The sequence below is a fragment of the Nonomuraea sp. NPDC049129 genome (assembly GCF_040648495.1).
Taxonomy (GTDB): Bacteria; Actinomycetota; Actinomycetes; order Streptosporangiales; family Streptosporangiaceae; genus Nonomuraea.
The window spans coordinates 1-55,359 of the sequence record NZ_JBEZDU010000032.1 but is presented as its reverse complement, the minus strand read 5'-3'; the positions used below and the strand labels follow the sequence as shown (position 1 = coordinate 55,359).

The window sequence follows — 55,359 nt, the reverse complement described above, 5'->3', positions numbered from 1 at the left end:
GCCGCCAAAACAGGACGCCCGGCCTCCGAAGCAGGCCGGCTGATGGCCAGGATCGTCCTGGGCGTGGGCGCGTCCCACTCCACGCTCATGAACACGCACTGGGACCAGGTCGAGCACAAAGACGACGCCGAACGGTTCCGCGACGCGCTCGGCACGGCCCGCGACGCCCTCGCCGCGGCCCGTCCAGACGTGGCGATCATCATTGGCTCGAACCACTTCCGTGGCTTCTGGCTGGACCTGATCCCCGCCTTCACCCTCGGGGTGGACCAGGTCCTCTCCTCCGGAGAGGCCGGGACGCCGTCCGGACCCCAGCGCACCAACCCGGCCGTCGCCCAGGCCGTCGCCGAATCCCTGGTGGCGGCGGGCACCGAGGTGGCGATCTCGGCGAAGCTGCAGATCGACCACGGTCAGAGCCACGCGATCCAGTACCTCCTGCGTGACCTCGACGTGCCGGTGATCCCGCTGGTGGTCAACGTGTTCGCCACGCCGCTGCCGCTCATGCGGCGCTGCGTCGAGCTCGGGCGCAACATCGCCGCCGCGGTGGCGGCGCTGCCGGACGAGCTGCGGGTCGCCGTCATCGCCTCGGGCGGCCTGTCGCACCGGCTCCCGTGGCCGAGCCGCTGGCAGGACCCCGAAGGAGAGGACGAGGAGTTCCTGGTGGAGGCCTGGCGCGAGGGCCGGGGCGACTGGCAACGGTACGACGCGCGCCGGCGGCAGATCATCACCGCCGCCCGGCCGACCATCTTTCCCGAGTTCGACGAGGAGTTCCTCGCCGCGCTGGAGAAGGGCGAGCTGGCGCGGTACGCGAACCTGTCAACGGCGGAGATCGAGGCGGTGGCCGGCAACGGCGGCCAGGAACTGCGTACCTGGCTGACCATGGCGGCGGCGCTGGGCTTCGCACCCGGCCGGACGCTGGCCTACGCGCCGATGCCGGAATGGCTGACCGGCATGGGGGTGGCCATCATCGAGCCCGCCGGATCGATATGAACAAGGACGAGCGCGAGCGGATGGTGGCCCAGGCCCTCGCCACGATCACCGAGGCCCGGCTGCGCAAGGCCGCGGTGGAGGTCACCTCCATCGCCAGCCCCACCGGAGGGGAGGAGCCGCTGGCCCGGCGGCTGGCCGAACGGCTCGCCGCCGCGGGCCTGGAGTCGCACCTGCAGCGCATCGACGACGGCCAGGCCAACGCGATCGGCCGGCTGAGGGGCGACGGTACGGGCGCCGACCTGATGCTGTACGCCCCGATCGACACCCTGACCACCGGCGACCCGGACGAAGACGTGCCGTGGATCGGCCCCGGGCTGCGCCCCGACATGCGGGCCGAGGCACAGTGCGACGGCCCCTACGTCACCGGCCTCGGCGCGAGCAACCCCAAGGGCCACGCGGCGTGCGTCCTCATGGTGGGCGAGGCCCTGGCCTCGGTGGGCGCGCGGCTCGCCGGAGACCTGCTGGTCGCCTTCGGAGCGGGCGGCATGCCGACCAACGCCATCGACGGCACCGGCCGCCTGAACACCGGGCAAGGCGTCGGCTGCTCCTTCCTGCTCGAACGCGGCTGGCAGCCCGACTACGCCGTGATCGCCAAACCGGGTGACTTCGTCGCGCACGAAGAGGTCGGTCTGTGCTGGTTCGAGATCGTCGTACCGGGGATCCACACCTACGCCGGCAGCCGGCACCGCCTGCCGTACCAGAATCCGATCGTGACCGCCGCCAAGGTGGTGACGCGCCTGGAAGGGTGGCTGGCGGCCTATCCCGAGCGGCACCGCACCGCGACGGCCGCGCCTCAGGGGATCATCGGCTCGATCGCCGGCGGCTGGGAGCGCATGCCGGCCGTCACGCCCGCGGCCTGCCGCATCCGCCTCGACCTGCGGATCGCGCCCGGCACGACGCCGCTGGCGGCCAAGCGGGAGCTGGCGGAGTACGTCCGCGGGCTGTCGGCCGAGCTGGGCGTGGAGCTGACGGTCGAGATGGTGCTGGCCATCCCCGGCACGCGCACGCCGCCGGAGGACTGGGTCGTCCGCAGTGCCGTCCGCGCCTGGGAGAGCGTGGCCGGTCGCCCGCACGAGCCCATCGACGGCAACAGCGGCGCGACCGACGCCAACATCCTGCGCGCGCGGGGGATCCCGACCGCCCGGGTGGGCATGCCGAAGGTCGTCTCCACCGAGTTCGACGTCGACTTCGCCCGCGGGATGAACACCGTCGACGTCAGAGCCATGCGCCGCCTGTGCGAGGTGCTCGTACGGGTGGCCGTCGACACCACCACGCGGACCCGCGCCGAGATCGACGAGATCAGCGACTAACCAAAGGAGGCGATATGGAACCCCCCACCGGTTCGTACGCCGACGCCGACGGCGTCAAATACCACTACCTCGACCTGGGCTCGGGGACGGACACGATCTTCCTGCACGGCGGCGGCCCCGGCTGCACCGGATGGAGCGACTTCGGCCCGGTGGCGCCGCTGTTCGCCGCCGACCGCCGCTGCCTGATCGTCGACATCCTGCAGTACGGCAAGTCGGAGAAGTGCCTCATCACCGGCCCGATGTGGGACTTCCACGCGGCCAAGACCGTCGCGCTCATGGACACGCTGGGTGTGGAGCAGGCCGACTTCGTCTGCAACTCCTGGGGCGGCACCATCGCGCTGTGCCTGGCCGCCCGCTACCCCGAAAGGGTGCGTTCCCTGGTCATCACCGGCAGCATGCCGGTGTTCTACGGCCCGCTCGCGCCGCTGCCAGAGAACGGCCGCCGCGGCCGCGCAGCCCGGGACGCCTACTACGGCGGCGAGGGGCCCACGCGGCAGAAGATGCGCGACCTCATCACCCGGCTGGAGTGGTACGACGGCGACAAGTTGCCCGAGACCACCCTGGACCTGCGCTACGAGCAGAGCCTTGACCCCGGTGAGCGAGAGCTGGCCGCGATGTCGGACTCACCCCGTGGCGAATGGCAGGACCTCACCGCCGAACTGGGCCAGATCCAGGCGCCCGCGCTGTTCATCTGGGGCATGCAGGACGCCTTCCTCACCCCCGACTATCCGCTCATGCTCGCCCGCATGGTGCCGCGCGGGAACCTGCACATCATGGACCACGCCTCGCACCACCTGCAGGAGGAACGACCGGGCGCCTACCACGCGGTGGTCACCGGGTTCCTGAACTCCCTCAAGGATCCATGGAGATGAGCATGTCCAGATCGACGAAGCTGCTGATCGCCGTGCCGGTCGTCGCGCTGGCCGCGATCCTGGGCCGCCTGCTCGCGGCCCGCAGCAACACCCAGGTGCACCGCATCAACCAAGACAAGCCCGCTCTCGACCGCTGAAGGTGACGATGAGTATCTGGACCGAACTGAGCCCCCTGAGCCTGAGCGTCTCGTACGTGGACGCCGGAGGAGTGCGCACCCGCAGCCTCCGGGCCGGGTCGGGCGAGCCCGTGGTGTTCCTGCACGGGACCAGCGGCCACCTCGAGGCGTTCACCCGCAACCTGCCCGCGCACGCGGCGGACTACGAGTGCCACGCCATCGACATGCTGGGCCACGGCTACACGGGCAAGCCCGACTACGCCTACGAGATCCCGCGCTACGTCGACCACCTGCTGGCCTACTTCGACGCGGTGGGCATCGAGCGCGCCCACATCGTGGGGGAGTCGCTGGGCGGCTGGGTCGGCGGGCGTACCGCCATCGACCACCCCGACCGCGTGGCCAGCCTGCAGCTGCTCTGCGCGGGCGGGACCGTGGCCAACCCCGAGGTCATGAAGCGGATCCGGACGAGCACCCGCGAGGCCGTGGTCAGCGATGACGTGGAGCTGACCCGCAAGCGGCTGCGGCTGCTGATGGCCGACCCGGCCGACGCGACCGAGGAGCTGGTGGAGGTGCGCCACGCCATCTACCACGAGCCCGAGTTCGTCGACAACCTCGACAATCTGCTATGCCTGCAGGACATGGACACCCGCCTGCGCAACATCCTTCGCCGCGACGATCTGGCCAAGATCACCCAGCCCACGCTGATCGTCTGGGGCCGCAAGAACCCGTTCGGCGACGTGCCGGAGGCCACCGCCATGCACGAGGCCATCGCGGGCTCGGAGCTGGAGCTGTTCGAGGAGTGCGGCCACTGGCCGCAGCACGAGCAGGCCGCCCGCTACAACCCGCTCAGCCTGGCCTTCCTGGCCAAGAGCTCGGCGGCGGGCTTCTCCGGCAAGGGGCGCGGCTGATGCGCGCGGCCCGCTTCCACGAGTGGGGGGCCGCGCCGGTCGTGGAGGAGCTGCCCGAGCCCGTACGCAAGCCCGGAGAGGTGCTGGTCGAGGTACGTGCGGCGGCGCTGGGGCATCTGGACCTGACCGTCGCCGGCGGGTCTTTCGGTATGAAGCCCCCGCTTCCGTACGTGGGCGGGGTCGAGGCCGCCGGGGAGGTCCTGGAGTCCGACACCCTGGCTCCGGGCACGCAGGTGCTCCTTCGCGGTGGCGCGCTCGGCCTGCTGCGCGACGGCTGCTGGCGCGAACGCCTCAGCGTCTCTCCCAAGGCCGTCACCCCGCTGGCGTCGCCGCTGCCCCCGGAGGTCGCGGCGTCGTTCTTCGTACCGACCACCACGGCGTACGTCGCCCTGAACGACGTCGCCCGCCTGGAGCCGGGGGAGGAGGTCATCGTGACCGGCGCGGCCGGCGCGGTCGGCGCCATGGTGGCTCAGCAGGCCCGGCTGGCCGGAGCCACGGTGACCGGGGTGGTCGGCCGGGCCGACCAGCTCGGTCAGGTGCCCGAGGGGATCCGCGGCGTGGTCACCGACGACGCCGAGGCGGTCGCGGAGCTGGCGGCGGCGCGCTCGGCGTCCCTGCTGGTCGACACGCTCGGTGGGAGCGGACTGGTCGAGCGCTCGCGGTGGGTCCGTCCCGGCGGCCGGGCCGTCGTGATCGGCTACGTGCTGGGGGCGTCCGTCACCGTCGATCTGCCGTCCTGGCTGCTCGACGACGTGGCGCTGCTTCCGGTCAACATGGTCCGGCACGAGCGGCGCGCTCGCGAGGTGGCCCCGGCGCTGATCGAGCGTCTGGCCGCGGGGGAGCTCAGTGTGGAGGTCGAACGGTTCGACCTGTCCGAGATCGCGAAGGCCCTGGAACTGCTGCGCGACGGCAGGTTGCGCGGCCGTGCCGTGGTCGAGTTCGGCGTGGAAGCCTGACCCGCGGCGGGCTGTCGCCGTCTGGACGATCCGCGGGTTCGGCTGGAGCGCCCACGCGATGGTGGAGCCACGTAGCCGTCCTCACAGTCCGTAGGGCATCCGCCAGCGCCCGTCGAACCAGTCGGTCAGATGCTGGTGCATCTGGACGACATCATCACCGCTGCCATGTGGTGGCCGATCATGTCCTCGAGAAACGTTCGATCCAGTGCGTCGCCCGACAGCTTGGACAGATCGCGCATCATCGGCCGGTAACTCGCGGCCGCGCGGCCCGGGTACCACTTGGCCAGCCATGCTTTCATGGTGGTGATCTCGGCAGCCTGCGTCTTGACGATGGAAGCGCCCATAGCGCGCATCTCGGCCCGGCCCGAACGCTGCAGCTGGCCGGCCGCCTCGACCGCCTCCTGGTGATGGGGCACCATCTGGGCCAGGTAGTCGGCCTCGTTGTCCATCGTCACTCGGTGCATCCCACCCATCGGCCAGCCGGCCTGCTGCCATCCCGCAGCGGTTGCGGTGGGCTGGTGGTGGGCGGTGGCGAGGGCGGCCCCGCCGACGGCAGCGGCGGCGAGCAACGCCCCGGCGGCGATTGCCGCCGCTATCGAAGATCTCATCTCGCTCCTTCACTCCTGCAGGTGTCTTGCTTCCAACTTGGCGCTCGGTCCGTGGTCCGGACCAGGGCCGTTGGGCCTCCATCCCCCGGGACCAACGCCATCCGATCGAGGTGGCTGGGCCGGGGTGCATCTGCGGAGGCACGGTGCCGCAGTCCGGGCGGGCCGAGGACGCCGGGAACGCGGTGCAGGCACTCATCGAGGTCCGGCGTGTGGCTTCGAAATGAAGTGCTTCGTCTATATCTACTACGGCCAGTAGTACATGGTTAGTGGGACTTTCGACCCTTATCATCAGGACGTTCTGCTATAGCCGCAGGGGAAGTCTCCGTCACATGCTAGCGAGAGCGTAGTAGAGAAGGACGGAGGGAGACCGACGTGCTTGGTATTTCGTCGATCCCCCGTACTCGTCGTTCTCAGGATCCTCGTGCTCATCGTGTTCGTGACGACGGTCATGGGGTCGATCCGCCAACGGCATGTATGCCACAACCCACGGAGGTCATCATGACGAAGCAGCACCTGATCATGGCGGCTGTCGCCGCCGTGGCCGCGATCGCGGCCGTCTGGGCCGGCGCCCCGCCGAGTACGGTCCTGCTCGTGGTCGTCCTGCTGGGCTGCCCGCTCATGATGCTGATGATGATGCGATCCATGAGCGGCCACGACGGCGACACGCAGCATGACCGTCAGGGCGAGGATCACAAGGGGGCAGGGCAGCCGTGACCTCCACCGACTGGGTCGTGATCGGTATCTCCCTGGCCTTGCTGGGTTTCCTCGGCTGGTACTTCTTCGGGCCGAGGAAGAGCAGCCTGGCCGAGCTGCGTGACGGAGTACAGGAGATCGAGATCGTCGTACGGGGCGGCTTCTCGCCGGACATCATCCGGGTACGGCAGGGCACCCCTGTGCGGCTGACCTTCAACCGGAGAGAGAGCGGGGATTGCACCTCCCGGGTGGTGTTCGCCGATTTCGGCGTCAGCCGGACGCTGCCTGCCTTTGCCAAGACCACCGTGGAGTTGCCGCCGGGCAGTGCGGGGGAGTACGGCTTCGCCTGCGGGATGAACATGGTGCACGGCCGCCTGATCGTCGAACCGGGCTCCGACGGCGGTCACGATGTCGCCGCGGGTACCGCACCTTCGTTGGCCGAACAGCCTTCGCAGGATGTCGAGGCGACGGAGCGGCGTGCCGAGATCGCCGACCTGTCGCGTCGGGTCCTGGTCGGGGCTGTGCTGACCCTGCCTGTGGCGATCGTCGTCATGGCGCATGAGCTCTTCGGGGCGGGATGGATCCCGGAGTTCCTGCTCAACCGCTGGGTGCAGCTCGCGCTGATCGTGCCGGTGATGTTCTATACAGGCTGGCCGATCCATCGCGTGGGCTGGCTCGCTCTGCGGCACCGCTCGGCGGACATGAACAGCCTGATCACGCTGGGTACGAGTGCCGCCTTCTGCTACAGCCTGTTGGCCACGGTCGCGCCCGGCTTGCTGCCGGAGGGGGTTCGTGACGTCTATTACGAGGCCGTCGGGGTGATCCTGACGCTGATCCTGCTCGGCCGTTTGCTGGAGGTACGGGCCAAGGCGGGCACGGGCGAGGCGATCCGCAAGCTGATCGGTCTGCAGGCCAGGACTGCCCGGATCCAGCGCGACGGTGCGGAGATCGAGATTCCGATCGCGGACGTCGTGCCGGGCGATGTGGTGGTCGTACGGCCGGGCGAGAAGGTTCCGGTCGACGGGGTCGTCGTCAAGGGGCGCTCGACGCTGGATGAGTCGATGGTGACCGGCGAGTCGATCCCGGTGGACAAGGGTCCGGGCGATGAGGTGGTGGGCGCGACGGTCAACCAGACGGGATCGTTCACGTTCAGGGCCGAGAAAGTGGGCGCGGAAACGGCGCTGGCTCAGATCATCCGTCTCGTCCAGGCCGCCCAAGCCTCCCGTGCGCCGATCCAGCGGCTGGCCGACCTGGTGTCCGGCTATTTCGTCCCGGTGGTCATCGCCATCGCGATCGTGACGTTCGCTGTGTGGTTCGTCGCCGGACCGGCGCCGGCGTTGACGCTGGCATTGGTGGCGGCGGTAGCCGTACTGATCATCGCCTGTCCATGCGCGCTTGGGCTGGCCACCCCGCTTTCGATCATGGTGGGCACCGGGAAGGGGGCTCAGTCCGGCATCCTGATCCGCGACGCCGAAGCCCTGGAAACCGCGTGCAGGCTCGACACGATCGTCCTGGACAAGACCGGCACCATCACTCGTGGCAAGCCGGCGCTCACGGACGTCGTTCCGTACGGTGACTGGGCAGACGATGAGGTGCTCCGCCTGGCCGCCTGTGCCGAACGTTCCTCCGAGCACCCCCTGGGCCAGGCCGTGGTCGAGGGCGCGACCGGGCGCGGCCTGATCCTCACCGAGCCGTCGGAGTTCGAATCGGTCACTGGGCAGGGCATCGCGGCGACCGTTGAGGGGCGTCGTGTGCTGGTCGGCGGGAAGCGTCTGCTCGGCGATACCTCGGCGCTTGAGGAAGAGGCCGATCGCCTCGCCCGGGCGGGCCGTACCCCGATCATGGTCGCTGTAGACGGCGAGCCCGCTGGGGTGATCGCGGTGGCCGACACCGTCAAGGACGACTCCCGCCAGGCCGTCGCGACTCTGCAACGGCTGGGACTTCAGGTGGTGATGATCACTGGGGACAACCGGCGGACGGCCGAGGCCATCGCCCGCCAGGTCGGCATCACCCGGGTGCTGGCCGAGGTGTTGCCCGCGCACAAGTCTGCCGAGATCGCCCGCCTGCAGGGAGAAGGGGCGCGGGTCGGCATGGTCGGCGACGGCATCAACGACGCGCCCGCGCTGGCCCAGGCCGATGTCGGCTTCGCCATCGGCACCGGCACCGACGTGGCGATCGAGGCCTCCGACATCACGTTGATCTCCGGCGCGCTCGGCGGAGTGGTTACCGCGGTACGGCTGTCGCGGACCACGATGCGCAACATCCGGCAGAACCTGTTCCTGGCATTCGTCTACAACGTGGTCGGCATCCCGGTCGCGGCGGGGGTGCTCTACCCCTTCCTCGGCATCCGGCTCAGCCCGGTCTTCGCTGCCGCCGCGATGGCACTGTCGTCGCTGTCGGTGGTGGGCAATGCCAACCGGCTGCGCCGCTTGACCCCGCCGGCGTTGCTCCCGGCGCCGCCACTCCCGCCCGATCAGCACGTCACCGTCGAAACGGGAGCCGAGTCCACCGCTGTCACCGACCCGGTTTTGCGGGATGGTGGTGATTCCGAGTCCAACCGAGATACCGGCAAGACCGGGCATGAGTCGATGACCTGAACGCGCGGCTGGAAGTCATGGAGATGGAACTCGCAGAGGCTACCGGCGCGCCGGAGTAGGTGCGTCCTTGGCGCGCACCACCGTCACCGTGCAGTGTGCGTGGTGCAAGACGCCTCGGCTGACCGAGCCAAGGACGATCGACCCGATCGCGCTCCTGCCATGCGAGCCGACGACCAGCAGGTCGGCTCGGTCACCGGCGGCGGCGAGCGCATCGACGGGGTGGGCACACCGCACGTCCGCGATCACCTTGACCTGTGGGTATCTCTCCCGCCACGACGCGAGTTGTTCCTCGGCGACGCGCTGTTGGGCCTCACGCAACGCTTCGAAGTCGCAGGAGAAGCCGGCGGCCAGTGCGAACGGCAGGGCCCAGGCGTATACCGCCCGCAATGTGCTTCCGCGCAGTTCGGCTTGCCGGAAGGCATAGGCCAGGGCGGGCTCGCACGTGGGGGAGCCATCGAGACCGACGACGATCTCACCGTGGGCCACAGCGGCCCTTGGCCGGACGACGACCACCGGAACCGGCACCTGGCCCGCGACGTTCATGCTGACCGAGCCGAGTACAGCCCCGGCGAAGCCACCCAGCCCTCTACTACCGACCACCAGCTCGATTGCGTCGCCGGCCTGCTCGCGAAGGACGGCCGCCGGTGTTCCGGTCATCAGCTCGGTGCTCACCTCGATAGTAGGCTGACGTTCGCGCGCGATCTCCTCGGCTTGTGCCAGGACCTTCCGCGCGTTCTCGATCAGCGCCTCGTCCCACTCAGGGGCGGGAATCTGCGGCACCTGGTACGGCCAGGTTTCCACCACACAGACGTTACGCAGCGGCACATGCATCCGAAAGGCGTCGTCGGCCGCCCATGCCACGGCGTCGAATCCGGGCACCGAACCATCGACACCCACCACGATCAGATCAGGCATCGTACATTCCCCCTTTTCCATTTCAGCCCGTCGGTGGCTAACCGGGCAGGGCCAGAAGCCCCAAAACTTGGAGATGATGGACCAACGGCATCCGGTGTCAGCCTGGATGAGGCTGTACTGCGCCGAAGCGCTCCAGGCCGCCAATCGGGCGCGCGAGCCGGCGCCGGGTGCGGAGGTGACCACGGACCTGCGCAAGGGCAACGTCACCTGCCCGGTCGCAGTGGTCCGGCCCCGGAGTGAGCGGGCGTCATGAGTCGTCGGGCTCCGGGCCAGGACAACGGGGCCCGGACGGGCCGCGGCGGGGAGCCGGCCAGGACCACGCAGATCGGAGCGGATCAACCTTTCAGGTGCTGGCCACGCCGTGGGCGCGGAATTGGGCGTGCACGCGGTTCCTTCGTAGTGCGGCCGGACCGGCGTCAACCGCGGGACAGGACCACTTTGAGAGCTCCGGTCGCCGCCGGGTCGGCGAACGTCTCGTAGGCGGCGGCCATGTCCTGCAGGGCGAAGCGGTGGGTGATGAACCTGGCGGGGTCCAGCCGTCCGGCGGCGATCATGTCCAGGAGGGTCGGCGTGGAGTAGGTGTCGACCAGGCCGGTGGTGATGGTGAGGTTGCGGATCCACAGGTCTTCGAGGTGCAGGGTGGCCGGTGTGCCGTGGACGCCGACGTTGGCGACGTGGCCGCCGGGGCGTACCAGGCGGGTGCAGAGTTCGAAGGTTTCCGGGAGGCCGACGGCTTCGATGGCGACGTCGGCGCCCAGCCCTCGGGTCAGCTCGGCGATCGCGCCGGCCGGGTCGTCGCCCGCGCCCACGACCAGGTCCGCGCCCAGCTGCTTGGCGGCCTCCAGCCGTGAGGGGGCGGGGTCGACGGCGACGATGTGGCTGGGCGTGAACAGCTGCGCGGTGGTGATCGCGGCCAGGCCGATCGGCCCGGCTCCGACGATCACGACCGTGTCGCCTGGCCGTACGTGGCCGTTCAGCACGCCGACCTCGTAGGCGGTGGGCAGGATGTCGGCGAGCATGAGCGCGGCCTCGTCGGTGACGCCGTCGGGCAGCAGGTGGGTGGAGGTGTCGGCGAACGGCACGCGGACGTGTTCGGCTTGGGTGCCGTTGACGCGGTGGCCGAGGATCCAGCCGCCGCCCAGGCATTGGCCGAACATGCCGATACGGCAGTAGCGGCAGCGCCCGCACGCCGAGATGCACGACACCAGCACCCGGTCTCCCGGCTTGGCGGTGCCGACCGAGTTTCCGGTCGCCGTGACGGTGCCGACCGCTTCGTGGCCGAGGATCGTGCCCGGCTCGACAGTGGGCACGTCGCCCTTGAGGATGTGCAGGTCGGTGCCGCAGATGGTGACCGCGTCCACACGGACGATGGCGTCGGTGGGCTCGATCAGCTGCGGATCGGGAGTCTCCTCCCAGGACCGCCGGCCGGGACCGTGGTAGATGAGCGCCTTCATCATGCCTCCTGGTTGTCTTCACCTTTCACGTTGGCCGGAACGGGTCGGCCTGAATAGGGACGAAGGTCCCGTTCCATCGCTGCCTTTCGGCCGCGCCTACAGCCCGATCAAAGTCCTGCGTGCCGGCTAGCTCTGGGACCAATGGCACTCGGATTCGGGACTTCGTCCTCCGGCGGCCGGCCTCCTGTTTCGCGAGGCTGGAGGTGTGAGTTGAGCTCGTGAAGGAGATGCGTGATGACCGGACGGATCGTGGTCGGTGTGGACGGGTCCGCGCCGGCGACAGCAGCAGTGGAATGGGCCGCCGCCGACGCGCGGCGCAGAGGGCTCGACCTGCGGCTCGTACATGTGTGCGAGCAGTGGCCGCACGGGGTCGGCGAGCTCAGCACGAAGTACTGCGCGGGTGCGCTGGAGGTCGCCGCTGACCGGGCGCGTGAGCTGGCCGGCGGGGTCGAGGTGACGACGGAACTGCGTGCCGGGAACGTGATCGACGATCTGATCGATGAGTCCGCGTCGGCCGACAGCGTGGTGCTGGGCAGCCGGGGGCTCGGCGGTTTCGGCGGCATGGTGCTCGGCTCGGTCAGCATGGCCGTCGCCGGCCACGCGCGGGGCCCGGTCGTGATCGTACGCGGGCCCGGCCAGGAAGAGCACGGCCGGATCGTCGTCGGCTACGACGGGTCCGAGCACTCCGAAGCCGCCATGCAGTACGCCGTCGAGCAGGCCCGGGCCCGGCAAGCGCGGCTGCATGTCCTGTATGCCTGGCAGCAGCCGATCTTCTCGCCGTACGCAGCCGCCTACAACAGCTTGCTGGAGAAGGCCTTTCAGCACGAGGTCCGGATAGCCGGCGAGCGGGTGGTCCCCTGGCGTGAGAAGAACCCCGACGTCGAGATCACCGATGCGCAACTGTGGGAGCACCCGGCCGGCGCCCTGATCAACGCCGCGACCACGGCCGACCTGGTCGTCGTCGGGTCGCGCGGGCTGGGTGGCTTCGCCTCGGCGGTGCTGGGCTCGGTCGGTCACGCCGTACTGCACCACGCCACTTGCCCGGTCGCGATCGTCCGGCCCCGCGAGGAGAGGCCATGAACATCGAGTCGCTGACCGCCGAGCAGGTGATGAGCCGCATCCTGGTGGCGGTCAAGCCGGATGAGTCGCCGCTGATGGCCTGGGAACTGATGCGCCGCGCCGGTGTGCATCACTTGCCGGTCGTCGAGGGGCAGCACGTGGTGGGCCTCCTATCGCGCGAGCATCTGGCCGCCTCCTGGTCGGGTGGTCCGCAGGAACAGTCGAACCGCCAGGTGGGCGAGCTGCTGGTCGGTGAGCGCAGGCCGCGGGTGCGGCCGGACGACCCGCTGACCCAGGTCGCGGCCGTGATGACCGACGCCGGCTGTGACGCCGTACCCGTGGTGTCCGGTCAGGGACTGGTCGGGATGATCACCGCCCGCGATGTCGTGTCGGCGGTGGCCGGACGTAGCCATCACCTGAAAGAGGGCGGCGAGGTGGTGACCGGCATGTTCCACCTCGAACCTGTGATACCGGCGCGGAGCTGAGTTCGAAGGAGAGGCAGGAGATGTACGCGCTGATCGTGTACGAGTCCATGTTCGGCAACACCAAGCAGATCGCCGAGGCGGTGGCGGAGGGGCTGGCCACCACGATGAGGACAGAGGTCCTGGAGGTCGGCTCCGCGCCCGCCTCGGTCGGGGAGGACCTCGGCCTGCTCGTCGTCGGCGGCCCGACGCACGCCTTCGGGATGAGCAGGGCCTCGACCCGGCAATCGGCCGTCCAGCAGGGCCGGGTGCTCTCCCAAGGGCAGGGGGTGCGGGAGTGGCTGGCCACTGTTCGGTCGCCGTCGGCCAGACTCGCCTCGGCCGCCTTCGACACGCGGATCGCCAAGCCGCGCATGCCCGGCTCGGCCGCGCGCGGTGTCGCCAAGCGACTGCGTCGGCTCGGCCTGGCCTTGGCCTCGCCCGCCGAGAGCTTCTACGTCACCGGAACTCAGGGGCCGCTGGTGGTCGGCGAGGTGGAGCGGGCCAGGCAATGGGGCAGGCACCTCGCCTCGTCCTTCCCTGTCCCGGCGTCCTGAGACCGTCATGGAGCCGCGGGCCGATAGGTGTGTGCTGGAGGTAAGGAAACCGGGGGCGTGTGCCACATCCGGGCGGAGAAACCTGAAGGAGGATGACGATGAGCAGAGCGATCGTGGTCGGCGTGGACGGATCGCCATCGGCCGGATCGGCGCTCGGCTGGGCCGCCGATGATGCCTCCCGCAGGGGGCTTCCGTTGCGGATCGTGCTCGTGCGAGAGCCATGGGCGGCGGAGCATCCGTCCACCAGGGCCAGTGACCGGCAGACTCTGACCGAGCGGTGCACGTACCTGCTCGACCAGGCCGCGGAGCAGGTACGGAGGCTCACTCCCGAACTGGAGGTCTCGACGGCTGTGGTCACGGGCGCGGTGATCGAGCGGCTGAAGGGCGAGTCGGAGACGGCCGACAGCGTGGTCGTGGGCAGCAGAGGGCTCGGCGGATTCGCCGGACTGGTGCTGGGCTCGGTGGGTCTCGGCCTGGCCGGGCACGCGCACAGCCCGGTGGTCGTCGTCCGGATGCCCGTCCCCGGCAGCCATCGGGAGATCGTGGTCGGCTTCGACGGCTCCCCGTTCGCGGAGTCGGCGCTGGAATACGCCCTGGAACAGGCTGGGGCGCGGCGCGCGCCGGTTCGTGTCGTGTACGGCCAGAGGACACCGAGGCTCGCCCCACATCCCGCGGGGTACGGCCCGTTCCTGACCGGTGCGCCGGGCGAGGAGGTGGCGGAGATCCGGCTGCGCCTGGCGCCGTGGCATGAGAAGTACCCGGACGTCGAGGTGATCGAGTCGATCGTCCCGGGCCACCCGGTCCCGGTCCTGGCCAGGGCGTCCGAGAAGGCGGCGCTCGTGGTGGTCGGATCACGCGGACTGGGCGGCTTCGCCTCGGCGGCACTCGGGTCGGTCAGCCACGGTGTCCTGCACCGGGCCTGCTGTCCGGTGGCCGTGGTACAGACTCCTTGGCGGCGGTCATGAGTGTCATCGTCGCCCCGCCGTACATGACCGAGACCGCCTGCCACGACTGGGACCTCCTGCAGGCGCAGACCAAGGATGCCCAGGAGTTCGACCCGGCACAGGCCGGCCACCTGCCGGAACCGGCGCGCCGCTGGGTGCTGCACGCCATCGCTCCGGGGACACCCCTGTTGCGTGCGGTGGTGCTGGACATGCACGGCTCCATCCGGCTCAGCACCTGGCGCGACTTCCGCGCCCAGCAGGTACTCCTGCCGATGGAGGGCTTCGTGTGGTCGGCAACTGCGTACCTGGGATTGCTACCCGTGCACGGGTTCGACCGGTATCGCGCCGGTCAGGGGGAGATGCGCTGGCGGTTGCTGGACCTCATCCCCGTGATGTCGGGTGCCGGCCCGGACATCACCAGAAGCGCCGCCGGGCGGCTGGCATGTGAGTTCGTCATGGCGCCCGCCGCCGCACTCGACCCGAGGATACGGTGGAAGCCGATCGACGACCGCCATGCCATCGCCAGCCTTCCCGTGGGAACCGAGGATCACGACGTGACCCTGACCATCGCGCCCAGCGGCGCGCTGGAGCGCGTCACGATGTCCCGCTGGGGTGATCCCGGGGAGGGCCGGTACCGCGACCACGTGTTCGGGGTGGAATGCGGACGCGAGATCGAATTCGACGGTTTCACCATTCCGGCCTACCTGGCGGGCGGCTGGTGGCCCGGCACCGATCGGTGGGCCGAGGGCGAGTTCATCCGCTTCACCGTCGACGACGCCCTGTTCCGATAGCGCTGAAAGTCCCGCTGCCGACTGTCTTGTTCGGGGTGGTTTGATCAAGGAGCGGTTGTTGGTCGGCTAGGACCCAGCGGGCGCCTTCCCCTGCACGCGGGCGGTGTCTTCGTACAGCCTGTCGAGGACGTCTGACTCGGGCTCGCGGCGTCTGGAACGGGAGGGGTCGCCCGGACGGAGTACGGCGGTCGATCTCGGGTCGAGGTCGTGCCGGCTTCGGGCGTATGGTGATCTGGGTGGTCCGCATTTCAGTCAGCTCCTCTGGCATGTCGTTGGCGTGCTGCCAACTCTGCCGCGCCCCCCGGCGCCCGAGCAGATGCGCCAGTCCTCTCCGCGGGGACCGGAGGACCCGTGAAGACGGGTTGTTCTACGCCTCCGGGAAGAGGACGTTCGCCCCTAGAGCATGACTGTCAGAGGTGGTGGATGCGGCGGCCCGTGATCTGGTGCGGGACGATGCGGACGTACAGGTGGCGCTCGCCGCCCGCCCACGGCGTGACGTCGGCGATCTCCGGCAGTTCGTCGGGGGATATGTGATGGGCGGGGCCCTGGATGAGGACGCTCCATCCCTCGCGCTGGGCCTCGTCGATCCGGTCCACCTCGAAGCCGACCTTGATCTCCACGCCTTCAAGGCCGGTGCGCAGGTCCTGGTCCATGGGGCCGCCGGATGCGGTGCGGAAGACGATGGAGCCGTGGTGCAGCTTGTAGTTGACGGGCAGTACGGTCGGGCCGTGGGAGCCGTTGAAGGCCACCCGGCCGATGCCGCCGGGCTCGATCAGCTTGAGGCATTCGTCGCGGTCCAGGCTCTCCAGCGTGGGAGCCGCCTTGGCGCGGCCGCGGCCGGGCGGCCGATCGACGCCGCCGCCGAGGAGGTCTTCGGTGATGGTTTCCAAGGCTCCGGCCAGGCGGTATATGGCTTCGGCGGTGGGCGTGCCGGGCTGCTCTTCCAGGTATTGCAGGTAGCCGGGTGAAATGTCCGCGCGTTCGGCGACCTGTTCGACGGTCAGACCGAGTCGTTCGCGGTGATGGGCGATGCGACGTCCGAGGTCGCCGGTGGCTGCCATGATCGTGTCTCCTTGTTCGCTGGTGAAGGTCGGTCCTGCCACGCCGTTGATGCGTGCCTGCCGGTGGTCGGCGTCGATGAAGAGCTCGGAGCCGCGGAAGCGGATCGGCATGGACAGCACACCGAGCCGGTCGGGAAGCAGTGGGTTGAGGTGCAGGCCGTCGCGGTGGATCTCCAGGCCCAGGTAGCAGCGCTCCAGGAGGTCGAGCGTGCCGGCCATGGCGCCGAGGTGGATGCCCTCGGCCGTGGTGCCGTGCTGGACGTCCTTGATGTCGCTGAACAGCGCCTCGGCGAAGTACTGCCAGGAGCGGGCCCGGTCGGAGCGGGAGAGTACCCAGGCGTGTACGACGGCGCTCAGCGTGGAGCCGTGGCTGGTGCGGTCGAGGTAGTAGCCCACCATGCGGGGGATCAGGCCAGGTTCCACCGGATAGCCCAGCCGATTCAGAATCCCGACCAACTCGTCGGAGGTGAGCAGGTAGCACAGCATGAGCGTGTCGGCCTGCTTGGCCGCCCTGTAGCGGTTGACGTCGTCGCCGTCGGCCTCCAGGGCCCGGTCGAGGCGGCGCACACCGCGGTAGCGGGCCCAGTCCAGCTCCAGCAGGTCGGCGTAGCCGGTGAACTGGCTGATCACGCCGTCGTGGAAGTCGACCCGCATGCGGCGGGTGATGTCGTCCCAGCGGGCCCGTTCCCGCGCGGAGGCCGCGAGTTCGGGCAGCAGGTCCAGGGTGTCCCGGGCGCGCAGCAGCAGCCACACGGTCATGACGTTGGTGTAGGCATTGTTGGCCAGGCCGGGTGAGGAAGCACCCGGGTAGCGCTCGTGATACTCGTCGGGTCCCATGACGCCGCGGATCTCGTACCGTCCCGATGCGGGGTCGAGTACGGCCAGCGAGGCGAAGAACCTGGCGATCTCGATCAGCAGCTCCGCGCACCAGAGCGGCATCGAGCCGGTCGCCAGGTAGTACTGCCACACGTTGTAGGCGATGGCCAGCCCCACGTGCCGCTGCAAGTGAGAGCCATCGGGCAGCCAGCGTCCCGAGGCGGGGTTGAGGTGCGACGTCGGGGTCTCTTCGCGTCCGTCGCTGCCGCTCTGCCAGGGGAACATCGCCCCGTCATATCCGGCGTCCCGGGCCGCAGCGTGAGCCTCGGGCAGCCGCCGGTACCGGTAGCGGAGCAGGGCGAGCGAGGTCTCGGGGAAGCGCAGGTTCAGCCAGGGCAGGACGAACAGTTCGTCCCAGAACACGTGTCCCCGGTAGGCCTCGCCGTGCAGTCCGCGGGCGGGCACGCCCACGTCCAGGTCCGCGGTGTGCGGGGAGAGAGTCTGCAGCAGGTGGAAGACATGCAGGTGAACGATCTGCGCCAGATCCGGGGCGTCCATCTCGACCCGGGCGCGTTGCCACAGCCGCTCCCAGGCCGCCGCGTGTGGCGCCGCCAGCGCGTCGAATGGCCGAGCCATCCGTACGGCTCGGATCGCCGTGGAGCGGGCATCGCGGATGGCGCAGTCGCGCGAGGTCACCAGGGCCACGGTCTTGGTCAGTGTGGCGGGTTCGCCCTGCGCGAGGTCGAGCACATGGTCCGTGCCGATCCGGCCCCCTTCGCGGATCATCTCGCGGGCGGGGAAGGCGGCGTCGGTACGGGAGGCGAGCGCCACGGTGATCTGGGAGGAGCGGGTGACGGCGGTCAGCCAGGTGAGGCCGTTCTGGTCGCCGGTGTCATGACCGGTGAGGTGGTCGCCGCGCAGCTCGCGGTAGCGGGCCACGCCGCTGTTGGTGACCCTGCCGTCCAGGGTGGCGCGGACGCGGAGCGGGCCCGACCAGTTCTCGGCCGTGAAGATGGTTTCCAGGGCGGCCAGGCGCGGGTCGGCCATGGACACCAGGCGGCGTTGCCGTATCGCGGTGACGCGGCCTGAGCCGTCGCGCCAGCGCAGCGCCCGGTAAAGGATCCCGTGCCGCATGTCCAGTTTCTGGCGGTAGTCCAGCAGGTCGGCCCGCTCTGGGCGGAACCAGTCCGACCCCTGGGTGGCGAAGGTGAGTGGCAGCCAGTCGGGGAGGTTGACCAGGTCCTCGTTGGTCACCCTCTGCCCTGCGACGGTGGAGTCCAGGCGGTCGTAGCAGCCCGCGACGTAGGTGCCCGGTGTGCGCAGCTCGCCGTCAGGGGTCGCGCCGCGCGTGGCGAACCGGCCGTTGCCCAGCGTGCACAGCGCCTCGCGCAGCCTCTCGGAGGCGGGGTCGAAGCCCTCGTAGGACAGGACCCATGGGTTCATGACCGGCTCGCGGACAGACCGGGCACGCCGCCGACCGGAGCCTCACCGCAGGGAGGGCGGAGCACGCACAACTGGAGCCCGAGCCGACTGGAACCCCCCGCCCTTGGCCGCGAGGAGCGCTTCGAACAACCCATGTCAGGACGCTACCCGTGGCGAGGTCGGACGGAACACGACCGCCAGCCCGCTGTCGAGGTGACGCCGCAGGTCAGGACCTAGGCCCTCGGCGATGTGGGACGTTCGCCGCTACCGACCTTCGCCGCTGGAGCGGACCCTGGGAGGTGAAGGAGAGGTGAGAACGATGACAATCGAGGTCAAGGACGTCATGGGACGCGTGGCCATCGCCGTCCTCGAAGACGCGCCGTTCGCCGAGATCGTGGGGGCGATGAAGCGGTATGCCGTCGGCGCGGTCACCGTGATCGACGCCGACCGGCGGCCTGTGGGCGTGGTCTCCGAAGAAGATCTGCTGCTGAAGGAGACCGACACCGTACGGCACAGCGTCTCGATCTTCGAGTCGCGCCATCAGCGCCAGGAACACCACAAGGCCGCGGGCATCAAAGCGGAAGAGCTCATGACCACTCCGGCGATCACCGTCACGCCCGGCGCGTCCGTCCGCGACGCGGCGCGGCTCATGCACGACAAGCGCGTCAAGCAACTGCCCGTGATCGACCCGGTCACCGGGCGCATCATCGGCACGCTGCATCAGCGTGACGTACTGCGGGTCTTCACCCGTCCGGCCGTCGACCTGATGGCGGACATCACCGCGCTGCTGCCTGACCGCGAGGCGTTCTCGATCGAGCTCGACAAGGGTGTCGTGACGCTCGGTGGCAGGGTCGAGTGGAACTCCCAGGCCACTGCCCTCGTGGAGTCGATCCGCGGTGTGGAGGGCGTCGTAGACGTCGTCAGCGAACTGACCTTCGACAAGGAAGACCTCATCGTCGTGCCGTCCCTGCTCTGAGACCTCTCATGAGGCTGGATTCGACCACGGAGGTGCCCGCCACCAGCTGGAACGGTGGCGGGCATTGGGCGGCTGGGTATCAGGCCGGCCACGTCCACTCGCTGATTTCGGGCGCGTCCTCGCCGTGTTCACGCGTGTGGGCGCGGGCGCGCAGGCGCGTGTCCGTCATCAACTGGCGGAGGTGAGCCGCACTGCTGCCGAGCCCCGGGGTGCGGTCGATCACATCGGTGACCAGATGGTAGCGGTCGATGTCGTTGAGCATGGCCATGTCGAAGGGTGTGGTGGTGGTGCCTTCCTCCTTGTAGCCGCGGACGTGCATGTGGGCGTGGCCGTGGCGGCGGTAGGTGAGGCGGTGGATGAGTGAGGGATAGCCGTGGAAGTTGAAGATGACCGGCTTGTCGGTGGTGAACAGGGTGTCGTATTCGTTGTCCGGCAGGCCGTGCGGGTGTTCTGAGGGTGGTTGCAGGCGCATCAGGTCGACCACGTTGATGACGCGGACGCGTAGTTCGGGCAGGTGCTCGCGGAGCAGGGCGGCGGCGGCCAGGGTTTCCAGGGTGGGGATGTCACCGGCGCAGGCCAGCACCACGTCGGGATCGGTGCCCTCGTCGGTGGAGGCCCAGGGCAGGATGCCCAGGCCGCGGGTGCAGTGGGCGATGGCCTCGTTCATGGTGAACAGGTCGAGGATCGGCTGCTTGCCGGCCACGATGACGTTGACGTAGTCGCGCGAGCGCAGGCAGTGGTCGCCGACCGACAGCAGGGTGTTGGCGTCCGGGGGCAGGTAGACGCGCACCACGCTGGCCTTCTTGTTGATCACGACGTCGAGGAAGCCGGGGTCCTGGTGGGAGAAGCCGTTGTGGTCCTGGCGCCAGACGTGCGAGGACAGCAGGTAGTTCAGCGATGCCACCGGCAGGCGCCACGGGATGCCTTTCGCTGTTTCCAGCCACTTGGCGTGCTGGTTGAACATCGCGTCGATGATGTGGATGAACGCCTCGTAGCAGTTGAACAGGCCGTGCCGCCCGGTCAGCAGGTAGCCCTCCAGCCACCCCTGGCACAGGTGCTCGCTCAGCACCTCCATCACCCGGCCGCCGGGGGCCAGGTTCTCGTCGGTCGGCTCGAGGCGGGCGTTCCAGGCCCGGTCGGTGGCCTCGAACACGGCCGACAGGCGATTGGACGCGGTCTCGTCCGGGCCCATCAGCCGGAAGGTACGCGGATTGGCGGCGATCACATCACGCAGCAGCCCGCCCAGCACTCGGGTGGGTTCGCTGAACTGGGTAGCGGGCGACTTGACTTCCACCGCGTGCTCGCGGAAGTCCGGCAGCCTGAGAGGTTCGAGCAGTTCGCCGCCGTTGGTGTGCGGGTTGGCGCTCATCCTGCGGTCGCCCGGCGGCACCGTCTCCCGGATGGAGGCCACCGGCCGGCCGTCGTCGTCGAACAGTTCCTCGGGCCGGTAGGAGCGCATCCATTCCTCCAGCATCGCCAGGTGCTCGGGGTTCTCCCGTACCTTGGCCAGCGGCACCTGATGGGCGCGCCAGGTGCCCTCCACCGGCAGGCCGTCCACGACGCGGGGCCCGGTCCAGCCCTTGGGCGTGCGCAGGATGATCATGGGGAGGCGGTCGGATCGGCGCTGTTTGTACTCGGCGATCTGGTCGAAGACGGTGTCGAGGGTGGTGGCCATCTCCTGGTGGTCGGGGCCGACCAGGTGGGGGCGGTAGCCGTACCCCTCCATGAGCTTGAGCAGGTCGTTCTCCGGGATCCGGGCCAGGACGGTCGGGTTGGCGATCTTGTAGCCGTTCAGGTGCAGGATCGGCAGCACCGCGCCGTCGCGGGATGGGTCGAGGAGCTTGTTGGAATGCCAGCTCGCGGCCAGTGGTCCGGTCTCGGCCTCGCCGTCGCCGATGACGCAGGCCACGACCAGTTCGGGGTTGTCGAAGGCGGCTCCGTAGGCGTGCGCGAGGGAGTAGCCCAGCTCGCCGCCCTCGTGGATGGAGCCGGGTGTCTCCGGCGCGACATGGCTCGGGATGCCGCCGGGGAAGGAGAACTGCCGGAACAGCCGTTGCATCCCGGCCGCGTCCTGGGAGATGTCCGGGTAGCGCTCGGAGTAGGTGCCCTCCAGCCAGGCGTGCGCTACTGCTGCGGGGCCGCCGTGGCCGGGGCCGGCGATGTAGATCATGTCCTGGTCGCGTTCGCGGATGATCCGGTTGAGGTGGGCGAAGCAGAAGTTCAGGCCCGGTGTGGTGCCCCAATGACCCAGCAGGCGCGGTTTGATGTGCTCAGGGAGCAGCCGCTCCGTCAGCAGCGGATTGTCCAGCAGGTATATCTGGCCCACCGACAGGTAGTTCGCCGCGCGCCAGTACGCATCGACCTGACTGAGTACGTCCATCAGTGCTCCTTACGTCAGTGAGATCGACGCCGATCAGGCGCCGCCCCACATCGGGACTTCGATGACGTCGTCGTGCTTCCAGGTGAGCTCGTCGTGGACGGCGACGACGCCGTCGATGCTCTCGGCCATGCGGACGGCGGCGATGGCTTCGGTGTGCCTGCTGACGATCCCGTTCAGGGTGACGACGCCTTCGGTCACCTCGACGTCCAGGCCCTTTGGGTCGGTCCACATGGCGCTGGTCGGGATCCCGGCCAGTACCAGCGTCCGGATCTCCTCGTCGGCGCGGAGGAAGACCTTGAGCAGGTCACGGCGGCTGACGATGCCGACTAGCCTGCCGTCCGCGTCGACGACGGGCAGGCGCTTGACGCCATAGCGGTCCATCAGCCGGGCGGCCGCCACGACGGGGGAGCCGGGTGTGGTGACGTGGGCGGACGCGGTCATCAGCTCGCCGGCGGTCTCGCCGAGCGCCTTGTAGGAGCCGGTGCCCTCGCTGCCCATGGCGTGGCGGATGCGGGCGCGTAGTGGCGGCCGGTAGGCGTCGTCGTAGTAGAGCTCTTTGAATTCCTCCTTGGCCAGCAGGTCGGCCTCGGATACGACGCCGAGCACGTGGTTGTCGTCGTCGAGTACGGGCACGCCGCTGACGGCTTTGCTGATGAGCAGGTCGGCGACGGTGCGGAAGGAGGCTTTGTGGTTGACGGCGGTGACGTCGGTGGTCATCACGTCCGCGACGGTCGTTCTCATGGCGATCACCTCAGGTGTCTGACCCGGACGATGCCGGGCACAGTGCGGGCGAGCACGTCGGCGATGTGGTCGGCGGAGGTGTCCACCCACAGCCCTCGGTCGAGGATGTCCTCGCGCACCTCGGCGGCGATGTCACCGGCGGTCTTCTTCCTGCCTTTGGGGTGGCGCAGCCGGGCGCGCAGCGGGGGCTGGTAGCCCTCGCGGTAGAACTGCTCGCGGAACTCCTCCTTGCGGAGCAGGTCGGCCTCCGACACCATGCCGATGACGTGGCCGTCGTCGTCGACCACCGGGACGGCGCTGATGCCGCCGGCGATCAGGGTCTCGGCGATGGCCTTGAACGGGGTCTTCGCCGTAACGGTGACGACCTTGGCGGTCATCACGTCGGCGACGGTCCTGCGCTTCACGGCTCAGCCCTTCTCGTCCGCTGCTGTCATACCTTCAGCACAGCCCTGCGGCAGTGCGCCTGGTAGGGCCGTAAGTCCCGAACGGGGTGGTCGTTGGTCAGCGCAGGCGGCGCAGCAGCGGAGACTGCGGCGGAGCGCAGGGCGCGATCCTGATCCGCACGTCCACCGTCGTGACGCGGTCGGCCGTGACGATGACCGGGTTCAGGTCGAGCTCGGCCACCTCGGGCAGGTCTTCGAGCAGCTTGCTCACCCGTACGAGCTGGTCGGCCAGGGCATCCACCCTGACGAGCGGCGAGCCGCGGTAGCCGTGCAGCAGCGGCGAGCAGCGCAGCTCCTCGATCATCTCGGCGGCGTCGGTGACCGGAGGGACCCGGAAGGCGCGGTCGGCCAGCAGTTCCGCGGTCACACCGCCCATCCCGACCATGACCAGCGGCCCGAACGCAGGGTAGTTGACGCCGCCGATGATGATCTCGACCCCACCGGGCAGCATCGGCTGGAGGACCGCGCCGGTCATCTCCGAGCCGATGCGTGACGACATTTCGTGATACGCCTGCCGTACCTCCTCGGCTGTCCGCAGGTTCAGGCGGACGCCGCCGACGTCGCTCTTGTGCACGGGACCTGCGGCCTTGAGTACGGCCGGCAGCCCGAGACGGACGGCGGCCTCGGCGGCGTCATCCGGCCCGCTCACATCCGCGGACTCCACCAGGCTCAGGCCGTAGCAGGCGAGCAGCCGGAGAGCGGCTGTGGGGGAGAGCCAGCGGCCGTCCGGGGCCAGGGCCAGCTCGGCGTGGACGATCTGCCGTGCGGCGGCGGTGTCGACGGACGGAGGTTCGGCGGCGGGCACGGCCGGGCGCGCCCGCCATTCGGCGTAGCGCACTACGTGGGCGAGCGCCTCGACGGCCTGCTCCGGGAACGCGTAGGCGGGAACCCGGCCGTCGATCAGCCCGTCATGGCCGACGACGCAGGCCAGCACGGTTGTGGCGGCGTCCTTGGTCGCGGCGGCGATGGCCTGACGGGTCTCCTCCAGACCGGAGCCGAACGGCGGGGTGTAGATGATGAGCACCACGTCCACGTCGGAAGCCTCGACGAGCGCCTTGACAGCTCCACCGATCTCGTCGGCGGTCGCGTCGGCGGTGAGGTCCACGGGATTGCCGAGCGCGGCGGCGGTGCGGGCCGCCAGCAGCCCAGAGGGCAGCTCGGGTACGACCAGACCGTGCCGCTCGCAGGCGTCGGCGGCCATCGCCTCCGGCCCGCCGGAGTTGCCGACGATCGCCACGCGGCGACCCTTGGGGAGGGGCTGGCAGGCCAGCAGCCGGGCGGTGTCGATCAGGTCGCGCACGCTGTCGAGCCTGATCACCCCGCAGGCGCGGGCGAGCGCGTCCACCGCCACGTCCGGAGTGGCCGCCGCCGCGGTGTGCGAGCGGACAGCCCGGTCGCCCGCGCCCGAGCGGCCGCTCTTGACCAGCAGGATCGGCTTCTTGGCCGCGACGCGGCGGGCGATGCGGGCGAACTTGCGCGGGTTGCCGAACGACTCCAGGTAGAGCGCGATCACGTCGGTGTGCTCGTCGTCCTCCCAGTACTCCAGCAGGTCGTTGCCGCTGACGTCGGCCTTGTTGCCGACCGAGACGAACGACGAGACCTCCAGCCGTTCCAGCAGCGCGGCGCCCACCGCACCCGATTGCGACATCAGCGCGACGCGGCCGGCGGCGGGGGAGCGCGGCAGGAAGCTGGCATTGAGGCGGACGGCGGTGTTGACGATGCCCAGGCAGTTCGGGCCGACCAGCCGCATCCCGGCGGTGCGGCAGATCTTCAGCAGGTCCGCCTCCACGTCGCCCTGCCCGCTCTCGGCGAACCCGGACGTCAGCACGACGAGCCCGGCCACTCCCGCCTCGGCGCAGTCACGGGCCACCTCCAGCACATGTCTGGCGGGAACGGCCACGACGGCCAGATCTACGCCATCGGGAACCCTCGCGTGGCAGGTCAACCCGGCCACCACGGCCGCGTTGGGGTTGACCGGGAAGAGCGGCCCGCCGAAGCCGCCGTCGATCAGGTTGCGCAGCACCCGGTGTCCCACGCCTGACGGGTCGCGCCCGGCGCCGATCACCGCCACGGACCGCGGTTCCAGCACGCGGGTCAGCGAGGCCCGCTCGGCCTCGTGATCACGCGCCTCGACGCCCGCCGCCAACCGTGCCGTCGGTCGTGAGGCGATGCTGAGGTGCAGCGTGCCGCCATCGCAGTGCCGCGTCATGTCCAGGCCGAGATCGCGCAGGACATTGATCATCGGCCGGTTCTCGGCGAGCACGTCGGCCACCAGTTCGCGTACGCCATGACCGCCCGCCTCCAGAGCCACGTGCTCCAGCAGCAGCGTGCCGAGCCCGTGGCCGTGTACGGCGTCGTCCAGGAGGATCGCCAGGTCGGCGCTGCCGTCCCGGGCGGGGATGTATTCGGCGACGGCGACCAGCCGCCCTCGCATGGTGGCCACCAGCGCGTGACCGTCGTACTTCTCCGCGGTGATGCGGTCCATATAGGAGTGGGCGGTGTTGCGGCCGCCGGTGAAGAAACGCAGGTAGGCCGACCGTTCCGAGGAGCGGTCCACCAGCCTGTGCAGGGCTTGGCGGTCGGTGGGGAGAAGTGGGCGCACGTGGGCGATGCCGCCGTCACGCAACAGCACGTCATAGCCGTCAGGCATGGTGGGTCTCCAGTTCGCCGGCCGGGCGACGCGGTGGACGGGCCCCGTACGGGCCATAAGCGAGTCGGATGATCGAGCGGTCGATCGCCGGGAGTGGTGAGCGCCGCGGCAAACTGATCTCCTCACCGGACACGGCGAAGCGCCACGGCTGGGTGTTGTGCACGGAAGGCGCCTGACCGGCTGCGATGAGCAGCCGCCTGACGCCGAGTTCGGCGGCGAGTGATGGGGACACGACGCACCTCCCGCCACCCACGCTGCCGCAGGTGCCGCGCCCTCCGGCAGTGCCGTACGGCCTCGGCCTTCGTGCCGAAGGTCCCGGCCATCGGGTCCGCGGCGAGCGTTCAACGAGGGCTGATGCCTCTAATGGGGCGGGACCTTCGGCCCTGCCCGGCCGCCTTGCCGATGTGATGCGCTGGTGTCATCACCGAGTGGAGGTGCTGTCATGGTCGTCACTCATACGGCACAGCATCGGGAGCGTGCCATCCAGGCGGCGTTGCAGGCCGCACGCTGGGCTCCTTCCGTGCACAACACGCAGCCCTGGTCTTTCGGCGTGCATGGTGAGGAGATCAGTTTGCGGGCCGACACCGCCAGGAAGCTGCTCATCGGCGACAGTGCCGGCAGGGAGTTGCTGATCAGTTGCGGGGCCGCCCTTTTCACCGTCCGTACGGCGCTGCGATGTGCGGGTTATGAGCCGTCCGTGCGTGTGCTGCCGGACCCGGACCGTCCCTCGCTGCTGGCCACGATCAGGCTGGGAGCGGAGGTGGAGGCCGATGATGACACGCGGGCGCTCGGCGGGGAGATCGAGCGGCGCCGGACTCACAGGGCGGGGTTCACCGATCTGCCCGTGCCTGAGCGGCTGGTCGAAGGGCTGGTCAAGGACGCGAGGTGTGAGGGGGCCAGGCTGACGCCGGTCGGCTCGGTGGCCGCGGTGGGCATCATCGCGGCGCTCACCCAGGCGGCGCAGGCGGCGCAGTCGCAGGATCGGGTGCTCAGCCTGGAGGTGATCCGCTGGGCGCGGCCGCCGGGCAGTGCCCGCAAGGACGGGGTGCCGGCCGAGGGCTACCCGCGCCGGGCGGCCCGGACGGACCCGGACTTCCCGCAGCGTGACTACGCCTGGCGCCATGATTGGGGCAGTCAGGCCGATCAGCGTGCTTCCACGGCCACCGGAGCCGTGGCACTGCTCACCACCCCGGGCGACACCCGGCAGGAATGGATCGCGACGGGACAGGCATTGCAGAGCGTCCTTCTGCACGCCTCCGCCTACGGTGTCAGCGCCGCCTTCCACACCCAGGCGCTGGAGATGTACCACCTGCGCGAGTTCCTCAGGCAGGAGCTGTGCTCGCAGGAGTACCCACAGATGATCATGCGGCTGGGCATCACCTTCGACGACAAGGAATCCGTCCGGCGGCCACTGTCCGACATGCTGGAGTAGGAGCCGAGCGCTTATCGACCCGTGGGTGATGGTCGTGGGCGCGTCTCGGTGTAACACTGATCTTTATGATGGAAGGCGAGCATCGCCCGTTGATGCCGAATATGCGGCTGGATGAGTTGCTGGCCGAGCTGCAGGTGCGGCTGAATGCCGTGCTGGCCACCCGCGACAGGGTGCACGCGCTGCTGGAAGCCGTCGTGTCGGTGGGCAGCGACCTGGATCTGGAGACGGTGCTGCGCCGGATCGTAGAGACCGCGACCGAGTTGGTGGACGCCAGTTATGGTGCGCTGGGCGTGGTCGGGCAGGAGAACACGCTCCTGCAGTTCATCCCGGTCGGGTTGAGCGAGGAGGAGATCGCTCGCATCGAGCACTGGCCGCACGGGCTCGGCCTGCTCGGGCTGCTGATCAAGGATGCCCGGCCGCTGCGCCTCGGCCGTATCTCCGATCATCCCGAGTCCTACGGCTTCCCTCCCGGGCACCCGCCGATGGGCACCTTTCTCGGCGTGCCCGTACGGGTGCGCGACGAGGTGTTCGGCAACCTGTATCTGACCGAGAAGCGCGGCGGCGGCGAGTTCGATGAGGAGGATGAAGCGATCGTCATCGCGCTGGCCACCGCCGCCGGTGTCGCGGTGGAGAACGCCCGGCTGTTCGAGGAGACCCGGCGGCGCGAGACCTGGCTGCAGGCCTCCTCCGAGGTCACCACCAGCCTGCTGTCCGGGGCCGACCCGCACGAGGTGCTCACCCTGATGGCGGCCCGCGCCCGCCAGATGAGCGACGCCGACCTCGTGAAGATCCTCATGCCGGAGGCGGGTGGCCGGTCCCTGGTGGTGGAGTACGTCGATGGCGAGCACGCCGATCAGGTGGCGGGCCTGACCTTCGATCTGGAGGCCACCGCGGCCGGTCAGGTTTACACCCGTGGCGAGGCGGTGTCCGCGCAGGACCTGAACGAGACGAACTCACCGTTGCGTCATTTGGGCTTCGGCCCCGAACTGCTGATGCCCTTGGGCGTAGGGGAGAAGGTACGTGGTGTGGTGGCGGTGGCGAAACGGTCGGGCCGGTTGCCGTTCAGCGCGGCGGACCTGCGCATGCTGGAGGCCTTCGCCGGGCAGGCCGCCATCGCGCTGGAGTTGGCCGAAGCCCGCCGGGACGCCGAACGCCTCGGCCTGCTCGAAGATCGCGACCGTATCGCCAAGGATCTGCACGACGTGGTCATTCAGCGGCTGTTCGCGATCGCGATGACGCTGATGAGCACCGTCCGGCTGGTGGACAATCCCGAGGTGTCGAGCCGGATGCGGCATGCGATCGACGAACTGGACGAGACCATCCGGCAGATCCGTTCGACCATCTTCGCCCTGCAGGGGTCGCGCGAGACGGGCGGGCCGAGCCTGCGCGCGCAGATCGTGGAGTTGGTGGAATCGGCTCGTGGCCATCTCGGCTTCATGCCGGGCCTGCTGATGGAGGGCCAGCTCGACAACCGCGTGCCTGAACCCGTCGCCGAGCATCTGCTGGCCGTCCTGCGCGAAGCGCTGTCCAACCTGGTCCGCCACGCCAAGGCCTCCCAAGCTGATGTTTCCGTCGAAGTGGCGGATGACGTTCTCACGCTGGCCGTTCAGGACAACGGCGTCGGACTGCCCGCCGGTGGCAGGCGAAGCGGCCTGCGCAACCTGCAGGAGCGTGCCACCGCGCTCGGGGGGTCCTTCGACGTCATCTCTCCAGAGGCCGGGGGGACCGCTCTTCGCTGGAGTGTTCCTCTCTGATGCGCTCAGATTCGCCGTCGCACTGAGGACGAAGGCCCGTCAGTCGCGCCGATCCGCCCGCAGCCGTGCCGAGAGTGCCGCCGCCTGGGTACGGCGTTGCATGTCGAGTTTGGACAGCAGGTTGGACACGTAGTTCTTGACCGTCTTCTCGGCCAGGAACATCCGCTCGCCGATCTGCCGGTTGGTCAGCCCTTCGCCGATCAGGTCGAGGATGTTGCGCTCCTGCTCCGACAGCGCCGCCAGCGGGTCCCTCCTGGCGGCCTGCTCCCGAAGCCGGTGCAGCATCGCCGCGGTGGTCTGCGGATCGAGCAGCGACTGCCCCGAGGCGACGGTGCGTACGGCGCCGACCAGGTCGGAGCCGTGGATCTGCTTGAGCACGTACCCGGCGGCGCCCGCCATCACCGCCTCGAACAGCGCGTCGTCGTCGGCGTAGGAGGTCAGCATCAGGCACGCCAGCCGCGGCAGCCTGGACCGGGCCTCGCGGCACACGTCCACGCCGTTGCCGTCGGGCAGCCGGACGTCCAGCACCGCCACGTCCGGCTTGAGCGCCGGGATGCGGGCGATCGCCGACTCCGCGGTCCCGGCCTCGCCGATCACCTCTATGTCGTCCTCGGCGTCCAGCAGGGCGGCCACGCCCCGCCGTACCACCTCATGATCGTCAACGAGGAACACCCGAATCATGCTCCGACGCTAACCGGTTCAGCCCACCACAAGAAAGGGGCCAAAGCCCCTATTCAGCACAGCGGTTTCCCTGAGATGACGAGTTCGCTCCTCCGAGCCCTTCTCAGGTTCGGCGGCTTTCGTCCGAGAGGCATTCGGTGCCAGGCCGCCGCGGCGGCGCTGGTGCGAGTAGGCCACGCGCGTACTCCGGTACTCGCCGGGCAGGCGAGTCAGGCGGTCTACGGTCGCCACCGCCGAGGGCGATCGGCAGCCGTCACGGGACTTTGGTCCCTAACCCGTCAGGTAGGGTGCTGACAGGCTGACGGTATGAAACTCGACTCGGCCGGCCTGCAGGTGCTCTCCCACGAGGAGTGCATGCGCCTGCTGCCCACCCGCCCGATCGGGCGGATCGTCTTCACCGACAGCGCCCTGCCGGCCGTGCAACCGGTCAACTTCTGCCTGGACGGGGAGGACATCGTCATCCGCACGGCGGCCGGTTCTAAGCTGGCCGCCGCCACACGCCATGCGGTTGTGGCCTCGAGGTGGACGACTTCGACTCAGTGGAGCGCACGGGCTGGTCGGTCACCGTCGTGGGGCTGGCTCGTGTAGCCGACGATCCTGCACAGATCGCCCGGCTGGAAAGCCTGCGGCTGACGCCGTGGACACGCAGCCCCGACCACTTCATCGTCATCACCACGGTGGAGGCCACCGGCCGGCGCATCCAGCGGCCCGCCTGACCGTCCAGATCCGGCAAGCAGCTCGCCGACGGTCAGCTTGTCGATGATGTCGACGACGCCATTGACGCGGTGGGCCATGCGTGTCGCGAGCATGGTTTCGCCGCGTCGGTCCATCCAGCCGCTCAGTGTTACCACACCCCGGTCGACGTGTACGGCAACGCCTGAGGTCTCCATGCACAACGAGCCCTCCAGAACCTCTTCGCGGATCTCGCGGGCGATGTCATGAGCTCGGCGGCCGTGTCACCCACCGCCTTCCGCCGGAGGCTGCCTCCTTCCTGCGCCATCAGATGACGTAGCCGTGCGCGCAGCGGCGGTTGGTAGGCGTCGCCGTAATACTGTTCGCGGAACTCCTCCTTGCACAGCAGGTCCGCCTCGGACACGACGCCGAGGACGTAGTTGCTCTCGTGAACCACCGGCACGGCGCTGACGCCGTGCGTTATGAGCGCCTCGGCGATGTCCTTGAACGACGTTCTGCTGTTGACCGAGACGACCTGCGCGGTCATGACGTCTTGCACCGTGGTCCGCATGATGGACCCTCCTTCGGATGTCGTCTCGATCCCACCGCCTTGCGCTCCGGACCGATAGGGGCGGAAGTCCCGGGGCGCCCGGTCCTTGGTCCGTATGGGCGCTGCGATGACGGTGCGGATCTCCCCGAGACCGGCGTCGCCGTACGAAGTGCCGAAAGTCCCGCCATGGCGGGTCGTACGGCACTGCCCGCCGATCACCGGAGACGGTGTGATCGAGGTGTGAGAAGAGCAGCCAATCCGCACTGAAAGGGGGCCGTCATGGCCACCACACGTTCAACCCCCATGAACGTCGACACGAGGGACAGCGCCACCCGCCCGGTCGATTATGTCTGGGCGATCGCCCGGATCTCGATCGGCTGGATCTTCCTGTGGGCGTTTCTGGACAAGACCTTCGGCTGGGGCTTCGCCACCCCGGCCAACCGCGCCTGGATCTCCGGCGGCAGCCCCACCACCGGCTTCCTCAAGGGGACCGGCGAGAACGCGCTCGGCGGCTTGTTCTCCGGCCTGGCCGGACAGCCCTGGGTGGACTGGCTGTTCATGCTCGGCCTGCTCGGCATCGGCGCCGCACTCATCCTCGGCGTCGGCCTCCGGATCGCCGCCATCACTGGCAGCCTCATGCTGGTCCTCATGTGGGCCGCCGAACTACCCCTGGCCAACAACCCCTTCATGGACGAACACATCGTCTACGCCATCGTCCTGGTCGGCCTCGCCCTCGCAGGCGCCGGCACCACCCTCGGACTCGGCAAGCTTCCCATCGTCCAGCGCAACCCGTACCTCAAGTAGCGGGCCCGTCGATGCCCACCCTCCAGCCCGAGGGCGGGCATCGCACTGTGTCGGCACCTACCCGCTCACGGATCGGGTACAACGGCGGGCCGCCCGGGGACCTTGTGCCCTGACCGCCGCGCCGGCACGGGACGACGCTGGGGGCACATCGACACGTGCAGAGGTGGAGACGGTCATGGCCGATCACATGAGCCCGCTGAATGCGGTATTCCTGGATCTCGAAGACGAGGAACCCGAGGTGTCCCTGGCGACCGCATCGATTGTCGTCTTCGAAGGACCTGCGCCCGCCACGGAGAAGTTCCTCACGGCCATGGGAACCAGGCTTCGGCTGATGCCGCGCTATCACCAGAAGGCTCGCCAGGTGCCGCTCGACCTCGGCTCGCCGGTCTGGGCGGACGACCCCGCGTTCGATCTGACCTATCACGTCCGGCGGGTGGCCCTTGCCCCACCGGGGGACGACCCGGTGCTCCACGAGCGGATCGGCGACATCATGTCGCAGCGACTCGATCGAGCCCGGCCCTTGTGGGAGTACTGGGTGATCGAAGGCTTGTCCGGCGGCCGGTGGGCGCTGTTGTCGAAGGTACACCCTTGCCTGGCCGACGGAGTGTCCGGCACGCACCCCAACCAGGCGATCTTCGACAGGTCGCCCGCAGGCGGGGTGGAGCCACCGCAGGACGTGCGGCCTCCGGACCCCGAGCCGTCCACTCTGATCCTGGCCGCCGGCGCGCTGCGCGACCTGCTCCTCAATCCGGTCGAACAGGCGCGCATGATCGGCAGGGCGCTGGCCGCACCACGCGCCACCATCCGGCGCGTCGCGGAAACCGCGCGTGGTCTGATCGCTCTGACCGGCGCGCTGCGGCCCGCGAACGCCTCCACCCTGACCGGCCCGATCAGTGCGTACCGGCGTTACGCCGTGGCCCGCGCGTCGCTGACCGACGTCAAGAAGATCGCCCAACGGGCGGACACCACCTTCGACGACGTGGCACTGTCCGCGATCAGCGGCGGTTTCCGCCACCTGCTGCTCCAGCGCGGTGAGGAGCCGCACGCGCGCGCGGTGCGTTCGCTGGTCCCGGTCTCGGGACGTGCCCGCGGGGAGGAGGGCGGGCGCGAGAACCGGGTTTCGCTGATGCCGGCGTTCCTGCCGGTGCACGTGGCCGATCCCGTCAAGCGGCTGCGCGTCGTGCATGAGCACCTCGTCGAGTTGAAGGCGAGCGGACAGGCCCAGGTCGCGGAGGCGATGGCCGCACTGGCCGGGCACGAGCCGTTCCCGCCCATCTCCTGGGGGTTGCGGCTGGCCGCGCACCTGCCGCAGCGCCACATCGTCACGGTCACCACCAACGTGCCCGGGCCGCCCGAGCCGCTGTACCTGCTCGGCCGGCGGGTACTGGAGATCCTCCCGTACGTCCCGATCGCCTTGCGGCTGCGTACCGGCGTGTCGATCTGCACGTACGGTGATCAGGTCGCTTTCGGCGTCACCGGCGACTACGACGGGGCGCCCGAGGTCGAGCCGCTCGCCCGCACCATCGAGAACGAACTCCAAGCGCTGAGCCTCGCTTACCGCCCAAACCCCGCCCTGCCGGCGGTCACACCGCTGCGTCCCAAGGGTGCCCGGCCGCGAAGGGTGGCCAAGCGTCCATCGACCGGCACGAAGGCGAAGGCGGCGGACCGCCGGCCGAGGTAGCCGGAAGGAGAGATCCATGTTCGACCTCGGTCGCCGAGAGCCGCAACGCCGGTAAGCCGATCTGGGGCACAGTGGCGGCGTCGCGCTCGCCGTGGACGACGTAGGTGACCAGCCGATTACGGGTCCTGGGCATGGTCGGCAGGACGACGTGCCGGCGCGGTTCATCTCGGTGGGAGTCGCGGTCTCAGATTGGCGGTGGGGATCACCACGACCGGGCACCAGGCTTCGAGCAGTGCGGTCTGGGTGACCGGTCCCAGCAGAAGGCAGGTGGGTGACTCGTTCCCCCGGTTGCCGAGCACGAGGAGCGTCGCATCTTTGGCTGAGTCGATCAGTGCGCGCTGGGGCCGCTCGATCACGAATTCCGTCGTGACCGGTACGTCGGGATGTCTGCGCGCCAGTTGGGATGCGACTTCATGGAAGCGAGCCTCGGCTCCCCTGCGCAGCGCGTGCGAATCCACCGACCACGACCCGGATCTCCTGGCTGCCCGGTGATGGGAGGGGCCGGAGCCAGGTTCCGGGCACGGCGGACACCATCGTCCACCACGCCGCCGGCGACCTGCTCGATCTGCGCCAAAACTTCCGGCGCGACAGGCCTGAGGGCGTATGGCCAGTGCCAGACATGGCAGACCAGTAGGGGGAGCCTCCGCAGCCGCGCCTCTTCGACTGCCCAGCGCAGTGCCTGCCCGCTCTCAGGCGAATCGTCGTAGCCGACCAGAATAGGCCGACCGGCATATCGATCGCTCACTGCCACCCTCCGGAGGAGGAATTCTCTGGCTTTGCCGCATAAGCTTTCCCCCAGCCGGTGAGATGAGACCCAATGGCGATGAAACTCCTGGCCTCATCTCGCTTGCTGTAGACCGTCTTGGACGCGCTCTTGACCTGGTCCGCAGTTCGTGAATCGGAATTCTCGGAACAGGACTCAGCATTCGAATATTCATCTTTAATATTCGTTACCCTTCCGCCGGATCTCACCAGGCAGGTACGGCACGAGCCGACCGAAGTCAGACGATCATCGTGGCACAACGTGGGCAACTCGATGCCTGCCGCGCGCACGACATCGAGCACCGAGGCGTCATCCGCCATCTGGGCGGTCACACCTTCGACCTGAACCCTCACCGCCCCCACCCCCCGAGCCGTTCGCCGTAGGCGCGGGCGAGGCAGCGTACCGCTGCTGGTACGCGCCGCCCGAAGGCACACAGGCTGGCCTCACCCATGACCCGGCGCAGCCTCGCGGCCCGCCCAGACGTCCGCCCGCAAGGGGGCGGGACCGCCGTTAGCGCCGGTGACGGCCGGGCTCACCATGTGCGGCTCGGCACGGCCAAATCCGCGAGTTCGGTCATGTCGTGCTGCGTGACGAGGGCCAGCCTCTCGGCGAGATCCGCCAGGGCGCGTGAGGTCGCCAGCTCGTCGCCGATCTCGGGCTCGGCGGGCTCGGCCGGGTCGCGGGTCACGCGCGGGATTGATCACTGTGGCCGGGCTGGTGGGCATGGGCGGGGGCGCCTGGTGGGAGGGGCTGTGGCGGGCGGGAGCGGTGCAGGATCCGATCAAGCCGGACGGCGGCGTAGCCGAGGGTGGACAGCGTGGTGACGATCAGCAGGTCGCCCAGGGGCAGTGGTTCGGTGCCGAGCAGTTCGCGTAGCGGCGGCATGTACAGGCCGGCGAGCTGCAGGGCGAACGCGCCGGCGACGGCGAGTAGCAGCATGGGGTTGGCCGACGTGCCGGGCCTGGTGCGGGAGCCGAGCGCGACGCCGAGTTGGGTGGCGCCGAGGGCGAAGAAGGCCATGCTCTGCCACGGTCGTCCCGTCTGGTGGGCCCAGAGGGCGACGCCCAGGGTGACGGCGGTCAGGATGATGGCGATCCGGATCACGCGTTGCCACAGCCCGGCGCCCAGGATGCTCTGGGTGGGCGGCGGTGGTGGGGTGGTCATGGCGCCGGGCACGGCCGGTTCGCCGCCGAGGGCCACGCCCGGCAGCCCATGGGTGAGCAGGTTGATCCACAGGATCTGGGCGGGAAGCAGGGGGAGTGCGAGGCCGGCGAACGGCCCGAGCAGCATCACCGCGATCTCGGCGGCCCCGCCCGAGAGGGCATACACGAGAAACCGGCGGATGTTGGCGTAGACCCGGCGGCCCTCCTCGACAGCCGCGACAACGGTGTCCAGGTTGTCGTCGGCGAGTACGAGGTCGGCGGCTTGGCGGGCGACCTCGGTGCCGCGTTTGCCCATGGCCACGCCGATGTCGGCGCGTCGTAGCGCCGGTCCGTCGTTGACGCCGTCACCCGTCATGGCGAGGGTCTCGCCGCGTTCTCGCAGTTCCTGGATGATCTCGAGCTTCTGTTCCGGGGTGGCCCGGGCGTACACTCCGGCCCCGGCCTGATCGAAGGGGTCGCGGCAGTCCACGACCGGGTCGCCGGCGGTGATGATGCCCAGCTCGGTGGCGACGGCGCGAGCGGTTCCGGGGTGATCGCCGGTGATGAGGAGCGGTCTGATGCCGGCCTGTTTGCAGGCGGCGATCGCGGCGGAGGCCGCAGGACGCGGCGGATCCAGGATCGCGACCAGTCCGAGCAGCGACAAGCCGCTCTCCCGCGCTGTTTCCGGGACGGTGTCCAGGTCGGCGCCGGCCACCGCCAGGACCCGGTATCCGGCCTGGGCGAGTTGCTCGGCTCGTTCGGCCGCGCGGGCCAGCAGCGCCGGGTCGTCGATCAGGACAGGGGGGTGGAGCAGCGCTTCGGGTGCTCCCTTGCAGATCACCCGGCCGCCGCCATCGGGCAGGCGGTGCCCGGTGGTCATCCGCTTGCGTTCACTGTCGAAGGGGCGCTCGGCGACGCGCGGGAAGCGGCCCTGCAGTTCCTTGCGGTCCAGGCCGAGCTTGGCGGCGGCGGTGAGCAGGGCCGCCTCGGTCGGGTCGCCCAGCGCCGTCCACTCCTCGCCGGCCTCCCGCGGCGGCGACAGCCGCGCGTCGTTGCACAGGACGGCCGCCGTCAGCAGGTCGGTGAGGCCCGCTCCGCCGAGCGGGCCGTCGGCTACGACCTCGCCGTCGGGTGCGTATCCGGAGCCGGTGATCGTGGCCTCCCCTGTGGGGGTCCAGAGGTGCCGGGTGACCATCCGGTCCTCGGTGAGAGTCCCGGTCTTGTCGGTGGCGAGCACCGTCACCGAGCCCAGCGTCTCCACGGCGGACAGCCTGCGTACGAGAGCGTCGCGCGCGGCCATCCGGCGAGCTCCCAAGGCCAGGCTCAAGGTCACGACGGCGGGCAGCGACTCGGGCACCGCCGCGACCACCAGGCTGATCGCGGTCACCACCATCAGCTCGACCGGTTGCCCACGGACCAGCCCCAGGGCCAGCACCACCGCGGACAGCAACACTGTGACGCCGGCCAGCAGGCGGCCCACCCCCATCAGCCGCCGTTGCAACGGCGTCAGACCGGCTCCCTTGACCATCATGGACGCGATACGGCCGCTCGCGCTGGCCGCCCCGACGGCCGTGACCACCGCCCGGCCACGCCCTCTCACCACGACGGTGCCCGAGGAGAGCGGATCGCCGCCGGCCTTGTCCACCGGCGCCGACTCACCGGTCAAGGACGACTCGTCGATGAGCAACGCCGCCGACTCCACCACCGTGGCGTCGGCCACGATGATGTCGCCTTCGGCCAGCACCAGCAGATCTTCCACGACGACCTCGGCCGCCGGAACCTGCGCCTGGGATCCGTCGCGGATCACCCGGGCCACCGGCGCCGTGAGCTGTGACAATGCCGTGATGGCCCGGTCGGCGCGCACCTCCTGCGCGACCCCGACGGAGGTGTTGACCACGACCACGAGCAGGATGACGGCGGTGTCGGGCCAGTCGCCCGTGACGATGGTCAACGCCGCCGCCACGAGCAGGACGACGATCAGCGGATCGCGAAGCTGGGCGAGCACCCGCCGCCACAGCGGAACGGGCGGCTGCCGCGGGAGCAGGTTGGCCCCGTCCCGCTCCAGACGCACGGCCGCCTCCGCCGCCGACAACCCAGCGGGCGCGGGAATCACCATGTCTTCCTCTCTGACCTGCTGTCTTCGGGTCGGCCGCATCGGGGGCGCCGCATCATTTCCCTATCTGTTGTCGCACGGGATGAGCAGTCGAACCAGAAGCGAAGGTCCCATCCGGCCAGGGCCGAATGGCAGGCATCTCGTACCCCGTCTTCATCTGATCTAGCAGTGCGTGAGGTGAAAGGGCAGGTCAGGACTGCGGTCGACGGTGTGTGGCGATCGCAGGTGGAGCGGCGGCGTGACGGGACAGATGCCGAGGGGCCGTGGACAAGGATCTGGTCGCCGCGCACCTCGCTGGACGTGTCGGCCGGGGGCCGAAGATCAACATTGTCAGCGCATTCAGCCGCGCAACGGAACGTCCCGCGGTTCGGGGCACGCCTGCCTCTCCTGTGCCGCCGCATGGCCGTGTGCACCCGCGTTAGCCGCAGCCTTCATGCTCGATCTGCACGCCGCCTGATGAACATCGACGTTGGGAAGGTGCCCACATGCGTGCAGGTAACGCACCGTGGCGGCCTGGGCGTGAGCTTCGACGAGATTGGTGTCACTGGTGCCCTTTTCGACAGGCACCTCAGGACAGACTTCTGAGGGCCGAAGGTCCCCCGCTGTGGAGACTTCTGGCCCTGCTGGATACCGACCAGACCCTGCAGAAATGGAGGCGAGTGATTACCACCGTCTTGTACTCGGAGAAGAGGAGAACGCCATGAAGGCCGCAGTGGGTGATCGGCTGATCGTGGAGGCCACGCGCGGCACCAGCACCCGCCCCGAAGGATTCATCATGAAGGTGAACCACCTGGACGGCTCCCCGCCCTACCTGGTCCGCTGGCTGACACCGAACGCGAGACCCTCGTCTTCCCCGGCCGCGACGCACGAGTGGTCCAAGCCGCGCGATGACCAGTGCCGGTGAGCCGTTGGATGCGGCGCTGCTGCGGCCAGGGAGGTTCGACCGGCAGGTCACCGTGCCGCTGCCGAACCAGAGCGAGCGCGACGGCCGGCATACTGAGTGAAGGCCAGGCGCTCGATCAGGTCGTCCGCGGAAAGGGGCGGCCGACGTAGCCGGGTGATGACCCGCAGGTCTCCCGTACGGGCGGCTCGGGGTAGGCGACGGGCGCCTCGACCAGCTAACCGACCTTGGCCCGTTGAGGCCGAGCAGGGCGTAGATCCGTCCCGGCTGCTGTCTCGCTGCTGTCTCGGAGGAGAGGTTCACGAACGATCCCAGATGACAGGCAGTTCCAGGACGTCGTCTTCCTGCCAGGTGAGAGCTCTCTGGACGTCGACGATCCCGTCCAACCCTTCGGCCGTGCGGACGGCGGTGGCCGCCTCGCTGCGCTTGCCCGTGTGGCCGGACAGCGTGACGATGCCGTTGTGGACTTCCACGATGATCCCGTCGCGGTCGTTCCACCGGGCAGGCGATGGGATGCCTTCGACGACGCGCCGCCTGATCTCGTCATCGTCGCGTAGGTACATCCTGAGCAGGTCCCGTCTGCTGACAATGCCTTGCAGCCTTCCCTCGGCATCGACCACGATCAGCCGCTTGACGCCGCACTCGTCCATGATGCGGGCGGCCTTGGAGGTCGAGGCGGATGCGGTGACGGTCACTGCGGGCGTGGTCATCAGGTCGGCTGCGGTATCCCCTGCGGCCTTCCTTCTCCCATTCTCCACCTGACCGGTCATCCGCCGGCGCATCCGGGCGTACAGCGGCGGCTGGTAGCTTTCGCCGTAGTACTGCTCCCGGAACTCCTCCTTGCGCATCAGGTCTCCTTCGGACACCACGCCAAGGACCTGCTCATCGCCGTCCACCACGGGCACGGCGCTTATGCCCTTCGCCACCAAAACCTCGGCGACGTCCTTGAACAAGGTGTCCGCCATGACCGAGGTGACCTGGGTGGTCATGACATCCCTCACTGTGATCCGCATCGTGGACCCTCCTTCCGATCCTCCCTTCCATGAGATCGCCATCCGCGGGCGCCATCGTAGGGGCGAAAGCCCCTGGCCCTGCCTGCTTTGGAAATGCCGAAAGTCCCACGTCGGCGCACGGCCGGCGCCTCTGCTGCCGGTCAACCCACGAGGCCGAGGGAGGGACGCGGCTGCGCCGGCGAATCCCTCTGTGAGGTTGGGCCCATCAGAGCATGCCCAAGGTCCCTAGGCCGCGGATGCGGCTCCGGAAACCATCGGAGGGGAGTGTCGCCCGGCTCTTGCGACCCGCGGGGGATGCCACCGCCAATGGCCGTTTCACGCGGTGCAGGCGGACAGGTAGAGGAGGGTTCGATGAGGGAGAGGAAACGCCGGGACGTGATGCCGGCCCAAGCCGATGTGGACCGCGCCGGCGCCGGCGACCTGTTCAACCTCGCAGTGACGTCGGTCCCGTTCCTGTGCAGGTCGGCGCGTGCCTGATCCTCGATACGGGACCCCGCTTCGACCTGAAGCGGGCGCGGCGGCTCATCGCCGAGCGCGTCGGTACGGTGCCGCGGCTGCGGCAACGGCTGGGCCCCGGCGCGATCTTCCTGCACTGCCTGCCCGCCCACCGCGGCGAGGAGGTCACGGCGGAGGTGATCGACGGCCCCGCGTCCCAGGTGTTCCACCAGGCGGCCAACCGGCTGCCCACGGCGCAGGCCGTACTCGAAGCACTGCTCAAGCGCGACCTGGCAGGGGAGTTGTGAGGATCGTCATCGCGCTCGGCGGGAACGCGCTGCTGCACCGCGGCGAACGCGCCGACGCCGCGACGCAGATCCGCAACGTCGCGACCGCCGCCGAGCAGATAGCGCGCGTGGCCGAGCGCCACCAGGTCGTCATCGTGCACGGCAACGGCCCCCAGGTGGGGCTGCTGGCCGAGGAGAGCGAGCGCGACCCCACGCTGGAGCGGCTACCCCCTGGACACCCTGGTGGCAGAGACGCAGGGCATGATCGGCTACTGGCTGGCGCGCAGCGTCGGCCGCCGCCTGCCCGACACCCAGGTGGCCGCGCTCATCACCCAGGTACGCGTGGACGCCGCCGATCCGGCCTTCGACCATCCCGAGAAGCCCATCGGACCGTACTATCCGGCGGCCGAAGCCGAGCGGCTGGCAGGACAGCGCGGCTGGACCTTCACCCAGGACCGGCACGGCATGCGGCGCGTCGTCCCCTCGCCACGGCCCATCGGGATCATCGAGCTGCCGATCATCCGGCGCCTGCTGGACGACGGTTGCCTGGTGATCGCGGGTGGGGGAGGCGGGGCGCCCGTCACGGCCGACCAGACGGGAGTGGAAGGCGTCGTGGACAAGGACCTGGTCGCCGCGCTCCTCGCCGAGCAGGTCGGGGCCGACCTGCTGGCCGTCCTCACCGACGTGCCCTACGTGTACGCCGAGTACGGAACGCCCCGCGAGCATCCCATCGTGCACGCCACGCCTGACGAGCTGGACGCCGGATCGTTCGCGGCCGGATCCATGCGGCCGAAGATCAAAGCTGTCTGCGCGTTCAGCAGCGCCACCGGACGACCCTCGGCCATCGGCGCCCTCGACGAACTGGAGGCGGTCGTGACCGGCGCCCGCGGCACTCGAATCCAGCCAGCACCTGCTCAATTCCACACCGGAAGCCCGAAATCCCCTGAAGACGAGGGACGCCCCCCAGCGGCACGGCCCGTCCGGGAGACGGTGAAAGGAGGGCGGTCAAGCGGAGGACACGAGGAGGGGTCGAACTAGGCGTGGGGGGCTGCGACGCGCTCTGCTCGGATCCGTCAGCCAGGCCATGGGGCGCCACGCTCCCTGCCCCGTCGCGGTGATGCACGAACCGTCGAGGTGACCCGGTGCGGGGCTCGCCAGGTTCATGGCCGAGCAGAGCGCCGCACCGCGACCTTCGACACCTGCGCGCGCCGGACCGTCAGGCGTCCTCCTCATCCCACAGCAACTCGTCTCGCACGTCTACGACGCCATTGACTCGGGCCGCGCGACGGTTGATGAGCGAAACGTCGGTGCGGGTGCCTGTGCGCCCGTCCAGTGCAACGACGCCATCTTTCACCGCCACCTCGACATGAGAGGTGTCCACCCAGGCCAAGTGGTCGAGCTCCTCCCGAATCTCGTCGGCGATGTCCTCGTCCGGGCGGAGGAACACCTTGACCAGGTCGTGCCGGCTGACGACGCCGACCAGGCACCCCCGGTCATCGACGACGGGCAGGCACACGACGCCATACTCGTCCATCAGTCGCATCCATCAGTCGCATCGCGTACACGATGGCGTGCTGCGGCCGGATGGTGATCGCCGGTGCGGTCATCAGCTCGGCCGTGGTGCCCGCGCCGATCTTCTGCATGGTCCGCCTGCCGCCCGGAGACAGACGCCGCCGGAGGCGGGGCCGGATCGGCGGTGGGTAGCTCTCTCGGGAGTACTGCTCCTTGAACTCCTCCTTGGGCAGCAGATCCGCCTCGGACACGATTCCGATCTCCCATGACAGCGGGAGAACTTCGGCCGGACGAGTGCCGTTGGTCCTGACTGCGAGGGCCGGACGATCAGTACGCGGGAAAGGACCTGGTGGAACAGTGAGACTGGTCCCGGTCGGGGCGATGTGGTGCTCGCGGACGATGGCCGCCATCCTCCGGCCTCGTGATGGATGGTCTCGGCGTTGCGCAGGCCGGCTCGGAGCGAACGCGATCGCTGTGCTTGCCCGATGTCGACGGTCATGGAGTCGGCGCCGGCTGTCTGCGCTCGGGGGTGGGGGCCGCGGCCAGGCGGACACCGATGAGGATCAGCGTGGTGCCGGAGAGCAGGAGGACCACTGCGGCGATGAACAGCCCTGCCGTGAGCCCGGCCAGCCAGGGCAGGGTGGCGGCCAGCTTGAGATCGGCGGCTACCGGGGAGGTGCCGTCTGCGTTCATGATCACGACGGTCCAGTCGCCCGGCTGGACGTCCCACTCCAGGTTCCCGGAGCCGCTGGCCGCCCAGAAGGTCTTCGAGCCGGGCAAGGTGTCCGGTCTGCCGCCGGGGTGGTGCTGGTAGCCGATGTCGTCGCCGGTGCCGCGGGTGATCTGGTCGTGGGCCACACCGTTCAGGTAGGAGTCGGCGTCGGCTCGGCGGGCGATGCCCACGAATAGCGGCGTGCTGGTGCCCTTGGCCTCGACGCGTACCCGGCCCACCAGGTCACGCAGGAAGTCCACCCCCAGGCCGCTGACGGCGATCTGCTCCGTGGTCAACGCGTACGTCGCGGTCGTGACCCGTCCGGCGTTCGTGGCGACGAAGCCATCGCTGCTGCGAGCTCGGTCCAGGAGACCTGAAGCGGTGCCCGCCGCGGCGGTGCCGATCGCGCCGAAGGCCAGCAGGGCGCCCATGGTGATGGCCACGATCGAGCCGGCGCCGTGCCGTACGGGAATGTGGGCGGCCGGAGCCGGGGATTCGAGGCTGGGCAGTTCGTGGCCGCCCTGCTCCAGGCGGAACGGCGGGTAGGCATCGGTCATGAGGCAGGCGTAGGCGGCCACGCGCAGTGCCCACCGGTTCAGGCCGAGTACGAGGTCGAAGATGCCGTGCGGGTAGCGGCCGGTGAACAGCAGGAAGGCGGCGGCGATGAGGACGAGCAGCCCGATCAGGCCGCCCCAGTCCAGGGTGTAGAGCACGCCGTCGGCGTCGGGTAGGCCGCTCCGCCAGGAGATGACGCTGCCGCTGGTGAACAGTCCCACGATCAGGTACTGCGGGATGGCCAGCAGCCACCATTTGATCAGCACCAGCCCCCGCGAGAGCCGCTCGGGGTAGTCGATCTCCAGCGTGGCCGGGTAGTCCGGGGCCGGGCCGAGGGTGAAGGGCGGGTAGCGGTCGGTGCCTAAGGCGCCGTAGCTGTAGTAGGCCACCCGCCAGGTCCAGCGCAGCACACCCAGGTTGAAGTCGAACAGCGCCCGCGGATAGCGGCCGGTGAACAGGATCGCGAAGAACGCGATCACCGTGAGGACACCGAAGGCGATCCACAGGAAGCCGAGCACGATGTAGTGGGGAATCGCCAGGAACCACTTGACGATCCACAGGCCCCGGTTGAGCGGTTCTTCCAACCTGGCCTCGACACGCACGGGATAAGGGTTCATCCATCCAGCCCATCATCCGGCGCACCAAGTGGCAGGTGCCGAAAGTCCTCAGTATGAGCGCTGTTGGACCTCTGTCGCGGCGGCTCACCGAGTCCGTGCCCTGCCCGCGACTTGCGCCAGATCCGCTGCCGCACGCCGTGCAAGACGTGGGGCTAGGTCACCCTGACGCACCTTGGCGGGCAGGAACTCGGGCCGGGCCTCGCTCCATCCTCGCCTCCCGGCCGGAAAGGCCGAAAGCCTCCTAGAACAGGGACTTTCGCCGCTGTCGACGGGTGCGTTCCGTTGCGACCCTGACCTTGAGCGGAGGCTTCGCTCAAGGAGGAAGGCACTCAAGGAGGAATGACATGGGAGTCATGAATTCCCCCGCCGGCCCTTGGAACGGATGGGGCCACATGTGGGGCAGTGGATCGGGATGGATGTGGGGCGGCTTCATGATGCTGTTCTGGATCGGCCTCATCGCTCTGGTGGTGTGGCTGGTCGCGCGGGCGTTCACAGGCCAGGACCTCAGATCGTCGCTTGAACGCTCTGGTCTCGAGCGGGCGCATGAGGTGCTCGCCGAGCGGTACGCCAGCGGCGAGATCTCCACCGATGAATACCGGGACAGGCTCGATCATCTCGACCATACGGGATAGCCCGGCAAGAACGTGGACGTGATCGTCCGGGTTTCCGCCTCAGGAGACGCGTGGAACTGGTCATCGACGCCACCGGTCGCTTCCGGACCAGGGATGCGCTGGCCGGCCATCTGAAGGCGGGTGCCCGCAGGGTGCTGTTATCGGCTCCCGGCAAGGGCCTGGACGTCACCATCGTGCCCGGCGTCAACGACGCCGCCTACGACCCGGCCCGGCACGAGATCGTCTCACTGGCCTCGTGCACCACCAACTGCGTCGCTCCCATGGTCAAGGTGCTTCACCAGAGCTTCGGCCTGGTGCGCGGGTTCATGACCACCATCCACGCCTACACCGGTGACCAGATGCTGCTGGACGGGCCGCACAAGGACCCGCGCAGAGCGCGTTCGGCCGCGGTGAACATCGTGCCGACCACCACCGGCGCGGCCCGCATGGTCGGCCAGGTGCTGCCCGAGCTGGAGGGCAGGCTGGACGGCATCGCCATCAGGGTGCCCGTCGAAGACGGCTCGATCACCGACCTGAGCGCCCAGCTCTCCCGACCGGTCACCGCGCAGGAGGTCAACGGCGCCTTCGCCACCGCTGCCGCGGGTGAGCTGCACGGCATCCTGCGCTACAGCACCGATCCGCTCGTCTCCCGCGACATCGTCGGTGACGCCGCCTCGTGCGTGTTCGATTCCGGGCTCACCCAGGCAGGCGGCGATCTGGTCAAGGTGTTCGGCTGGTACGACAACGAGTGGGGTTACGCCAACCGGCTGGTCGAAATGGCTCAGCGAATGGCATGACGCCGGAAGCGCCTTCTGGTTCGGGACCTTCGTCCCTTCGGCTCACCGGCCGTGGATGCGGCGGCCGGTGATCTGGTGCGGGACGATACGGATGTAGAGCTGCCGGTCGCCACCGGCCCACGGGGTGATGTCGGAATCGGTGACCTTGGCCAGCTCATCCGGCGGCACGTGGTGGGCGGGGCCCTGAATGAGGACGCTCCATCCCTCACGCTGGGCCTCGTCCAACCTGTCGACCTCGAAACCGATTTTGATCTCTACGCCTTCCAGACCGGTGCGCAGGTCCTGGTCCATCGGGCCGCCCGGCGCGGTGCGGAACACGATGGCGCCGTCGTGGAGCTTGTAGTTGACGGGCAGAATCGTCGGCCCGTGCGAGCCGTTGAACGCCACTCGGCCGACCCCGCCGGGCGCGATCAGGCGCAGGCATTCCGCGGGATCAAGCACTTCCAGGGCCGGGTCGGCCGAGGCGGAGCCGCCACCCGGCGGACGATCTTGACCGCCACCCAGCAGGTCTTGAACGGTGGTCTCCAGCGCGGCGGCCAGGCGCGCCAGTGCTTCGATGTTCGGGGGGCTCAGGTGCCCTTCGAGGTACTGGACGTACCCGGTGGACATCTGCGCGCGGTCGGCGACCTGCTCGTGGGTGAGGCCCAGCCGCTCGCGATGGTGAATCATGCGACGTCCGAAGTCGCCGGTGCCTGTCATGAACGTCTCCTTGTCATCAGCGGTGAAGGTGCGGCTGGTGCCGCGTGGCAGGGTGACGCCGTCGACACGTGTTCTGTCGTGATCAACGTCGATGACCAGTTGATGACCGCGGTAGCAGATCGGCATGGACAGTGAGCCGAGCCGGTCGGGCAGGAGCGGGTTGAGGTGCAGGCCGTCGCGCCGCAGCTCCAGGCCCAGGTAGCAGCGCTGCAACATATCCAGCGTGCCGGCCATGGCGCCAAGGTGGATGCCCTCCGCGGTGGTGCCGTGCTGGACGTCGTTGATGTCGCTGAACAGCGCTTCGGTGAAGAACTGCCAGGAGCGGGCCCGGTCGGAGCGGGAGAGCACCCAGGCGTGTACGACGGCGCTGAGGGTGGAGCCGTGGCTGGTGCGGGCCAGGTAGTAGCCGATGGTACGAGGGATCAAGTCCGGCGTGGCCGGGTAGCCGAGCCGGTCCAGGATCGCCAGTAACTCCTCGGCGCTCAGCAGGTAGCACAGCATCAGCGTGTCCGCCTGCTTGGCCGCCCTGTAGCGGTTGACGTCGTCGCCGTCGGCTTCGAGCGCGCGGTCCAGGCGGCGCACGCCGCGGTAGCGGGCCCAGTCCAGCTCTAAGAGGTCCGCGTACCCGGTGAACTGGCTGATCACGCCGTCGTGGAAGTCGACACGCATGCGCCGGGTGATGTCGTCCCAGCGCGCCGACTCCCCAGGATCGGCTTTCCCGGTGTCGAGCGCGCGTGAGAGCAGCCACACGGTCATGATGTTGGTGTAGGCGTTGTTGGCCAGGCCGCGGGAGCCGGTCCCTGGGTAGGCAGTGTGGTATTCGTCGGGTCCCATGACGCCGTGGATCTCGTACCGTCCCGATGTGGGGTTGAGCACGGCTAGTGAGGCGAAGAACCTGGCGATGTCGATGAGCAGTTCCGCGCACCACGGAGGCATCGTGCCGGTGGCCAGGTGGTACTGCCACACGTTGTAGGCGATGGCCAGGCCGATGTGCCGCTGCAGGTGGGACACGTCGGGCAGCCAGCGGCCGGAGGCGGGGTTGAGGTGGAGCGTCTGGGTCTCTTCACGCCCGTCGCTGCCGCTCTGCCAGGGGAACATCGCGCCGTCATACCCCGCGTCGCGGGCCGCCGCCCTGGCTTCGGGCAGCCGCCGCCACCGGTAGCGGAGCAGGCCGACTGAGATTTCAGGGAAGCGCAGGTTCAGCCAGGGCAGGACGAACAGCTCGTCCCAGAACACGTGCCCGCGATAGGCCTCGCCGTGCAGGCCCCGGGCGGGCACACCGACATCGAGGTCGGCGGTGTGCGGAGAAAGCGTCTGCAACAGGTGGAAGATGTGCAGGTGGACGATCTGCGCCAGTTCCGGGCCGTCCACATCCAGCCGGGCGTCCTGCCACAGGCGTTCCCATGCCGCCACGTGCCGGGCGAGCAGCTCGTCGAAACGCGGTGCCAGCCGTAATCGGCGCAGGGCCGCAGAGCGGGCGTCGTGGATGGCGGGATCGCGTGAGGTCAGCAGCGCCACGACCTTGGTCACCGTCGCGGGCACGCCCTCGACGACGTCGAGTACGTGCTCGGCGGCGATCCGGTCAGGCGAGCTGGTCACCTCGGGTGCCGCCGGCGCGTCCAAACGCGCGGCGAGCGCGACCGCGATCCGGGAGGAGCGGGTGACCGTGGTGAGCCAGGTCAGCTCGTCTTGCGTGCCAGTCGCGTGGCCGGTCAGATGATCGCCGCGCAGGTCACGATAGCGGGCCACGCCGCTGTTGGTCACCCGGCCGTCCAGCTCCGCGCGCACGCGCAGCGGGCCGGACCAGTTCTCCGCGGTGAAGGTGGTGTCGAGTGCGGCCAGGTACGGGTCGGCCATGGACACCAGACGGCGTTGCCGTACCAGGGTGACGCGGCCTGCCTCGTCACGCCAGCGTAACTCGCGCCGCAGCACCCCCTGCCGGAGGTCGAGCTCCTGGCGGTAGTTCAGCAGGTCGGCCCGCTCCGGGCGGAACCACGCTGAACCGGGGGTGGCGAACGTCAGTGGCAGCCAGTCGGGCAGGTTGACCAAGTCCTCATTGGTGACCGTGCGGCCCGCGACCGTGGAGGCCAGTCGGTCGTAGCAGCCCGCGGCATAGGTGCCGGGCGTGCGCACCTCGCCGTCAGGCGTCGCGCCGCGCGTGGCGAACCGGCCATTGCCCAGCGTGCACAGAGCCTCGCGTAACCCCTCCGAAGCCAGGTCGAACCCCTCGTAGACGAGCGTCCAGGGATTCATCGCCGTATGACAGGGACGCGGCCGGTGATGGCCAGTTCGGCCAGGTCCGTCACGACGACGTCCGCTCCGGCGCGGCGCATCGCGGCTCTTCCCGAGCCCGTCCGGTCCACCCCGACGACCAGGGCGAAGGCGCCTCTGCGCCCCGCCTCGACACCGGGCAGCGCGTCCTCCACGATCGCCACCTCGTCCGCCGGAAGCTCCAAGCGCTGGGCGGCCTCCAGGAACAACGCCGGGTCGGGCTTGCCGGGCAAGCCCAGCCGGGCGGCCTCGGCGCCGTCGACCAGCACGTCGAACAGGTGCGTCAGCCCCGCAGCCGAAATCACCGCGCGGCAGTTCCTGCTCGCCGACACCACGGCGGTACGGCAACCGCGCCGCCGCAGCTCGTGCAGCAGATCGACGGTTGAGCCGAAGGCGGCCACCCCATGCTCGGTGATCTCCTGGACGAACAGTGCGTCCTTGGCCAGCCCGAGCCCGTGCACGGTCGGCGCGCCCGGCTCGTCCTGAGGCCCGCCTTCGGGCAGGCAGACGCCGCGGGAGGCCAGGAACGTGCGGACCCCGTCCAGACGCGACCGCCCATCGACGTAGCGCAGGTAGTCGGCCCGGATGTCGAACGGGGTGGAACGGTCGCGCAGGAAGACGTCGAACACGTGCTTCCACGCCGCCGCGTGCACACGGGCGGTGTCGGTGACCACACCGTCGGCGTCGAAGACCACGCCACGGAGCCGTGTCAGATCGATGGCTGCCATGCCCATCACGCTACGCACCCGTCACTGGGGCAAACAGGGTCCTTCGGCTCTTGCCTGACGGACTTCCGGCCCTGCAACGATGCGCCGTGAGCGAGTCCGATGGAGAGATGACGAAGGAGGACGGATCATGATCATTGTAGGGGTGGACGGCTCGACGACCGCGCGGGCCGCGGTGGAGTGGGCGGTCAACGACGGATCGCTGATCCGGAGGTGGCGGTGCTGGTCGCGTTGGCTCGCAACCACCACGTGCGCGTCTTGCCGGAGTCGCAGGACGGCTTGGCTGTGCGCCGTGCGCTCCTGGGTCACTCCGCGCCGCGGGTGCGCGCCACGGCCCGTCGCGCGGGCATCCACGTGCTCGACAGCCACATCTTTGCCGCGCTCTCGGCAGCCGACGGTCGGCCCGTCCCCGCCGACCCTGCGGCGTCCGGGGTGGAGCTGGCCGACCCGCTGGATGATCCGGTGCCCAGCGTGCGCGTGACCGCGATCACCGGCGGCATCCCTGAGCAGGACGGCGCCCGCTGGGCGCGTGTCCTGGCTGACCCAAGCCCGCAGGTCCGCAAAGCCGCCGCCACACGCGGATACTTCACGCCCTCCTTCGTGTGGGCTGGCCTGGCCGAGGACCCCGACCCGGCCGTGCGCGCGGCGGTCGCCCATTCCCGCTGGGCACCCGCGGAGCTACAACGCCGGCTCTTGTCCGACGCGGACCCGAAGGTGGCAACGGCCGCCGAAGCCCGCGATCCGCTCTCCCTGCCGGTGCGGGTACGCCCGTGCCTGCCCGCGGAGGGGAAATCATGCTGCCGGTCAGCTTCACCCACGACCAGCAGTTTCGTCGGCTCGACCTCACCGCCGTCACTCTCACCCTGACCCAGCAGCACCAACTGGCAATCGCGGCGCGTACCAATGCCGAGGCCCGCGCCGAAGCACGCGCCCGCGTTATCGCCCGCCTGGGAACCTCCCGGGCCGCGGACTGGGTGGCCAACCGCTGGGAACGTTGGTGCGATGTGTTCGCGGTCCCCGCACCGGCACACTCCATGATCGGTTTGGAGCACAGGCTCGCCGCGCCGTTCGTCGGCTCGGCGACCGCTGATGATCGCGTCACCGGCGTGCTCGCGCTGTTCGACGCCGTCCTCGGCCTGGCCGCCGCACCCGGTTTCGCTATGCCAGACCATCGGCCCGAACACCGCTCCGATGCCCTGCACACCAGCGCCAAGGAGCAGAACGAGCAGGAGGCCGCCGACCTGGTGCTGCTGACCGGGCCGTGGGAACAGGTCTTGCTCCCCACACTGGTCACCGTGGACACCGTGTACGGACCACGCACTCCCGCCGCACGACACCTGTTGACCACCGCGGCACGGCTGCCTCGCGCCCGTCTGGACTCTTTGCTCACCAGGCGCATCAGCATTGACGACCAGCGCTGGAGATCCGCTCGCCGCGAAGCGGTCGACGCGGTCGCCGGCCCCCACGACCAGGTATACGCCGCGCACTTTCTTTTCTGGGACGCCGTGACCGTCGCCGAACTCGCCGCCTGGCAGCGACCCACTGATCCGCTGCTGGCCGACGCCCTGTGGGCCGCCGGCGCGGTGGTGTTGTATGGCGAGCAGATGTCGGCGGCCACAGTCGAGATCCTCACTTCGCCCTGCACTGCGGCAGGTCTCTTGCTGTGATCGACTACCGAACCAGCTACCACGCAGCCCGACGATGGGCGGGAGCGCTCGGCTGCTGGCGTTGTCGGGGGGTCCTGCCAGAGCGTTCCGGGCTCCGGTGTAGGCCGCGACGAATTCCTAGTGTCGGGGCGAGCACCGCGGCGCGCTGGCCCACAGACGCAGCCTGCCCTGCCGCCTTCAGTGAATGCGCCACGGCACGGTGTAGCAGCTTGGTCCATGCCTTCGCCTCGATCAGTTCCGGGGGATCTCGGTGGTCGCAAGCAGCGCGCCCGGTTTCAACGCCCACAACGGCCGGCCGAACCAGGTCCGCACTTGCTCCAGAGGTACCACGTCGGCGGAGATCGTCCCGGCCGACTATCCCGCTGCGGCCCTTGGTCAGCACGAACTGAGTCGCTGCCGGCCGTGGCCGACGCTCGGCCGACCGACCGAGCTGCGTCTGTCGCATTCGCGGGGATGTGCTCGCGGAATAACCAGGTCACCGGCAGGGCGTCGAGCCCCGAACACGCCGGCGTCGTAGCCGGCCGACAGGTCACGGCGTTGCCCGATTCGCCGGTCATAATCCGCCACCTGACCCCTCACCGCTGCCGCACTGCTCCTGGCCGCAGGCCCCGCCGCCGCGCAGCACACGAGCCCGCCAAGCACGGCCCCAGAGGGGGACGTGACCGCCCCAGATCATGTGTTCTGCTGTGGTTTAGTTATCGGATGACCGCATCAGGCAGATGGACACGCTCGCTGGCGCCGCTCACCGCCACTGTGCTGATCGCCGCCGCCTGCTCCTCTGACGATCCGCACACGCTCACCTTCGATGTCACGGGCGAAGGAAGTTTCGCCATCACGTACGTCATTAACGGCCGCTCCACGACCGAGCCCCAGGTGAGGCCTCCCTGGAAGAAGGACATCACCCTCGCCGGACAGGGTGAGGACACCTGGAGCCTTTCCATACGGCACCTGGGCGCCGGCTCGGTGAGTGCCGTTGCCTACGTTGACGGCCAGTTCATCACTCAGACCGCAGGCTCAGGATCAAACGGCGGCGGCACCAGTAGCCTTAGCGGCTCCGTCGGCTGAACTACCCTCCCGAACCCACTGGACGCTGACGTCCTTGATAGGCCCTCTGTGTGGCAGACCAAGTAAGCCGGAAAGGGGCAACGGCGGTGGGCACACAGGACAGAGCTGCAATTCTGTCCGAGTCCCGAGATGGCGTCTGACCAGGTCAGCGCAGCCGCGCCGCTGCGCTGGCCCGAATGCCTCAACGCGGACCCCTTCGAGCGCGCCAACCAGCTGGCTCGGGGTATCCGAGCCCAGCGGAGGACCAGGACCGCAGCGGCTGTATCGGCGCAAGCCCGCCACGACCGATTTTGGCGACGGACAGTGACATACGTGCGACAAGCAGCGCCCGTACGGGGTGCCATAGCTGTCATGCCTGAGGGATGGGCCTGATGACTCTGAACGCCTACTGTCCCAGGTGCCACTCAACCAGCAGCGGCATCAGCCAGCGTCCGGGAGACAACGTCGATGGAGCAAGATCCAGTGCGATTGGATGTGGAAGGGTGCGCTCACCTGCTGCACGTTTCCACAGGCGAGGTGCGCGACTGGATCCGGCGAAAGGAGTTTGCCGAGCCAAATGGCATGGCGGCCGGCCAGCCGTTTTGGTCCGAGCGGCGCGTCCTGCGCTGGCTTGTCCGCGGGGACCCGGCCGGCGGAGAACGCGTCCCCATCGAATACTGGCCGCCAGCGCCGCAACCCGCCCCGTACCTCGGAGCCGAAACGGTCCACCAGGTCGGTGTAGGTCTGCGCTGGCGCACCCCACAGGGAGTGGTGTACCTGTTCTTCCACCATCAAGAGTGGGAACACGGCACGCTCGAACTGGCCCAGCACCGACTGGCTGGCCAGGCCGCCGCCATCGTCAAAGTGGATCCGGACTACTCCCACGACGGGCCATCGCTCAGCGCCATCTGCCCCGCCGCGCCACAGCGCGTCTACTGGCCCTCCTGGACTCAGCTGTCTCAGGTATTGGGCGGGCCGATCCCCTTCTGGCCCGCCGGAGTACGCACTGCGGATCTGATCACGCGTTGGCGGCCCGAGGCGGCGCCTCTGGTGGTGCCCGCCTGCCCTGCCGTCGACGTGGTTCCAGCACTGCGGTTGGCTGTCGCCGTCGAGCCGGGGTTCATCCGAGACACCTTGATCAACATGGTCCAGATCATCCAGCAGCAGGCGACCGACGCCGCTCTCCTCGACCTTGAGATGTTTCAGCAGCGGGCCGAGCCTCGCACGTACATCATCGCTGCCGAGCCCATGGCCACCCTGAGCGCCGATCGCGACGACATTCCGGAAAGCCAGCGGCGAGCGACCTGGCTGGAACTGCTCAGCAGATCCGACACGCTGACGGGTCAGTGCGTGCGCCTGGCCCGACGATGGGACGGTGGCAAGGATCTGCCTGCACCTGAAGTGCTCAGGGTCGACCCGGAGGCGCCTGCGGCACGTGAATGGACCGCCCGCCTGGTCCCGTGCCGGCGCACTGCGATGTTCGAGATGGTGGATCCGGAGCAAGAAGCCGCGGCCACGCTGCTGGATCCCCTGACGGATGCGCCGGCCGCCCGTGTTGGCGAAAGAATCCACGCTGCCATTCCGCACCGTCTCACCACCTCGGCTCCACTGGCGGAGATCATTTTGGAGGAGCCGATCTGGGTTCGCACCTCCGACGGCGTCATCTTCCCGGCACCGCGACATCCCGGCTTCGGCATCGGTTGGGGCAACATAGGCCGCGGTGCGACTGCCCTGGCCCTGCTGATCCATCAGCTCCTCCACGACATCACCACAGTGCCGCAGCCCCCCGCTGGAGCACCCTCCGGCCTTCTTGCGTTGACCGCGCGGCCCTGGCCGACCGGAACGGTGCTGACGCGTGAGCAGTTGCAGCAGGCCCTCGATACACCGCGCGAGGACATCTAGACTCGTGCCGCCGATCTGCGCGGTGATCTGCTCGATGGCGCCCTGGGCGGCACACCGCGCGGGGAACGATCGGCCGGCTCCGTGCTCACCGCTGCGAGCACAGCACGTGCCACCGAATCACGGACGCACTTCATCGTTCTTACAACACTGAAGCACTTCTTTTTCAGGCCAAGGAATGCGAAAAAATACTCTAGTTATAGCTGGCTCTGGATCTCGACTGTCTCTCTATAGGCTACCTTGGTGTGATTGGCTGAATTTATTCTGCGACAAAAAGCAGATAACTAAGCCGGGAAAATTTCACCATACTGCTATCCATGGCCGCCTTGAGGGGGTAGTGGTGCCTTGGGAGCCAATCCTAAACCGCCTGGATCGCTATCTTCGTTCAGTCTATGTGATGACCGTAGTTAGCGGAGCATTCTTTTTGTTTGAAATGTTTGCATTTTTTCTGCAAGGTCCACCCCAAGCGCGTCGGGCTCATATCGTTCAAATTGTCGAAAAAGTATCCGTCGCAAGCCTGAGTGCACTGCAAATTGCAGTAATCGCCGCACTCGTTATTGTTGCTTCCTACTCGATGGGGATAGTCTTGCGGCGAACGGTTTCTATGGCATTCAATGTGCTGTCGAGCCTTTGCAGTATAGGGAAATTTCACCTTAAAGACTCAGGCGCTGTTCGCAATCTTGTCCAATGGCTTAAGGGGCGCTGGTATTTTCGTGAACGCAGCAGACGCCGTTCTTTGGTGGCTGAGCAGAAGCGTCGCGGACGCTCGGATATTTCGTCATTTCTGGCCCAATTGGTGCTTGGCTCTCGCGTCACGAGCGAATCCGTTTGGATGATGCTGCTTACCACCTATTCTGAAGAACGAATCCGCGTAGTGCTCGAAAAGCACTGCTTGAAGGTAAGCATCAACGACGAGGTCTGGAGCACCTATGAGTACTGTAGTACGTGGCTTGCGCGATACGCTCGTGACTTGGCACCGCCAACCCGGGCACAGAATCTGACGCTAGCGTTCGTTACAGTGGTGCCAGCGGCCCTCGCGCCTTCCGCTGTCGGCTCCCTATGGGGTGACGATGTAAATCTGATGTTTTGGGCTCGGGTATCACTGGCGATCTACCTCCTCTATTTCTCCAGGCGGGTATTGACCGCTGTAACATCAAGTTCCTTCCTAGTAGTCGAGACCTTTAGGCAATGGGTCCTTGCTCAGCTACTTGAAGACGGGAAGCCATCCGAACGTGGCAACACGGGTGGCCCTACGGGCGGGACTCGGGACGCGACATAGCGGCATGATCTGCCGCTTACCTTCCTGGAGGAAGAGGCCAACAACCCAAGATAAGGGCGGTGACGATGGTCTTGGCGCAGCGTTCCTTCTTCACCTGTCGGATCCGCGTTTCGCTGTCCAACTCCGCACCTCCGTGTCAACCAGTGGTCTGATTCGACATGTCGAACGGATTGGCAGGTTTCGAATATCGGTGCACTCGACTCACGGTCCCGTCCGAGTCGGCATGACGAGAGCGTTCGACACGCCGACGCGGACAAGCACACCCGACAGATCACCCGGACTCTCCACCGAGGGTCAATCCCCTAAGTAGTAGAGTTGCCACTGGGAGTTGGCCGGGACGTTGTCAAGGTTGTCCTTCCACAGGACGACAGAGTGGTTCTTGCCGATCCCGCCGGCGACGTTCGCCGAGTAGTCGAAGCCTCCCGTCCAGGCGGGCTTCAGCGCATGCCGTCCGTTGGCCAGCAGGTAGAACTCCCAGATCTCGTTCTTCGCCACGCCGTCGTCGCAGTTCCATGTGAGGACGTTTGTGTTGTTCCTCATGGCGCTGGCGTCCACGTTCAGGCACGAGTACACGGTGCGCCCGGTCCCCTCGTTCTGCGCGCGATAGTTGAACAGCGCAAATCCGCACCGCTGGTAGGGACCGTCGTAGTAGCAGTAGGGCGTATCGGGAACCCACCAGGTCTGCCCTGTGGTGCCGTTCTGCGGCCAGACGACCGTTGTGGAGTTCGGTATGTTCCCGGAGGCCGACAGATACAGGTTGCTGTTCCCCGCTTCGATCAGGAACGGGTAGATGGCGCTCGCGGCGGCCGTCGACATTCTGGTCACCCCAGGCCCCGGAGGGGGAGCGGGAATGTCCATCGGCTTCGCTCCGGGCGCCTTGGGCAGTTCGGTCTGGCGCCCGGTCGTGGCTGCGGGCGGCACTTTCGTCCACTGAACCTTTTTCGTGCGCCCAGCAGAGCAGGAGGTGAAGCCGTGACGTAGCGGTGGATCCTGCTGTTCGTAAGCTCGTCGTCGCTTGCCGGTGGA

The 55,359-nt window shown here is 68.8% G+C and carries 55 protein-coding genes and 2 pseudogenes (1 of these 57 only partly in view); 33 read left to right on the top strand and 24 right to left on the bottom strand.

The genetic code is table 11. The features are described from left to right. The 7 genes in view from AB0B64_RS52500 to AB0B64_RS52470 are tightly spaced (at most 14 nt apart) and all read left to right on the top strand, a layout consistent with a single transcriptional unit that may run on beyond the window. On the top strand, positions 1 to 43 hold the 3' portion of the coding sequence (locus tag AB0B64_RS52500) for a Rieske 2Fe-2S domain-containing protein (protein WP_358199509.1). Its footprint begins 1,223 nt before the window's first position; 43 of the gene's 1,266 nt are visible here — the last part of the coding sequence; its start codon lies beyond the left edge, outside the window; it ends in the stop codon at positions 41 to 43. Then, entirely contained in the window at positions 43 to 987 is a 945-nt protein-coding gene (locus AB0B64_RS52495; protein WP_358199496.1) for a hypothetical protein, read from the top strand. The genes AB0B64_RS52500 and AB0B64_RS52495 overlap by 1 nt, the downstream gene beginning before the upstream one ends. Beyond that, the gene (locus AB0B64_RS52490; RefSeq protein WP_358199487.1) at positions 984 to 2,297 is read left to right on the top strand and encodes a hypothetical protein; all 1,314 of its coding nucleotides are present in this window, start codon (positions 984 to 986) and stop codon (positions 2,295 to 2,297) included. The genes AB0B64_RS52495 and AB0B64_RS52490 overlap by 4 nt, the downstream gene beginning before the upstream one ends. 14 nt (positions 2,298 to 2,311) lie before the next feature. Then, positions 2,312 to 3,169, top strand: coding sequence for an alpha/beta hydrolase (locus AB0B64_RS52485; RefSeq protein ID WP_358199472.1), 858 nt, complete (start codon positions 2,312 to 2,314; stop codon positions 3,167 to 3,169). Positions 3,170 to 3,171: 2 nt separating this feature from the next. Beyond that, a complete protein-coding gene (locus AB0B64_RS52480) occupies positions 3,172 to 3,306 on the top strand; it encodes a hypothetical protein (protein WP_358199462.1) in 135 nt (44 codons plus the stop codon). A gap of 8 nt (positions 3,307 to 3,314) precedes the next feature. Further along, on the top strand, positions 3,315 to 4,193 hold the full coding sequence (locus AB0B64_RS52475) for an alpha/beta fold hydrolase (RefSeq protein WP_357952141.1): 879 nt from the start codon (positions 3,315 to 3,317) through the stop codon (positions 4,191 to 4,193). Beyond that, on the top strand, positions 4,193 to 5,149 hold the full coding sequence (locus AB0B64_RS52470) for a zinc-binding dehydrogenase (RefSeq protein WP_357952142.1): 957 nt from the start codon (positions 4,193 to 4,195) through the stop codon (positions 5,147 to 5,149). The genes AB0B64_RS52475 and AB0B64_RS52470 overlap by 1 nt, the downstream gene beginning before the upstream one ends. 125 nt (positions 5,150 to 5,274) lie before the next feature. Here the strand turns inward: AB0B64_RS52470 and AB0B64_RS52465 are convergent, their stop codons facing one another. Continuing rightward, entirely contained in the window at positions 5,275 to 5,757 is a 483-nt protein-coding gene (locus tag AB0B64_RS52465) for a DUF305 domain-containing protein (RefSeq protein ID WP_358199444.1), read from the bottom strand. Positions 5,758 to 6,255: 498 nt separating this feature from the next. On the opposite strand from AB0B64_RS52465, the gene AB0B64_RS52460 reads away from it, so the two are divergent. Further along, complete coding sequence (locus AB0B64_RS52460) at positions 6,256 to 6,471, top strand: DUF2933 domain-containing protein (RefSeq protein WP_358199434.1); 216 nt, start codon at positions 6,256 to 6,258, stop codon at positions 6,469 to 6,471. Then, on the top strand, positions 6,468 to 9,047 hold the full coding sequence (locus AB0B64_RS52455; RefSeq protein ID WP_358199426.1) for a heavy metal translocating P-type ATPase: 2,580 nt from the start codon (positions 6,468 to 6,470) through the stop codon (positions 9,045 to 9,047). Before AB0B64_RS52460 ends, AB0B64_RS52455 begins: the two co-directional genes overlap by 4 nt. 39 nt (positions 9,048 to 9,086) lie before the next feature. Here the strand turns inward: AB0B64_RS52455 and AB0B64_RS52450 are convergent, their stop codons facing one another. Then, positions 9,087 to 10,157, bottom strand: a complete 1,071-nt coding sequence (locus tag AB0B64_RS52450) for a universal stress protein (protein ID WP_358199416.1) — start codon at positions 10,155 to 10,157, stop codon at positions 9,087 to 9,089. A gap of 221 nt (positions 10,158 to 10,378) precedes the next feature. Next, a complete protein-coding gene (locus AB0B64_RS52445) occupies positions 10,379 to 11,419 on the bottom strand; it encodes a zinc-dependent alcohol dehydrogenase family protein (protein WP_358199405.1) in 1,041 nt (346 codons plus the stop codon). A 231-nt stretch (positions 11,420 to 11,650) separates the two neighbouring features. On the opposite strand from AB0B64_RS52445, the gene AB0B64_RS52440 reads away from it, so the two are divergent. The 5 genes from AB0B64_RS52440 to AB0B64_RS52420 all read left to right on the top strand — a co-directional run bounded on the left by AB0B64_RS52440 (position 11,651) and on the right by AB0B64_RS52420 (position 15,228). Next, positions 11,651 to 12,496 carry a universal stress protein gene (locus AB0B64_RS52440; protein WP_358199398.1) on the top strand — a complete coding sequence of 282 codons (846 nt, stop codon included), beginning with the start codon at positions 11,651 to 11,653 and terminating at the stop codon, positions 12,494 to 12,496. Beyond that, positions 12,493 to 12,960, top strand: a complete 468-nt coding sequence (locus AB0B64_RS52435; RefSeq protein ID WP_358199387.1) for a CBS domain-containing protein — start codon at positions 12,493 to 12,495, stop codon at positions 12,958 to 12,960. The genes AB0B64_RS52440 and AB0B64_RS52435 overlap by 4 nt, the downstream gene beginning before the upstream one ends. Before the next feature lie 20 nt (positions 12,961 to 12,980). After that, positions 12,981 to 13,493, top strand: a complete 513-nt coding sequence (locus tag AB0B64_RS52430; RefSeq protein ID WP_357952151.1) for a flavodoxin domain-containing protein — start codon at positions 12,981 to 12,983, stop codon at positions 13,491 to 13,493. A gap of 98 nt (positions 13,494 to 13,591) precedes the next feature. Further along, complete coding sequence (locus AB0B64_RS52425; protein WP_358199369.1) at positions 13,592 to 14,458, top strand: universal stress protein; 867 nt, start codon at positions 13,592 to 13,594, stop codon at positions 14,456 to 14,458. Further along, positions 14,455 to 15,228 (top strand): DUF6544 family protein, encoded by a 774-nt coding sequence (locus AB0B64_RS52420; protein ID WP_358199357.1) that lies wholly within the window; start codon positions 14,455 to 14,457, stop codon positions 15,226 to 15,228. The genes AB0B64_RS52425 and AB0B64_RS52420 overlap by 4 nt, the downstream gene beginning before the upstream one ends. A gap of 410 nt (positions 15,229 to 15,638) precedes the next feature. On the opposite strand, the gene AB0B64_RS52415 is transcribed toward AB0B64_RS52420, so the two are convergent. Beyond that, on the bottom strand, positions 15,639 to 18,548 hold the full coding sequence (locus tag AB0B64_RS52415; protein ID WP_358199351.1) for a pyridoxamine 5'-phosphate oxidase family protein: 2,910 nt from the start codon (positions 18,546 to 18,548) through the stop codon (positions 15,639 to 15,641). Between the two features lie 298 nt (positions 18,549 to 18,846). Here AB0B64_RS52415 and AB0B64_RS52410 point away from each other — a divergent pair, with 298 nt between their 5' ends. Then, positions 18,847 to 19,503: a CBS domain-containing protein gene (locus AB0B64_RS52410; protein WP_358200016.1), complete on the top strand. Its 657-nt coding sequence runs from the start codon at positions 18,847 to 18,849 to the stop codon at positions 19,501 to 19,503. 79 nt (positions 19,504 to 19,582) lie between these two features. On the opposite strand, the gene AB0B64_RS52405 is transcribed toward AB0B64_RS52410, so the two are convergent. The 5 genes from AB0B64_RS52405 to AB0B64_RS52385 all read right to left on the bottom strand — a co-directional run bounded on the left by AB0B64_RS52405 (position 19,583) and on the right by AB0B64_RS52385 (position 25,949). Beyond that, positions 19,583 to 21,883 carry a phosphoketolase family protein gene (locus AB0B64_RS52405; protein ID WP_358199345.1) on the bottom strand — a complete coding sequence of 767 codons (2,301 nt, stop codon included), beginning with the start codon at positions 21,881 to 21,883 and terminating at the stop codon, positions 19,583 to 19,585. Positions 21,884 to 21,916: 33 nt separating this feature from the next. Next, complete coding sequence (locus AB0B64_RS52400) at positions 21,917 to 22,624, bottom strand: CBS domain-containing protein (protein WP_358199338.1); 708 nt, start codon at positions 22,622 to 22,624, stop codon at positions 21,917 to 21,919. A 5-nt stretch (positions 22,625 to 22,629) separates the two neighbouring features. Beyond that, entirely contained in the window at positions 22,630 to 23,028 is a 399-nt protein-coding gene (locus tag AB0B64_RS52395) for a CBS domain-containing protein (RefSeq protein ID WP_358199330.1), read from the bottom strand. Positions 23,029 to 23,125: 97 nt separating this feature from the next. Then, positions 23,126 to 25,717 (bottom strand): GNAT family N-acetyltransferase, encoded by a 2,592-nt coding sequence (locus tag AB0B64_RS52390; RefSeq protein WP_358199316.1) that lies wholly within the window; start codon positions 25,715 to 25,717, stop codon positions 23,126 to 23,128. Further along, positions 25,710 to 25,949, bottom strand: coding sequence for a hypothetical protein (locus AB0B64_RS52385; RefSeq protein WP_358199304.1), 240 nt, complete (start codon positions 25,947 to 25,949; stop codon positions 25,710 to 25,712). The genes AB0B64_RS52390 and AB0B64_RS52385 overlap by 8 nt, the downstream gene beginning before the upstream one ends. Positions 25,950 to 26,159: 210 nt before the next feature. Between AB0B64_RS52385 and AB0B64_RS52380 the strand changes: the two genes are divergently transcribed. After that, positions 26,160 to 27,149: a nitroreductase family protein gene (locus tag AB0B64_RS52380; protein WP_358199297.1), complete on the top strand. Its 990-nt coding sequence runs from the start codon at positions 26,160 to 26,162 to the stop codon at positions 27,147 to 27,149. Between the two features lie 101 nt (positions 27,150 to 27,250). Then, entirely contained in the window at positions 27,251 to 28,903 is a 1,653-nt protein-coding gene (locus AB0B64_RS52375; RefSeq protein ID WP_357952160.1) for a GAF domain-containing protein, read from the top strand. Positions 28,904 to 28,942: 39 nt separating this feature from the next. Here AB0B64_RS52375 and AB0B64_RS52370 read toward each other — a convergent pair whose 3' ends face one another. Continuing rightward, entirely contained in the window at positions 28,943 to 29,584 is a 642-nt protein-coding gene (locus AB0B64_RS52370; RefSeq protein ID WP_357952161.1) for a response regulator transcription factor, read from the bottom strand. 306 nt (positions 29,585 to 29,890) lie between these two features. On the opposite strand from AB0B64_RS52370, the gene AB0B64_RS52365 reads away from it, so the two are divergent. Then, a complete protein-coding gene (locus AB0B64_RS52365) occupies positions 29,891 to 30,172 on the top strand; it encodes a pyridoxamine 5'-phosphate oxidase family protein (protein WP_358199275.1) in 282 nt (93 codons plus the stop codon). On the opposite strand, the gene AB0B64_RS52360 is transcribed toward AB0B64_RS52365, so the two are convergent. Then, entirely contained in the window at positions 30,121 to 30,474 is a 354-nt protein-coding gene (locus AB0B64_RS52360; RefSeq protein WP_358199266.1) for a BON domain-containing protein, read from the bottom strand. The genes AB0B64_RS52365 and AB0B64_RS52360 overlap by 52 nt on opposite strands. Beyond that, on the bottom strand, positions 30,429 to 30,827 hold the full coding sequence (locus tag AB0B64_RS52355) for a CBS domain-containing protein (RefSeq protein WP_357952163.1): 399 nt from the start codon (positions 30,825 to 30,827) through the stop codon (positions 30,429 to 30,431). Before AB0B64_RS52355 ends, AB0B64_RS52360 begins: the two co-directional genes overlap by 46 nt. A gap of 258 nt (positions 30,828 to 31,085) precedes the next feature. Between AB0B64_RS52355 and AB0B64_RS52350 the strand changes: the two genes are divergently transcribed. Next, positions 31,086 to 31,610, top strand: coding sequence for a hypothetical protein (locus tag AB0B64_RS52350; protein WP_225302604.1), 525 nt, complete (start codon positions 31,086 to 31,088; stop codon positions 31,608 to 31,610). A gap of 175 nt (positions 31,611 to 31,785) precedes the next feature. Continuing rightward, positions 31,786 to 33,291 (top strand): wax ester/triacylglycerol synthase family O-acyltransferase, encoded by a 1,506-nt coding sequence (locus tag AB0B64_RS52345; RefSeq protein ID WP_357952165.1) that lies wholly within the window; start codon positions 31,786 to 31,788, stop codon positions 33,289 to 33,291. A gap of 161 nt (positions 33,292 to 33,452) precedes the next feature. Here the strand turns inward: AB0B64_RS52345 and AB0B64_RS52340 are convergent, their stop codons facing one another. From AB0B64_RS52340 to AB0B64_RS52320, 5 genes are all read right to left on the bottom strand, one after another. Beyond that, complete coding sequence (locus AB0B64_RS52340; RefSeq protein WP_358199237.1) at positions 33,453 to 33,749, bottom strand: universal stress protein; 297 nt, start codon at positions 33,747 to 33,749, stop codon at positions 33,453 to 33,455. Further along, positions 33,644 to 34,036, bottom strand: coding sequence for a universal stress protein (locus AB0B64_RS52335; protein ID WP_358199224.1), 393 nt, complete (start codon positions 34,034 to 34,036; stop codon positions 33,644 to 33,646). Before AB0B64_RS52335 ends, AB0B64_RS52340 begins: the two co-directional genes overlap by 106 nt. Then, positions 34,033 to 34,407 (bottom strand): 2Fe-2S iron-sulfur cluster-binding protein, encoded by a 375-nt coding sequence (locus tag AB0B64_RS52330; RefSeq protein ID WP_357952166.1) that lies wholly within the window; start codon positions 34,405 to 34,407, stop codon positions 34,033 to 34,035. Before AB0B64_RS52330 ends, AB0B64_RS52335 begins: the two co-directional genes overlap by 4 nt. A gap of 179 nt (positions 34,408 to 34,586) precedes the next feature. Beyond that, the gene (locus tag AB0B64_RS52325; protein WP_358199209.1) at positions 34,587 to 34,742 is read right to left on the bottom strand and encodes a dsRBD fold-containing protein; all 156 of its coding nucleotides are present in this window, start codon (positions 34,740 to 34,742) and stop codon (positions 34,587 to 34,589) included. Beyond that, positions 34,739 to 37,312: a cation-translocating P-type ATPase gene (locus tag AB0B64_RS52320; RefSeq protein ID WP_358199202.1), complete on the bottom strand. Its 2,574-nt coding sequence runs from the start codon at positions 37,310 to 37,312 to the stop codon at positions 34,739 to 34,741. The genes AB0B64_RS52325 and AB0B64_RS52320 overlap by 4 nt, the downstream gene beginning before the upstream one ends. Before the next feature lie 697 nt (positions 37,313 to 38,009). Here AB0B64_RS52320 and AB0B64_RS52315 point away from each other — a divergent pair. Then, positions 38,010 to 38,213, top strand: a complete 204-nt coding sequence (locus AB0B64_RS52315) for a DUF1918 domain-containing protein (RefSeq protein ID WP_225302609.1) — start codon at positions 38,010 to 38,012, stop codon at positions 38,211 to 38,213. Between the two features lie 296 nt (positions 38,214 to 38,509). Here the strand turns inward: AB0B64_RS52315 and AB0B64_RS52310 are convergent, their stop codons facing one another. Next, on the bottom strand, positions 38,510 to 39,199 hold the full coding sequence (locus AB0B64_RS52310) for a CBS domain-containing protein (RefSeq protein WP_358200003.1): 690 nt from the start codon (positions 39,197 to 39,199) through the stop codon (positions 38,510 to 38,512). Between the two features lie 375 nt (positions 39,200 to 39,574). On the opposite strand from AB0B64_RS52310, the gene AB0B64_RS52305 reads away from it, so the two are divergent. From AB0B64_RS52305 to AB0B64_RS52285, 5 genes and pseudogenes are all read left to right on the top strand, one after another. Further along, positions 39,575 to 39,700, top strand: a complete 126-nt coding sequence (locus tag AB0B64_RS52305) for a hypothetical protein (RefSeq protein WP_357952170.1) — start codon at positions 39,575 to 39,577, stop codon at positions 39,698 to 39,700. After that, positions 39,679 to 39,966, top strand: a complete 288-nt coding sequence (locus tag AB0B64_RS52300) for a hypothetical protein (protein WP_357952171.1) — start codon at positions 39,679 to 39,681, stop codon at positions 39,964 to 39,966. Before AB0B64_RS52305 ends, AB0B64_RS52300 begins: the two co-directional genes overlap by 22 nt. Further along, positions 39,963 to 40,100: pseudogene (locus tag AB0B64_RS52295) on the top strand (carbamate kinase); the annotation flags it as partial. The gene AB0B64_RS52300 and the pseudogene AB0B64_RS52295, both read left to right, overlap by 4 nt. 88 nt (positions 40,101 to 40,188) lie before the next feature. Further along, positions 40,189 to 40,983 carry a carbamate kinase gene (locus tag AB0B64_RS52290; protein WP_358199182.1) on the top strand — a complete coding sequence of 265 codons (795 nt, stop codon included), beginning with the start codon at positions 40,189 to 40,191 and terminating at the stop codon, positions 40,981 to 40,983. 10 nt (positions 40,984 to 40,993) lie between these two features. Beyond that, positions 40,994 to 41,083, top strand: a complete 90-nt coding sequence (locus AB0B64_RS52285) for a universal stress protein (protein WP_358199996.1) — start codon at positions 40,994 to 40,996, stop codon at positions 41,081 to 41,083. Between the two features lie 78 nt (positions 41,084 to 41,161). On the opposite strand, the gene AB0B64_RS52280 is transcribed toward AB0B64_RS52285, so the two are convergent. The 3 genes from AB0B64_RS52280 to AB0B64_RS52270 all read right to left on the bottom strand — a co-directional run bounded on the left by AB0B64_RS52280 (position 41,162) and on the right by AB0B64_RS52270 (position 43,341). Next, a complete protein-coding gene (locus tag AB0B64_RS52280) occupies positions 41,162 to 41,479 on the bottom strand; it encodes a BON domain-containing protein (protein ID WP_358199165.1) in 318 nt (105 codons plus the stop codon). Then, entirely contained in the window at positions 41,439 to 41,708 is a 270-nt protein-coding gene (locus AB0B64_RS52275) for a hypothetical protein (protein ID WP_357952175.1), read from the bottom strand. The genes AB0B64_RS52280 and AB0B64_RS52275 overlap by 41 nt, the downstream gene beginning before the upstream one ends. 244 nt (positions 41,709 to 41,952) lie before the next feature. Continuing rightward, positions 41,953 to 43,341 (bottom strand): DUF4389 domain-containing protein, encoded by a 1,389-nt coding sequence (locus tag AB0B64_RS52270; RefSeq protein ID WP_357952176.1) that lies wholly within the window; start codon positions 43,339 to 43,341, stop codon positions 41,953 to 41,955. Between the two features lie 416 nt (positions 43,342 to 43,757). Here AB0B64_RS52270 and AB0B64_RS52265 point away from each other — a divergent pair, with 416 nt between their 5' ends. Both AB0B64_RS52265 and AB0B64_RS52260 read left to right on the top strand, forming a co-directional pair. Then, positions 43,758 to 43,973, top strand: a complete 216-nt coding sequence (locus tag AB0B64_RS52265) for an SHOCT domain-containing protein (RefSeq protein WP_358199146.1) — start codon at positions 43,758 to 43,760, stop codon at positions 43,971 to 43,973. Positions 43,974 to 44,023: 50 nt separating this feature from the next. Further along, positions 44,024 to 44,749, top strand: a pseudogene (locus AB0B64_RS52260) (type I glyceraldehyde-3-phosphate dehydrogenase); the annotation flags it as partial. A 42-nt stretch (positions 44,750 to 44,791) separates the two neighbouring features. Here the strand turns inward: AB0B64_RS52260 and AB0B64_RS52255 are convergent. Beyond that, entirely contained in the window at positions 44,792 to 47,701 is a 2,910-nt protein-coding gene (locus AB0B64_RS52255) for a pyridoxamine 5'-phosphate oxidase family protein (protein WP_358199138.1), read from the bottom strand. Then, positions 47,698 to 48,447 (bottom strand): HAD-IA family hydrolase, encoded by a 750-nt coding sequence (locus tag AB0B64_RS52250; RefSeq protein ID WP_358199128.1) that lies wholly within the window; start codon positions 48,445 to 48,447, stop codon positions 47,698 to 47,700. Before AB0B64_RS52250 ends, AB0B64_RS52255 begins: the two co-directional genes overlap by 4 nt. Positions 48,448 to 48,624: 177 nt before the next feature. Between AB0B64_RS52250 and AB0B64_RS52245 the strand changes: the two genes are divergently transcribed. From AB0B64_RS52245 to AB0B64_RS52225, 5 genes are all read left to right on the top strand, one after another. Continuing rightward, positions 48,625 to 49,311 carry a hypothetical protein gene (locus AB0B64_RS52245; protein ID WP_358199114.1) on the top strand — a complete coding sequence of 229 codons (687 nt, stop codon included), beginning with the start codon at positions 48,625 to 48,627 and terminating at the stop codon, positions 49,309 to 49,311. Further along, entirely contained in the window at positions 49,239 to 50,111 is an 873-nt protein-coding gene (locus AB0B64_RS52240) for a hypothetical protein (protein WP_358199108.1), read from the top strand. The genes AB0B64_RS52245 and AB0B64_RS52240 overlap by 73 nt, the downstream gene beginning before the upstream one ends. 702 nt (positions 50,112 to 50,813) lie before the next feature. Next, positions 50,814 to 51,176 carry a hypothetical protein gene (locus AB0B64_RS52235; protein WP_357962559.1) on the top strand — a complete coding sequence of 121 codons (363 nt, stop codon included), beginning with the start codon at positions 50,814 to 50,816 and terminating at the stop codon, positions 51,174 to 51,176. Positions 51,177 to 51,638: 462 nt separating this feature from the next. Next, the gene (locus AB0B64_RS52230; protein ID WP_358199095.1) at positions 51,639 to 53,057 is read left to right on the top strand and encodes a hypothetical protein; all 1,419 of its coding nucleotides are present in this window, start codon (positions 51,639 to 51,641) and stop codon (positions 53,055 to 53,057) included. A 394-nt stretch (positions 53,058 to 53,451) separates the two neighbouring features. Then, the gene (locus tag AB0B64_RS52225) at positions 53,452 to 54,333 is read left to right on the top strand and encodes a hypothetical protein (RefSeq protein WP_358199084.1); all 882 of its coding nucleotides are present in this window, start codon (positions 53,452 to 53,454) and stop codon (positions 54,331 to 54,333) included. Between the two features lie 294 nt (positions 54,334 to 54,627). Here the strand turns inward: AB0B64_RS52225 and AB0B64_RS52220 are convergent. Further along, positions 54,628 to 55,359 (bottom strand): hypothetical protein (locus AB0B64_RS52220; protein ID WP_358199077.1); only part of this gene is annotated, 732 nt, incomplete at its 5' end.

What these genes read in the sequence shown, in the direction of transcription:
- AB0B64_RS52415 (WP_358199351.1), bottom strand. Translation starts at nt 18,548, where the DNA reads ATGAACCCATGGGTCCTGTCCTACGAGGGCTTCGACCCCGCCTCCGAG.
- AB0B64_RS52305 (WP_357952170.1), top strand. Translation starts at nt 39,575, where the DNA reads ATGAGGGAGAGGAAACGCCGGGACGTGATGCCGGCCCAAGCCGATGTG.
- AB0B64_RS52270 (WP_357952176.1), bottom strand. Translation starts at nt 43,341, where the DNA reads ATGAACCCTTATCCCGTGCGTGTCGAGGCCAGGTTGGAAGAACCGCTC.
- AB0B64_RS52425 (WP_358199369.1), top strand. Translation starts at nt 13,592, where the DNA reads ATGAGCAGAGCGATCGTGGTCGGCGTGGACGGATCGCCATCGGCCGGA.
- AB0B64_RS52355 (WP_357952163.1), bottom strand. Translation starts at nt 30,827, where the DNA reads ATGCGGACCACGGTGCAAGACGTCATGACCGCGCAGGTCGTCTCGGTC.
- AB0B64_RS52345 (WP_357952165.1), top strand. Translation starts at nt 31,786, where the DNA reads ATGGCCGATCACATGAGCCCGCTGAATGCGGTATTCCTGGATCTCGAA.
- AB0B64_RS52225 (WP_358199084.1), top strand. Translation starts at nt 53,452, where the DNA reads ATGACCGTAGTTAGCGGAGCATTCTTTTTGTTTGAAATGTTTGCATTT.
- AB0B64_RS52360 (WP_358199266.1), bottom strand. Translation starts at nt 30,474, where the DNA reads ATGGAGACCTCAGGCGTTGCCGTACACGTCGACCGGGGTGTGGTAACA.
- AB0B64_RS52365 (WP_358199275.1), top strand. Translation starts at nt 29,891, where the DNA reads ATGAAACTCGACTCGGCCGGCCTGCAGGTGCTCTCCCACGAGGAGTGC.
- AB0B64_RS52420 (WP_358199357.1), top strand. Translation starts at nt 14,455, where the DNA reads ATGAGTGTCATCGTCGCCCCGCCGTACATGACCGAGACCGCCTGCCAC.
- AB0B64_RS52470 (WP_357952142.1), top strand. Translation starts at nt 4,193, where the DNA reads ATGCGCGCGGCCCGCTTCCACGAGTGGGGGGCCGCGCCGGTCGTGGAG.
- AB0B64_RS52255 (WP_358199138.1), bottom strand. Translation starts at nt 47,701, where the DNA reads ATGAATCCCTGGACGCTCGTCTACGAGGGGTTCGACCTGGCTTCGGAG.
- AB0B64_RS52310 (WP_358200003.1), bottom strand. Translation starts at nt 39,199, where the DNA reads ATGACCACCCAGGTCACCTCGGTCATGGCGGACACCTTGTTCAAGGAC.
- AB0B64_RS52250 (WP_358199128.1), bottom strand. Translation starts at nt 48,447, where the DNA reads ATGGCAGCCATCGATCTGACACGGCTCCGTGGCGTGGTCTTCGACGCC.
- AB0B64_RS52410 (WP_358200016.1), top strand. Translation starts at nt 18,847, where the DNA reads ATGACAATCGAGGTCAAGGACGTCATGGGACGCGTGGCCATCGCCGTC.
- AB0B64_RS52320 (WP_358199202.1), bottom strand. Translation starts at nt 37,312, where the DNA reads ATGGTGATTCCCGCGCCCGCTGGGTTGTCGGCGGCGGAGGCGGCCGTG.
- AB0B64_RS52430 (WP_357952151.1), top strand. Translation starts at nt 12,981, where the DNA reads ATGTACGCGCTGATCGTGTACGAGTCCATGTTCGGCAACACCAAGCAG.
- AB0B64_RS52390 (WP_358199316.1), bottom strand. Translation starts at nt 25,717, where the DNA reads ATGCCTGACGGCTATGACGTGCTGTTGCGTGACGGCGGCATCGCCCAC.
- AB0B64_RS52235 (WP_357962559.1), top strand. Translation starts at nt 50,814, where the DNA reads ATGACCGCATCAGGCAGATGGACACGCTCGCTGGCGCCGCTCACCGCC.
- AB0B64_RS52490 (WP_358199487.1), top strand. Translation starts at nt 984, where the DNA reads ATGAACAAGGACGAGCGCGAGCGGATGGTGGCCCAGGCCCTCGCCACG.
- AB0B64_RS52460 (WP_358199434.1), top strand. Translation starts at nt 6,256, where the DNA reads ATGACGAAGCAGCACCTGATCATGGCGGCTGTCGCCGCCGTGGCCGCG.
- AB0B64_RS52350 (WP_225302604.1), top strand. Translation starts at nt 31,086, where the DNA reads ATGGCCACCACACGTTCAACCCCCATGAACGTCGACACGAGGGACAGC.
- AB0B64_RS52400 (WP_358199338.1), bottom strand. Translation starts at nt 22,624, where the DNA reads ATGAGAACGACCGTCGCGGACGTGATGACCACCGACGTCACCGCCGTC.
- AB0B64_RS52315 (WP_225302609.1), top strand. Translation starts at nt 38,010, where the DNA reads ATGAAGGCCGCAGTGGGTGATCGGCTGATCGTGGAGGCCACGCGCGGC.
- AB0B64_RS52405 (WP_358199345.1), bottom strand. Translation starts at nt 21,883, where the DNA reads ATGGACGTACTCAGTCAGGTCGATGCGTACTGGCGCGCGGCGAACTAC.
- AB0B64_RS52370 (WP_357952161.1), bottom strand. Translation starts at nt 29,584, where the DNA reads ATGATTCGGGTGTTCCTCGTTGACGATCATGAGGTGGTACGGCGGGGC.
- AB0B64_RS52435 (WP_358199387.1), top strand. Translation starts at nt 12,493, where the DNA reads ATGAACATCGAGTCGCTGACCGCCGAGCAGGTGATGAGCCGCATCCTG.
- AB0B64_RS52495 (WP_358199496.1), top strand. Translation starts at nt 43, where the DNA reads ATGGCCAGGATCGTCCTGGGCGTGGGCGCGTCCCACTCCACGCTCATG.
- AB0B64_RS52265 (WP_358199146.1), top strand. Translation starts at nt 43,758, where the DNA reads ATGTGGGGCGGCTTCATGATGCTGTTCTGGATCGGCCTCATCGCTCTG.
- AB0B64_RS52240 (WP_358199108.1), top strand. Translation starts at nt 49,239, where the DNA reads ATGCTGCCGGTCAGCTTCACCCACGACCAGCAGTTTCGTCGGCTCGAC.
- AB0B64_RS52375 (WP_357952160.1), top strand. Translation starts at nt 27,251, where the DNA reads ATGCGGCTGGATGAGTTGCTGGCCGAGCTGCAGGTGCGGCTGAATGCC.
- AB0B64_RS52485 (WP_358199472.1), top strand. Translation starts at nt 2,312, where the DNA reads ATGGAACCCCCCACCGGTTCGTACGCCGACGCCGACGGCGTCAAATAC.
- AB0B64_RS52380 (WP_358199297.1), top strand. Translation starts at nt 26,160, where the DNA reads ATGGTCGTCACTCATACGGCACAGCATCGGGAGCGTGCCATCCAGGCG.
- AB0B64_RS52480 (WP_358199462.1), top strand. Translation starts at nt 3,172, where the DNA reads ATGTCCAGATCGACGAAGCTGCTGATCGCCGTGCCGGTCGTCGCGCTG.
- AB0B64_RS52440 (WP_358199398.1), top strand. Translation starts at nt 11,651, where the DNA reads ATGACCGGACGGATCGTGGTCGGTGTGGACGGGTCCGCGCCGGCGACA.
- AB0B64_RS52280 (WP_358199165.1), bottom strand. Translation starts at nt 41,479, where the DNA reads ATGGACGAGTATGGCGTCGTGTGCCTGCCCGTCGTCGATGACCGGGGG.
- AB0B64_RS52445 (WP_358199405.1), bottom strand. Translation starts at nt 11,419, where the DNA reads ATGATGAAGGCGCTCATCTACCACGGTCCCGGCCGGCGGTCCTGGGAG.
- AB0B64_RS52475 (WP_357952141.1), top strand. Translation starts at nt 3,315, where the DNA reads ATGAGTATCTGGACCGAACTGAGCCCCCTGAGCCTGAGCGTCTCGTAC.
- AB0B64_RS52465 (WP_358199444.1), bottom strand. Translation starts at nt 5,757, where the DNA reads ATGAGATCTTCGATAGCGGCGGCAATCGCCGCCGGGGCGTTGCTCGCC.